Annotated in this window: 57 protein-coding genes and 2 pseudogenes (2 of these 59 running past the window's edge); 37 read left to right on the forward strand and 22 right to left on the reverse strand. The window is 55.2% G+C overall.

Features of this window, described 5'->3' with window-relative positions; translation table 11 throughout:
• From cpaB to NY406_RS01800, 17 genes are all read left to right on the forward strand, one after another.
• On the forward strand, positions 1 to 287 hold the end of the coding sequence (cpaB, locus tag NY406_RS01720; protein ID WP_260534937.1) for a Flp pilus assembly protein CpaB. Its footprint begins 550 nt before the window's first position; only the last 287 of its 837 coding nucleotides appear in the window; the start codon falls outside the window, past its left edge; it ends in the stop codon at positions 285 to 287.
• Between the two features lie 6 nt (positions 288 to 293).
• Positions 294 to 1919 (forward strand): type II and III secretion system protein family protein, encoded by a 1626-nt coding sequence (locus NY406_RS01725; protein WP_260534939.1) that lies wholly within the window; start codon positions 294 to 296, stop codon positions 1917 to 1919.
• Position 1920: 1 nt separating this feature from the next.
• The gene (locus NY406_RS01730) at positions 1921 to 2397 is read left to right on the forward strand and encodes a TadE/TadG family type IV pilus assembly protein (protein WP_260534940.1); all 477 of its coding nucleotides are present in this window, start codon (positions 1921 to 1923) and stop codon (positions 2395 to 2397) included.
• A 6-nt stretch (positions 2398 to 2403) separates the two neighbouring features.
• Positions 2404 to 3456, forward strand: coding sequence for a pilus assembly protein TadG-related protein (locus NY406_RS01735; protein ID WP_260534942.1), 1053 nt, complete (start codon positions 2404 to 2406; stop codon positions 3454 to 3456).
• A gap of 6 nt (positions 3457 to 3462) precedes the next feature.
• Entirely contained in the window at positions 3463 to 4608 is a 1146-nt protein-coding gene (locus NY406_RS01740; RefSeq protein WP_260534944.1) for an AAA family ATPase, read from the forward strand.
• Complete coding sequence (locus NY406_RS01745; protein ID WP_260534946.1) at positions 4584 to 6026, forward strand: CpaF family protein; 1443 nt, start codon at positions 4584 to 4586, stop codon at positions 6024 to 6026. Before NY406_RS01740 ends, NY406_RS01745 begins: the two co-directional genes overlap by 25 nt.
• Before the next feature lie 14 nt (positions 6027 to 6040).
• On the forward strand, positions 6041 to 7009 hold the full coding sequence (locus tag NY406_RS01750; RefSeq protein ID WP_260633723.1) for a type II secretion system F family protein: 969 nt from the start codon (positions 6041 to 6043) through the stop codon (positions 7007 to 7009).
• 197 nt (positions 7010 to 7206) lie between these two features.
• Positions 7207 to 7965 carry a type II secretion system F family protein gene (locus NY406_RS01755; protein ID WP_260534948.1) on the forward strand — a complete coding sequence of 253 codons (759 nt, stop codon included), beginning with the start codon at positions 7207 to 7209 and terminating at the stop codon, positions 7963 to 7965.
• On the forward strand, positions 7962 to 8687 hold the full coding sequence (locus NY406_RS01760) for a prepilin peptidase (RefSeq protein WP_260534950.1): 726 nt from the start codon (positions 7962 to 7964) through the stop codon (positions 8685 to 8687). Before NY406_RS01755 ends, NY406_RS01760 begins: the two co-directional genes overlap by 4 nt.
• Before the next feature lie 238 nt (positions 8688 to 8925).
• Positions 8926 to 9057 (forward strand): Flp family type IVb pilin, encoded by a 132-nt coding sequence (locus NY406_RS01765; RefSeq protein WP_260534952.1) that lies wholly within the window; start codon positions 8926 to 8928, stop codon positions 9055 to 9057.
• A 221-nt stretch (positions 9058 to 9278) separates the two neighbouring features.
• Positions 9279 to 10502 carry a glycosyltransferase family 87 protein gene (locus NY406_RS01770; RefSeq protein ID WP_260534955.1) on the forward strand — a complete coding sequence of 408 codons (1224 nt, stop codon included), beginning with the start codon at positions 9279 to 9281 and terminating at the stop codon, positions 10500 to 10502.
• 75 nt (positions 10503 to 10577) lie between these two features.
• Positions 10578 to 11783, forward strand: a complete 1206-nt coding sequence (locus tag NY406_RS01775; protein WP_260534957.1) for a glycosyltransferase family 87 protein — start codon at positions 10578 to 10580, stop codon at positions 11781 to 11783.
• Positions 11784 to 11873: 90 nt separating this feature from the next.
• The gene (locus tag NY406_RS01780) at positions 11874 to 13091 is read left to right on the forward strand and encodes a glycosyltransferase family 87 protein (protein ID WP_260534959.1); all 1218 of its coding nucleotides are present in this window, start codon (positions 11874 to 11876) and stop codon (positions 13089 to 13091) included.
• Between the two features lie 37 nt (positions 13092 to 13128).
• Positions 13129 to 14388, forward strand: a complete 1260-nt coding sequence (locus NY406_RS01785) for a glycosyltransferase family 87 protein (RefSeq protein ID WP_260534961.1) — start codon at positions 13129 to 13131, stop codon at positions 14386 to 14388.
• A gap of 37 nt (positions 14389 to 14425) precedes the next feature.
• Positions 14426 to 15688, forward strand: coding sequence for a glycosyltransferase family 87 protein (locus NY406_RS01790; RefSeq protein ID WP_260534963.1), 1263 nt, complete (start codon positions 14426 to 14428; stop codon positions 15686 to 15688).
• A 69-nt stretch (positions 15689 to 15757) separates the two neighbouring features.
• On the forward strand, positions 15758 to 16963 hold the full coding sequence (locus NY406_RS01795) for a glycosyltransferase family 87 protein (protein ID WP_260534965.1): 1206 nt from the start codon (positions 15758 to 15760) through the stop codon (positions 16961 to 16963).
• A 39-nt stretch (positions 16964 to 17002) separates the two neighbouring features.
• Positions 17003 to 18238, forward strand: coding sequence for a glycosyltransferase family 87 protein (locus NY406_RS01800; RefSeq protein ID WP_260534967.1), 1236 nt, complete (start codon positions 17003 to 17005; stop codon positions 18236 to 18238).
• A 196-nt stretch (positions 18239 to 18434) separates the two neighbouring features.
• On the opposite strand, the gene NY406_RS01805 is transcribed toward NY406_RS01800, so the two are convergent.
• The 8 genes and pseudogenes from NY406_RS01805 to modD form a co-directional block, all read right to left on the reverse strand.
• Positions 18435 to 19241 (reverse strand): glycosyltransferase family 2 protein, encoded by an 807-nt coding sequence (locus NY406_RS01805; RefSeq protein WP_260534969.1) that lies wholly within the window; start codon positions 19239 to 19241, stop codon positions 18435 to 18437.
• 37 nt (positions 19242 to 19278) lie between these two features.
• On the reverse strand, positions 19279 to 21165 hold the full coding sequence (locus NY406_RS01810) for an ArnT family glycosyltransferase (protein WP_260534971.1): 1887 nt from the start codon (positions 21163 to 21165) through the stop codon (positions 19279 to 19281).
• A gap of 369 nt (positions 21166 to 21534) precedes the next feature.
• Positions 21535 to 21666, reverse strand: a complete 132-nt coding sequence (locus NY406_RS11260) for a TOBE domain-containing protein (protein WP_411267096.1) — start codon at positions 21664 to 21666, stop codon at positions 21535 to 21537.
• 9 nt (positions 21667 to 21675) lie between these two features.
• Positions 21676 to 22557, reverse strand: a complete 882-nt coding sequence (locus tag NY406_RS01815) for an ABC transporter ATP-binding protein (RefSeq protein ID WP_260534973.1) — start codon at positions 22555 to 22557, stop codon at positions 21676 to 21678.
• Complete coding sequence (modB, locus tag NY406_RS01820; protein WP_260534975.1) at positions 22554 to 23222, reverse strand: molybdate ABC transporter permease subunit; 669 nt, start codon at positions 23220 to 23222, stop codon at positions 22554 to 22556. The genes NY406_RS01815 and modB overlap by 4 nt, the downstream gene beginning before the upstream one ends.
• Positions 23212 to 23613, reverse strand: a complete 402-nt coding sequence (locus tag NY406_RS01825) for a molybdopterin-binding protein (RefSeq protein WP_260534977.1) — start codon at positions 23611 to 23613, stop codon at positions 23212 to 23214. Before NY406_RS01825 ends, modB begins: the two co-directional genes overlap by 11 nt.
• Positions 23606 to 24387: pseudogene (modA, locus tag NY406_RS11265) on the reverse strand (molybdate ABC transporter substrate-binding protein). The gene NY406_RS01825 and the pseudogene modA overlap by 8 nt, the downstream one beginning before the upstream one ends.
• A gap of 12 nt (positions 24388 to 24399) precedes the next feature.
• Positions 24400 to 25257, reverse strand: a complete 858-nt coding sequence (gene modD / locus NY406_RS01840; RefSeq protein ID WP_260534983.1) for a ModD protein — start codon at positions 25255 to 25257, stop codon at positions 24400 to 24402.
• A 462-nt stretch (positions 25258 to 25719) separates the two neighbouring features.
• Here modD and NY406_RS01845 point away from each other — a divergent pair, with 462 nt between their 5' ends.
• The 7 genes and pseudogenes from NY406_RS01845 (at position 25720) to NY406_RS01875 (ending at position 32168) form a co-directional block, all read left to right on the forward strand.
• A complete protein-coding gene (locus tag NY406_RS01845; protein ID WP_260534985.1) occupies positions 25720 to 26433 on the forward strand; it encodes an ABC transporter ATP-binding protein in 714 nt (237 codons plus the stop codon).
• Between the two features lie 19 nt (positions 26434 to 26452).
• On the forward strand, positions 26453 to 27985 hold the full coding sequence (locus NY406_RS01850) for an NAD(P)/FAD-dependent oxidoreductase (RefSeq protein WP_260534987.1): 1533 nt from the start codon (positions 26453 to 26455) through the stop codon (positions 27983 to 27985).
• A gap of 163 nt (positions 27986 to 28148) precedes the next feature.
• A complete protein-coding gene (ligA, locus tag NY406_RS01855) occupies positions 28149 to 30173 on the forward strand; it encodes an NAD-dependent DNA ligase LigA (protein WP_260534989.1) in 2025 nt (674 codons plus the stop codon).
• Between the two features lie 87 nt (positions 30174 to 30260).
• Positions 30261 to 30531, forward strand: a pseudogene (locus NY406_RS01860) (DUF4160 domain-containing protein).
• 5 nt (positions 30532 to 30536) lie between these two features.
• On the forward strand, positions 30537 to 30782 hold the full coding sequence (locus tag NY406_RS01865; RefSeq protein ID WP_260534993.1) for a DUF2442 domain-containing protein: 246 nt from the start codon (positions 30537 to 30539) through the stop codon (positions 30780 to 30782).
• A 358-nt stretch (positions 30783 to 31140) separates the two neighbouring features.
• Positions 31141 to 31764: an LOG family protein gene (locus tag NY406_RS01870; protein WP_260534995.1), complete on the forward strand. Its 624-nt coding sequence runs from the start codon at positions 31141 to 31143 to the stop codon at positions 31762 to 31764.
• Positions 31765 to 31877: 113 nt separating this feature from the next.
• On the forward strand, positions 31878 to 32168 hold the full coding sequence (locus NY406_RS01875) for a four helix bundle suffix domain-containing protein (RefSeq protein ID WP_260534997.1): 291 nt from the start codon (positions 31878 to 31880) through the stop codon (positions 32166 to 32168).
• A 59-nt stretch (positions 32169 to 32227) separates the two neighbouring features.
• Here the strand turns inward: NY406_RS01875 and ubiE are convergent, their stop codons facing one another.
• Positions 32228 to 32953: a bifunctional demethylmenaquinone methyltransferase/2-methoxy-6-polyprenyl-1,4-benzoquinol methylase UbiE gene (ubiE, locus tag NY406_RS01880; RefSeq protein ID WP_260534999.1), complete on the reverse strand. Its 726-nt coding sequence runs from the start codon at positions 32951 to 32953 to the stop codon at positions 32228 to 32230.
• Positions 32954 to 32961: 8 nt separating this feature from the next.
• Positions 32962 to 33375, reverse strand: coding sequence for a phosphoribosyl-AMP cyclohydrolase (gene hisI / locus NY406_RS01885; protein ID WP_260535001.1), 414 nt, complete (start codon positions 33373 to 33375; stop codon positions 32962 to 32964).
• A gap of 234 nt (positions 33376 to 33609) precedes the next feature.
• Here hisI and NY406_RS01890 point away from each other — a divergent pair, with 234 nt between their 5' ends.
• The gene (locus tag NY406_RS01890; RefSeq protein ID WP_260535003.1) at positions 33610 to 34701 is read left to right on the forward strand and encodes an efflux RND transporter periplasmic adaptor subunit; all 1092 of its coding nucleotides are present in this window, start codon (positions 33610 to 33612) and stop codon (positions 34699 to 34701) included.
• 304 nt (positions 34702 to 35005) lie between these two features.
• Positions 35006 to 36337 carry an NYN domain-containing protein gene (locus tag NY406_RS01895; protein ID WP_260535005.1) on the forward strand — a complete coding sequence of 444 codons (1332 nt, stop codon included), beginning with the start codon at positions 35006 to 35008 and terminating at the stop codon, positions 36335 to 36337.
• A 155-nt stretch (positions 36338 to 36492) separates the two neighbouring features.
• On the opposite strand, the gene NY406_RS01900 is transcribed toward NY406_RS01895, so the two are convergent.
• The 8 genes from NY406_RS01900 to NY406_RS01935 all read right to left on the reverse strand — a co-directional run bounded on the left by NY406_RS01900 (position 36493) and on the right by NY406_RS01935 (position 43668).
• The gene (locus NY406_RS01900) at positions 36493 to 37278 is read right to left on the reverse strand and encodes a sulfite exporter TauE/SafE family protein (protein WP_260535007.1); all 786 of its coding nucleotides are present in this window, start codon (positions 37276 to 37278) and stop codon (positions 36493 to 36495) included.
• A gap of 93 nt (positions 37279 to 37371) precedes the next feature.
• Positions 37372 to 38094, reverse strand: a complete 723-nt coding sequence (locus NY406_RS01905; RefSeq protein WP_260535009.1) for an energy-coupling factor ABC transporter ATP-binding protein — start codon at positions 38092 to 38094, stop codon at positions 37372 to 37374.
• Positions 38095 to 38122: 28 nt separating this feature from the next.
• Positions 38123 to 38875, reverse strand: a complete 753-nt coding sequence (locus NY406_RS01910; protein ID WP_260535011.1) for an energy-coupling factor transporter transmembrane component T — start codon at positions 38873 to 38875, stop codon at positions 38123 to 38125.
• A complete protein-coding gene (locus NY406_RS01915) occupies positions 38872 to 39909 on the reverse strand; it encodes an energy-coupling factor ABC transporter permease (protein WP_411267084.1) in 1038 nt (345 codons plus the stop codon). The genes NY406_RS01910 and NY406_RS01915 overlap by 4 nt, the downstream gene beginning before the upstream one ends.
• A 22-nt stretch (positions 39910 to 39931) precedes the next feature.
• Positions 39932 to 40756 carry a transporter gene (locus NY406_RS01920; RefSeq protein WP_260535015.1) on the reverse strand — a complete coding sequence of 275 codons (825 nt, stop codon included), beginning with the start codon at positions 40754 to 40756 and terminating at the stop codon, positions 39932 to 39934.
• Between the two features lie 84 nt (positions 40757 to 40840).
• Entirely contained in the window at positions 40841 to 41245 is a 405-nt protein-coding gene (nikR, locus tag NY406_RS01925; protein WP_260535017.1) for a nickel-responsive transcriptional regulator NikR, read from the reverse strand.
• Between the two features lie 4 nt (positions 41246 to 41249).
• Positions 41250 to 42701, reverse strand: coding sequence for an NADPH-dependent glutamate synthase (gltA, locus tag NY406_RS01930; protein WP_260535019.1), 1452 nt, complete (start codon positions 42699 to 42701; stop codon positions 41250 to 41252).
• A 121-nt stretch (positions 42702 to 42822) separates the two neighbouring features.
• Positions 42823 to 43668 carry a sulfide/dihydroorotate dehydrogenase-like FAD/NAD-binding protein gene (locus NY406_RS01935; RefSeq protein WP_260535021.1) on the reverse strand — a complete coding sequence of 282 codons (846 nt, stop codon included), beginning with the start codon at positions 43666 to 43668 and terminating at the stop codon, positions 42823 to 42825.
• Positions 43669 to 43863: 195 nt separating this feature from the next.
• Here NY406_RS01935 and hisH point away from each other — a divergent pair, with 195 nt between their 5' ends.
• From hisH to NY406_RS01975, 8 genes are all read left to right on the forward strand, one after another.
• Complete coding sequence (gene hisH / locus NY406_RS01940) at positions 43864 to 44469, forward strand: imidazole glycerol phosphate synthase subunit HisH (RefSeq protein ID WP_260535023.1); 606 nt, start codon at positions 43864 to 43866, stop codon at positions 44467 to 44469.
• A 21-nt stretch (positions 44470 to 44490) separates the two neighbouring features.
• Complete coding sequence (gene hisA / locus NY406_RS01945; RefSeq protein WP_260535025.1) at positions 44491 to 45273, forward strand: 1-(5-phosphoribosyl)-5-[(5-phosphoribosylamino)methylideneamino]imidazole-4-carboxamide isomerase; 783 nt, start codon at positions 44491 to 44493, stop codon at positions 45271 to 45273.
• A gap of 36 nt (positions 45274 to 45309) precedes the next feature.
• Positions 45310 to 45936 (forward strand): SMC-Scp complex subunit ScpB, encoded by a 627-nt coding sequence (gene scpB, locus NY406_RS01950; protein WP_260633724.1) that lies wholly within the window; start codon positions 45310 to 45312, stop codon positions 45934 to 45936.
• Positions 45933 to 46676, forward strand: coding sequence for a pseudouridine synthase (locus tag NY406_RS01955; protein ID WP_260535027.1), 744 nt, complete (start codon positions 45933 to 45935; stop codon positions 46674 to 46676). The genes scpB and NY406_RS01955 overlap by 4 nt, the downstream gene beginning before the upstream one ends.
• A gap of 74 nt (positions 46677 to 46750) precedes the next feature.
• Positions 46751 to 48751 carry a hypothetical protein gene (locus NY406_RS01960; protein ID WP_260535029.1) on the forward strand — a complete coding sequence of 667 codons (2001 nt, stop codon included), beginning with the start codon at positions 46751 to 46753 and terminating at the stop codon, positions 48749 to 48751.
• A 263-nt stretch (positions 48752 to 49014) separates the two neighbouring features.
• The gene (locus NY406_RS01965) at positions 49015 to 49338 is read left to right on the forward strand and encodes a DUF4258 domain-containing protein (RefSeq protein ID WP_260535031.1); all 324 of its coding nucleotides are present in this window, start codon (positions 49015 to 49017) and stop codon (positions 49336 to 49338) included.
• On the forward strand, positions 49320 to 49553 hold the full coding sequence (locus tag NY406_RS01970) for a YgiT-type zinc finger protein (RefSeq protein WP_260535032.1): 234 nt from the start codon (positions 49320 to 49322) through the stop codon (positions 49551 to 49553). Before NY406_RS01965 ends, NY406_RS01970 begins: the two co-directional genes overlap by 19 nt.
• Positions 49554 to 49793: 240 nt before the next feature.
• A complete protein-coding gene (locus NY406_RS01975) occupies positions 49794 to 50090 on the forward strand; it encodes a hypothetical protein (protein ID WP_260535034.1) in 297 nt (98 codons plus the stop codon).
• 62 nt (positions 50091 to 50152) lie between these two features.
• Here NY406_RS01975 and NY406_RS01980 read toward each other — a convergent pair whose 3' ends face one another.
• Together NY406_RS01980 and NY406_RS01985 are read right to left on the reverse strand one after the other, a co-directional pair.
• Positions 50153 to 51097, reverse strand: a complete 945-nt coding sequence (locus tag NY406_RS01980) for an L-threonylcarbamoyladenylate synthase (protein ID WP_260535036.1) — start codon at positions 51095 to 51097, stop codon at positions 50153 to 50155.
• A gap of 17 nt (positions 51098 to 51114) precedes the next feature.
• On the reverse strand, positions 51115 to 51795 hold the full coding sequence (locus tag NY406_RS01985; protein ID WP_260535038.1) for a diacylglycerol/polyprenol kinase family protein: 681 nt from the start codon (positions 51793 to 51795) through the stop codon (positions 51115 to 51117).
• Between the two features lie 208 nt (positions 51796 to 52003).
• On the opposite strand from NY406_RS01985, the gene NY406_RS01990 reads away from it, so the two are divergent.
• The 3 genes from NY406_RS01990 (at position 52004) to NY406_RS02000 (ending at position 55935) form a co-directional block, all read left to right on the forward strand.
• Complete coding sequence (locus tag NY406_RS01990; protein WP_260535039.1) at positions 52004 to 53560, forward strand: Ppx/GppA phosphatase family protein; 1557 nt, start codon at positions 52004 to 52006, stop codon at positions 53558 to 53560.
• Complete coding sequence (pabB, locus tag NY406_RS01995) at positions 53560 to 55392, forward strand: aminodeoxychorismate synthase component I (RefSeq protein WP_260535041.1); 1833 nt, start codon at positions 53560 to 53562, stop codon at positions 55390 to 55392. The genes NY406_RS01990 and pabB overlap by 1 nt, the downstream gene beginning before the upstream one ends.
• A gap of 84 nt (positions 55393 to 55476) precedes the next feature.
• Entirely contained in the window at positions 55477 to 55935 is a 459-nt protein-coding gene (locus tag NY406_RS02000) for a hypothetical protein (RefSeq protein ID WP_260535043.1), read from the forward strand.
• Positions 55936 to 56008: 73 nt separating this feature from the next.
• Here the strand turns inward: NY406_RS02000 and nth are convergent, their stop codons facing one another.
• Positions 56009 to 56668 (reverse strand): endonuclease III, encoded by a 660-nt coding sequence (nth, locus tag NY406_RS02005; protein ID WP_260535045.1) that lies wholly within the window; start codon positions 56666 to 56668, stop codon positions 56009 to 56011.
• 19 nt (positions 56669 to 56687) lie between these two features.
• Positions 56688 to 56793 carry the end of a transcription antitermination factor NusB gene (nusB, locus tag NY406_RS02010; protein WP_260535047.1) on the reverse strand. It continues 389 nt past the right edge of the window, so only the last 106 of its 495 coding nucleotides appear in the window; the start codon falls outside the window, past its right edge — the gene reads right to left on this strand; the stop codon is at positions 56688 to 56690.

Genomic DNA, 56793 nt, shown 5'->3' on the forward strand with positions numbered 1-56793 from the left:
CGCAAGAATCAGAAAAACTTGATCTGGCCCGTAATATCGGCGCGCTTTCCCTGGTTCTACGCAACGAACTTGACACCACCGTAGTAAACTCTGTGGGCACCCGTCTGCCTGATGTTGTCTATCCGCAGCGTGGTGTTGCAACCAAGTTTTCGCAGCCTGCACAGGCAGCGCCTTCTCAAGCTCTGCAAGCAGCGCCTCCGCGAGCTTCACAAGCTTCACCTGCGCGTCAATACCGTGGAACCGAAGAAATTCGCGGCATCAGCCGCCAACAAGCTACCACACCATAAGCCAACATGGACATGAATTTGACATGCGTAAAGCATCTGGCCTGCGGGATGAGTGCCCTTGTGGCACTTTCTGGCGCAGTTCCCGTGGTTGTACTGGCCTCTCCAGCCCCTGTGGTTGCAGTGGCCGCACCGGCACCCATAGCTAAAAAAGCTACTCCTGTACCCGCAAAACAGGTCGCACCGGCACCCGTAGCCAAAACAGCTGCTCCTGCGCCTGTAACCACCAAAACCACTCCTGCACCTGTGGCAAAAAAGGTCTATCGGAAACCTGCGGCCAAAAGGTACTCACGCGTACGCGTGATGGATTTTTCTGCATACACACCTTCGAGCTATTCTGTTCCTGAAGGTGAATCGAGGGTCTACCGGCTTGCTGCGCCAGCCAAACGTGTTGCTGTGGGGGACCCTGCCATTGCAGATTTTATTATGATCAGCCCCTCAGAAATCTATCTGTCGGGCAAAAAAACAGGTGCTACCAATCTTATTGTCTGGGGCAAAAACGGCAACTCCACCACTGCTCCACTGGTCGTCAGCCGTAATGTCAAAACCATACAGGACCTGTTGAGAGCTGTTTTGCCGAAAGAGCACGATATTCAGCTATACTCATCGGGGGATGCCTTGGTGTTGGCTGGTTCCGTTTCCAACGCTTTGGCTGCTGAAACCGCTATCCGCCTGGTAAAAACCTTTTTGGGGGGCACTGTTCCGGATGTCACCCCAGAAGCCACCCTGACCAGTAAAAGTGAGGCCGCCACAGGCACATCGGGGGGAACCAGCATATCCGGCATGACCGGAGTATCAAGCGCTTCAGGTACGACTGGCACCGCCACTGTAGCGTCATCTGGCATTCGTGGTTTTATCAACCTTCTCAAAATACGCGACCCGCAGCAGGTCCGCCTCGAAGTCCGCATTGCTGAAGTTTCGAAGGCCTACATCGAGAGTCTGGGTTTTAGCTGGACGCAAGGTGTGGGTAGCACCGCAGGTAGTAGCCTTATGACAGGGTTTGTCAGCAACGCTACGCTCAACCTTCTCCTGAATAATAGCGGAAATCTTAAGGTTGAAGCAGATCGCAAAAAAACCTGGATTAAAATGCTGGCTGAACCCACCATTGTCGCCATGAGTGGTCAGGAAGGGTACTTCCTGGTTGGAGGCAAAATTTATACGCCTACCCCAACAGGAAACGGAGCAGTTGACTATCAGGAACGGACCTATGGTGTAGGGTTGCGATTTACTCCTACCGTGCTGGACGCAGGCCGTATTTCGCTCAAGGTTGCCCCCGAGGTCTCTGAGCCCGACTCGCAATTTCAATCTGCAGGGAGCCAATTTAATTTGCCCGCCTTTAAAGTCAGCGCGGCTTCAACCACAGTTGAAATGAACGAGGGACAGAACCTTGTTATCGGCGGCCTTCTGAAAGACAATCTTACCGAAACAATCCAGGCCGTGCCTTTACTGGGTCAACTTCCTCTGCTCGGCGCCCTGTTCCGTCACACTTCGATGGATTCTGAAAAAGTTGAGGTCATCGTCATTGTTCACCCGACACTGGTTAAAGCCACCGATATCGCGCCGGAGATTCCAACATTTGTTCCTCCAGGTCCAAACAGGCTTTTCCTCGAAGGAAAACTTCAAGGCTCAAAATAAAATGAACAGGATGCGCACAAATATCGCCATGCTCCGGGCACCGGCTTCGGAGCATACTCAAACCCAGAAGGGTGCTGTGATGGTAGAATTTGCGTTCATCCTGCCTATTTTTTTGCTTCTCCTTTTTGGGGTGATAACTTTTTCTGTAGCCCTTTACAACAGAACCGTGCTTTGCCTGGCAGTCCGTGAGGGTGCGCGTATGGGAGCCTTGTACGATGCGAACAACTACGACAGCAACGGCAATTTTGTTTCCAGTAACGTCATCACCAAAGCAAACGCCGCGGCTATGCAGGTCTTAAACAACGACCTTGTCACTTTTGGGCCGGGCATGAATCCAACTGCCACTACCTCTGTTTCGGGTGCTGCGGGCCAGAGGACGGTTACTGTAACGGCCAACATCAATTATACCGGGCTCTACATTTTTTCGAATGCGTTATCATTGTCAGCCACAACCATAATGAGACTTGAGGAGGATTGAGCAATCATGGCACGTTTACGCTACAACAAACGCCTGAATGGCCAGCGTGGCATTGTGACCATTTTGTTTGCGCTGGTTCTGGTGGTATTGCTTGGCTTTATTGCACTGGCAATTGACCTGACCCGACTCCATTTAGTCAAAGTCGAACTCCAGAACGCCGCCGACGCTGCTGCCTTGGCTGGCGCTGGTTCACTCATCGGCCCTGGAACGGTTAGCCCTAGTTACAATTGGACAGCGGCTTATAGCAAAGCGTGGGAACTTGCACGAGTCAATTCTGCCGATGGCAAGACGATTGCGCAAAATCAGAACGCGACGGTGCAGGTTGTAAGTAACAACAGCTACTGGAACCTTCGTAACCCGGACGGCACTCTGCACACCTACACAGTTCCTCCAACTGGATATGTGCCCGCAGTGCAGGTCACAATTACCATTCAACACCTGCAGTTGTTTTTTGCTCCCATACTTGGTATTTCAGAAGGAACCGTTAACGCCACGGCTATTGCTGCAGTCTCTCCTCCTGCGGGCGCTACGGGCTTGTTCCCCATGGCTATAGGCTCGTGCCTGTTCAACCTTTATTGGGATTCAGTGAATAACGCCCCAAAGCTGGACCCGGCCACAGGACAGCCCTATGATCTCCAGTTCACCAGTGTTTACTCCGGCGGTTCAGGTGCTTCCTGCACATCAGGCCAATGGACCAGTTTTCAGACGGATGCTAACAATGTTCCATTTATAAGGAATCTGATCCAAAACGGTAATAGCGTTCCATTATTCATTGGCGACAAAATCTGGATCCAGCCGGGTACCGAAGCAACCATATACGACTCTGTACCCACCAATGTTAATGTTGCTGTACCGGTTGTTGACAATGTTGGTGACACGCACTCTTACCAGACTGTCGTCGCGATTGCCGGTTTTCATATTACCGGCGTGGTTAAGCATGGAAACCAAAGCTATATTACCGGACATTTCATTAATCCTGCGACCCTTCCAGGCCTCAACCCAGGTTCAGGTACTGGCACGCCGCTTGGCGCTTATACTCCTCCCTTTCTGGTCAAATAAAAGTATATGAACATTGTTACGTACTCTCCCCAGCCTTGGGATGTGTCCGATTCGCAACTTGAACAGGGTCAACACCAACTGACTCGACTTTTGGGCGAGTCAGGGGAGATGGTTCGCCAGATCAAGGCAAAAAACCCTGACATTGTGTTTATAGTGGGCTTTAAACCCACCGATCCCCGTTTTATTCGGGAGCTGGAGAAGCTTTGCCTTACGCTGCCACATGCCGCCATCGTAGTGTTGCACCCACAGGCAGATCCCGAAAATTTGATGACGCTTATGCGCGCCGGTGTGCGTGAAGTCATCGAAGATAGCTCCGAAGGAACCCTGCAACAGGTTATCGAAAGGGCTTACCTTCGTACCAAAGGTGCGACCATAAGCCAGCACAGGGTTCTTGGATTTGTCTCTTCTAAGGGGGGGGATGGCGGCTCCTGTTTAGCGGCCAACCTCGCATTTGCGCTCTCTCGTGAGCCAGACATTCATGTGCTGGCGGTAGATATCTCTTTGCCTTTTGGTGATCTTGATATGTATCTCACCGGAAACACCCACAGTCAGGACTTGGCTGACATTTCCAGTGAAAGCGATCGGCTCGACAAGTCGCTGCTCGACACCATGGTGCTGCATATAAGTCCCTCGCTTGACCTCATTGCCTCACCTGCAACGTTCGACAAAATCGTGAATATCGAACCTGAGCGCGTTAGTGATCTCATTCACATTGCTACAAACTTTTACGACTACATTATTGTTGACTTTGGAGCATCTATAGACGGTGTCGGCATTTGGGTTCTCGAGCACCTTGACGAACTCTGCATCGTAGCCACCCCGTCACTCCAATCGCTGCGCCGGGCAGGCCAACTGCTAAAACTCTGTAAAGAGTTTGAAAAACCCATTTCTCGCATCGAAATCATCCTTAACCGAGCTGATAAAAATTCTCGCATCACCAGTGATGAAATAGAAAAAGTTATTGGCAGGCAAATCAGCAAGCGCATTCCTCAGGATGATGAGGCCATGCAGGAATCCCTGTTGTCTGGTCAGTCGGTGCTAAAAGTTGCACCCAAATCCCAGCTTTCCAAAACCATCGTTGACTGGGCCGCTCAACTCAACGGCGTCAGTCAGCCTAAACGCTCGATATGGGAACGCTTAAAGATCAAATAGCTCGCTGGAGTCTCTCCACCAAAAGAGGAGCAGATTTCCCTCTCTCAGCCCCCGAAAACGCTGAGGAAACTCAAAAAGCGGCTGCCGTTCAGGTTCCTGCTTCGTTTCCCCCTTCAGTGGCGAAAAAGAACAAGGAATCCGCCAATGGGAACGACTATTACTCGACCAAAACCAAGCTGCACCAGAAGCTGCTCACCCGTATCGATCTCAACTCGATAGAGAGCCTCGATGCCGATCAGTTGCGCCACGAGCTTGGTGTCCTGCTTACCAAGCTGATTGAAGAGGAGGCCCTGCCTCTCAATCATCAGGAGCGCAGCAAACTGGTGACCGACCTCAAAAATGAAATCATGGGTCTTGGGCCTTTGGAGCCATTGCTGGCAGACCCTAACATTTCTGAAATCATGGTTAACGGTTACGAGCATGTCTATGTCGAAAAAAAAGGATGCATTTCCCTGACCGACATTCGCTTCAGCGACGATGCGCACCTCATGAAAATCATAGACAAAATCGTCTCTCGTGTGGGGCGTCGCATCGACGAATCCAGCCCAATGGCTGATGCCCGCCTTCCCGATGGTTCGCGCGTCAACGCCATCATTCCGCCATTGGCTCTCGATGGCCCTGCACTTACCATCAGGCGCTTTGCGGTTGTGCCTTTGCAAATGCACGACCTCATTGAAAAAAACACACTCACACCAACCATGGCCGAACTGTTGTCCGCCCTGGTGAAAGTCAAGTGCAACATCATCATCTCCGGCGGTACCGGTTCGGGAAAAACCACGCTGCTCAATATCCTTTCCGGTTATATTCCGCAAAACGAACGTATTGTCACCATCGAAGACACTGCTGAACTTCAGCTCCAGCAGGATCATGTCATCCGCCTGGAGACGCGCCCGCCAAACATTGAAAATAAAGGTGAAGTCACCATGCGCGCACTGGTGAAAAACTCCTTGCGCATGAGGCCTGACCGCATCGTGCTTGGTGAGGTCAGGAGTTCCGAGGTGATCGACATGCTGCAAGCCATGAACACCGGCCACGATGGTTCGCTCACCACCATTCACGCCAACAGCCCGCGGGATGCTATGGCCAGGCTTGAAAACCTGGTGGGACTGGGTGGTATCAACCTGCCCAGCAAGGCTTTGCGTCAGCTTATCGCCTCTTCGGTTCAATTTATCATCCAGGTCTCGCGACTCAGTGATGGTAGTCGTAAGATCACGCATATCCAGGAGATCATCGGCATGGAAGGCGACGTCATTACCACACAGGAAATCTTTTTCTTCCAGCGTACCGGCACTAATGCAGACGGATCAGTGCGGGGAGTGTTCAAAGCCACGGGCGTACGTCCCAGAGTTTATGAAAAAATACGCACTTTCGGGCTCAACCTCAGTGAAGGGATCTTCGACCCCGACGCCAAAGACTAAACTTTGTGCACATCATGTCCACGTTTTTGTTATCATTATCTGTTTTTTTTGCGGTTCTGCTGATCATGTGGTTGGTGTATTGGGTTTGGTTCCAGTTTTTCGATCCCAATAACAAATCAAAAAATCAGAGACTGAAGGAGATACAGAGCACTATTCAGTGGGGCGGGCAAGCTCCGAGCAGCTTGCGAACGAACCTTGAGGAGCATGCACTTGAAGCGTGGTTACGTTCACGATCCAGAACATTTGAGAAACTTGTTAACCTTGTTCAGCAATCTCGCACCTCTTTCAGTGCAGGGAGTGTCCTTGGTCTTATGCTTGCCTTGTTTACGGTAGTGTTGCTGGCTGGTCTTCTGAACAAAACCAACATCCTGTTTCTACTGGTGTTTGCTGTTGCTATCGCCAGCACGCCTCTTTTCTGGTTATCCCGAAAGGCCACGAAGCTGCGCATGGCCTTCGACGCAAAACTCCCCGAAGCGCTTGACTACATCTCGCGCTCACTGCGTGCCGGCCATAGTCTTTCCTCGGCCATGGGCATGATTGGCAAGGAGTTCCCCGATCCCTTGGGTGGGGAATTCAAAACCGTTTTCGATGAAATGAACTTCGGTATCCCATTCAAAGAAGCCTTCGCCAAGCTTTCTGAGCGCGTTCAGAGCAACGATCTCAGTTTCTTTGTCATCGCTCTCATGATACAGCACGAAACCGGCGGCAACCTTGCCGAGCTGCTCGACGGGTTGGCCGCAACCATCCGCGAACGCTTCAAACTGCGTGGTAAAGTTCGCACCCTCTCATCCGAAGGCCGCATATCAGCCCTGGTTCTCGGCAGTATGCCATTTGTGTTTGGCGCTATTATCTCTCTCATAAACCCGAAATACATTCTGGTGCTTTTTACCACTCCCCAGGGCCACATCCTCCTCTACATTGCGGGCGGTCTTATGGTTTTTGGCATGTATGTGCTCAATATGATGGTTAAGATCAAGGTTTAAAACCCAAGCTACTCCACAATGTTAAACACCCTTCAAATCTTGACCATCGTGCTCTCGGGGGCGGCTGTTGCCTCGGTTGTGCTCGCGTTGTACAATTGGGGGGTTGGCAATACCGTCAAAAAAGACTGAGCCAAATCGTTCGCCAGCGCTGGGCTTCGACCGACGCCAATGTGTCCAGGAAGCCGACGCCCCAAAAAGTGGCTAAGGTCATCGATATTCTCTCAAAACTTTCGCTCCCGGAAGAGGGCTGGCAAAACTCAATCGTTCGGACCAGGTTTTTGCAGGCAGGTATTCGCAACAAAAACGCGCCTCTATACTACTATGCCGTTAAAACTCTGCTCACATTTGTGCTGCCGGTGGTGGTGTTTTTGTTCTTGCGTTTCACCCAACCCAAGCTCCCGTTTATTCTTCTCCTGCTTTTCGTGCTGCTCACAGCTGCGGCAGGCTATTACTTGCCCGAAATAGTGATGAGCTTTATCACGAAAAAACGTATCGAACGCATGCGCAACAGCCTGCCCGACATGCTGGAACTCATGGTTGTCTGCACCGAGTCAGGCATGAGTATCGACGCAGCCATAGCCCGTATATCTCAGGAAATGGCCCGAACCAACCCCGACCTTGCTCAGGAGTTTTATCTTTCGGGTCTTGAAATGCGCGCCGGTGCTACCCGCATCGAAGCATTGCGCAACCTGGCACTGCGCACATCCCTTGAAGAACTGCATGACCTTGTTTCCATGCTCATACAGGCTGAAAAATTTGGTACCAGCATGGCAGAATCGTTACGTGTGCAGTCAGAAGTGATGCGCACAAAACGTATTCAGCGTGCCGAGGAGCTTGCCGCCAAAATTCCCGTCAAACTGGTGCTGCCGCTCGGCCTGTTTATTTTTCCGACACTTTTGATCGTGATGCTGGGGCCGGCAATCATTCAGTTGATTGATGTTTTGAAACATAAGTGAGTTTCAGCCCCATGGTACATGTTTTTTTAGCAGACTGGCCATGGTGGTTGGCTGGTGCATGGGTAGGACTGTGCCTGGTGCCCTTGGCCCGCATCATTCCGCGTAAGGTGTTGCTGTCTGCAAAAGCTCCCCTGTACGAATGGCAGGGCCCCGGTGGCGGCCTGGAGCAACCTGTTCCGAAGGTTCGACGCATTTGGGTACCGGTGGTCAACGCCGGTTTGTGGGCCTCTGCAGCCGATACCGCCAGCCAACCGGTATTCTGGGGCACGTTTCTGTGGGCCGTTTTGGCCAGCACGCTGCTTTTGCTTGCCCTCATTGACTGGGACACCACTCTGCTGCCGGACTGGATTGTTCTTCCACTGGGTTTAGCGGGCCTCCTCAGCAGCTATGCTGGGTTTACCCGGCAAAGTCTGGCCGTCAGTGCAGCATCTGCTGTTGTAGTGCTGGGCCTGCTTGGCGGTTTTGCCTTGATATTCCATCGTATCAGGGGCGTCAGTGGTATCGGTGGCGGTGACCTCAAACTTCTGGCAGCGCTGGCCGCCTGGTGGGGTCCTGACGGTGTGCTTTACGTGGTGGCGCTGGGCAGTGTGGTTACCGTAGTCTGGTATCTGGTGTGGCGACGCTTCAAAGGTCTGAGCCCCGAGGCAGAATGGCCATTTGGACCAGCTCTTGTGGTAGCCGCACTGGCGTGGGGCTTGTGGGCTGCTCATTACTCGACTTAGGTTGATTCTCCAAAAGTTAGTCAGCGTTCCTGCTCAACTGCATCTTCGTTTTCTCAGTATCATTTTGTTTTGAGTAATAATGGGCGATCACCCTTTTTTCAAATGGTTGACAGTACTGATATGATGTAGTATTTTTTTTAGGAAGTTCTTTATCAATTTCCAGACTCGAAAATTTTAGCAAATTTGATCGGGAGGTAACGCTATGCGAATCAGACTCAACTCACAAAAGGGCGTAACCATGATCGAGTATGCATTGATTGCTGCTTTGATATCAACGGTTACGATTTTGGCTCTTTCGCAGGTAGGGCAAAATCTGGTAACTTTGCTTGGCAGTGTCGTAAACGCTTTTTCCAGTGCGCCTCCGAACTGACCGCCGTATTTATTGCTGCTGTCGGGTAATAAAACTTTATTACGGGAAAACTCTGAAAATTGCGTTCAGTTACCCCGCTACATGCGCAATATTCCGGTGATTCCTTTTTAGAAAATCAGATATTTGTAAAGCAATTGGAGCCTCTAAAACAGGTCGGGAACTCTGTTTTTCTCAGTAAATCAGAATCCGTAGCACATTATTGCTGAATCGAAACAGATACCATGAAATCAGATAAGCATTGGCTGAATCGGGAGCGCCTTACTGTTTATCCCCGCATTTTTCTGGCTCTGTTCCTTATCCTTGGCCTGGTTTGGGCTCTGATGTCGAAAAATATGCTTGACATTAAAGGAAAACCGCTTGGATATGACTTTATGACATTCTGGGCTGCATCGCATCTTGCATTGACAGGCCATGCTCAGGATGCCTACAAAATACCCTTACTTTCAAAGGCTCAGCAACTTGCCGTACCGGCTTCAAAAGTTGCCTACGCATGGTTCTACCCGCCGCCGTTCCACCTTGTTGTGCTGCCTCTGGCGTTACTGCCATATATGGCAGCATACTGGGCCTTCATGTTGTCAACGCTAGGCGGCTATCTTCTGGTGTTGCGCCGCATTGTTCAGGGCCGCACGGCGATGTGGTGTTTGGTGGCATTCTCCGGATTATGGATAAACTTTTTTTGCGGCCAGAACGGATTCCTGACTGCATCACTTGCTGGCTTGGCACTGCTCACCGTTGATCGCCGCCCGATTCTTGCTGGAGTGTTCATCGGCCTGCTTGCCATCAAACCGCATCTTGCGATGCTCTTTCCGGTAGCGTTACTTGCTATTGGCGCCTGGCGTACTCTGATAACCGCGGCCATGACGGCGATCACCTTTATGGCCATTGGCACGGCAACCCTCGGAACCGCCGTGCTGAAGGGCTGGCTCGTAAGTCTTGGTTATGCTCGACTGTTTCTGGAAAACGGCTCTCTTCGTTGGGTGAAAATGCCATCTGTGTTTGTGTTCATGCGTTTGCTCGGTATGCCCGTCTCCTGGGCGTACATTGCCCATTGTGCCGTTGCCATGGCGGCAGTAATCGTCGTCTGGCGCATCTGGCACCACTGTCGGAACCGGGAGCTTCGTAACGCAGCCCTGATGACGGCAACGTTTCTGGTCAGCCCGTACGTCTTTGATTATGACCTGACATGGCTGGCTTTTCCCATCGCCTGGCTGGCATTGGACGGTCTGCGCAACGGCTGGCTGCGTGGTGAGCGCGAAGTGCTCGTGGTTGCGTGGTTGTCGCCGTTGCTGATGGCCGTGATCGCTGAAGCGTTGAAAGTGCAGATAGGGCCATTCGTGCTATGTAGCCTGTTGTGGATGACGTATCGTCGGGCAACGGCCGCTGCATCGATGACTGGCGCTCTGGCAAGCGACAGCCATGCAGATCAGTTCGAGACTGTACCGTAAAAGGAGCTTGCCTCGCTTGACTCAGGAAAACACTTCGACGATGCCGAAAAAATCGGAATACGCAAGAGAGAGACCATGAAAACAGACGCGCACTGGCTGAATCGGGAGCGCCTCACCATGTATCCCCGCATCTTTCTGGCAGTATTCCTTGTATTTGGTTTGCTGTGGCTTTTTTTGTTGAAAAATATGTCTGACCTAAAATGGGTGCCGTTTGGTGCCGATTTTATTACATTCTGGGCAGCATCTCATCTTGCCTTAACAGGGCATGCCTCAGACGCCTACAACATTCGCGTACTCTTCAAGGCTCAGCAAATTGCTGTGCCAGCATCGCAAAGCATTTATGCATGGTTTTACCCACCGTCGTTCTACCTTGTTGTTTTGCCTTTGGCGTTGCTCCCGTATCTGGCAGCATACTGGGCCTTCATGTTGTCAACGCTGGGCTGCTATCTTTTGGTGTTGCGCCGCATCTTTCGCGGCAACACGGCGATGTGGTGTCTCGCTTCGTTTTCCGGATTGTGGTTAAACCTCTTTTGCGGCCAGAATGCATTCCTGACTGCGGCGCTTGCCGGCGCGGCTCTTCTCACCATTGAACGGCGGCCTTTCCTGGCCGGGTTGTTCATCGGCCTGCTTGCCATCAAACCGCATCTTGCGATGCTCTTTCCGGTGGCATTACTCGCAATTGGTGCGTGGCGCACCCTGATAACCGCCGCTGTGACGGCAATCACGTTTATGGCTATTGGTACGGTAACTCTTGGAACCGCTGTGCTGAAGGCATTTCTCGCGAGTCTTGGTGATGCGCGATTAGTAGTGGAATATGGAACCCTTGCCTGGAAGAAAATGCCCTCGGTATTTGCTTTCATGCGTCTGCTCGGAACACCCGTCACGTGGGCTTATGCTATTCATTTTGTCGTTGCTGTGATGGCCGTGATCGTTGTCTGGCGCGTCTGGCGTCATTGCCGGAACCGGAACCTGCGCGGCGCAGCCCTGATGACGGCAACCTTTCTGGTCAGCCCGTACGTGTTAGATTATGACCTGGCCTGGTTGGCCTTTCCGATTGCCTGGCTGGCATTGGATGGTCTGCGCACCGGCTGGCTGCGTGGTGAGCGCGAAGTGCTGGTCGCTGCCTGGTTGCTGCCGTTACTTTTGGCCCCGATAGCTGGAGCTCTAAAATTGCAGATAGGGCCATTCGTGCTGTGTAGCCTGTTGTGGATGACGTATCGTCGTGCAACGGCCGCTGCATCGATGACTGGCGCTCTGGCAAGCGACAGCCATGCAGATTAGTTCGAGACTGTACCATAGGAGCTTGCCTCGCTTGACTCAGGAAAACACTTCGACGATGCCGGAAAAATCGGAATACGCAAGAGAGAGACCATGAAAACAGACGCGCACTGGCTGAATCGGGAGCGCCTTACTATGTATCCCCGCATCTTTCTGGCTGGATTTTTTGTGTTTGGCTTAGGGTGTGTTTTTATCGCAAAAAAAATGTTTGACCTGAATGGGATACCGTTTGGTGCTGATTTTATCACATTCTGGGGTGCCTCGCATCTCGCCCTGACAGGGCATGCTCAGGACGCTTACAACAATTCCCTGCTGTTAAAGGCTGAACAACTGGTAATACCGGCATTCAGGTTTAATTATATATGGTACTACCCGCCGTCGTTCTACCTTCTTGTGTTGCCTTTGGCTTTACTGCCGTACGTGGCAGCTTATTGGACCTTCATGCTCTCAACGCTGTGGGGTTATCTTCTGGTGTTTCGCCGCATCATCCGTGGCAAGATGGCGATGTGGTGTCTGGCCGCTTTTTCCGGATTGTGGGTAAACCTCATTTGCGGCCAGAACGGCTTCCTGACCGCAGCAATTGCCGGTGCGGCTCTCCTCACCGTTGAGCGGCGTCCTTTCCTGGCCGGGTTGTTCATCGGCCTGCTCGCCATCAAACCGCATCTTGCGATGCTCTTTCCGGTAGCGTTACTTGCTATTGGCGCGTGGCGAACCCTGATTACTGCTGCCCTGACGGCGATCACCTTCATGGCCATTGGCACGGCAACCTTGGGAACCGCTGTGCTGAAGGCATTTCTCGCGAATCTCGGCTATGCGCGTCTGTTTCTGGAAAACGGAGGTCTTCCGTGGAAGAAAATGCCCTCGATGTTTGTCTTTTTGCGTCTGCTCGGAACACCCGTCACGTGGGCTTATGCTATTCATTTTGTCGTTGCTGTGATGGCCGTGATCGCCGTCTGGCGCGTCTGGCGTCATTGCCGGAACCGGAACCTGCGCGGCGCAGCCCTGATGACGGCAACCTTTCTGGTCAGCCCGTACGTGTATGATTATGACCTGGCATGGCTGGCCTTCCCGATTGCCTGGCTGGCATTGGACGGGTTGCGCTCCGCCTGGCTGCAAGGGGAGCGTGAAGTGCTTGTGGCGGCATGGTTGTTTCCGGTACTCATGATACCAATAGCTGAAGCGGTGAAAGTGCAGATAGGGCCGCTGGTGCTTGGCAGCCTGTTGTGGATGACGTATCGTCGGTCAGCAGTATCGATGACGGACGTTACGGCAACTGACGGCCATGCAGCGCAATTCGACATGGCACCATAGGAACTTTCCTTAATTGAATCTGGAAAATACTTCGACGATGCCGGAGAAATCGAAATATGAGATAGGCAGAGAGACCATGAAAGCAGATTCACACTGGCTGAATCGGGAGCGCCTCATATTTTATCCTCGTATTTTTCTGTTGCTTTTGCTTGCAATTGGCTTAAAGCTGTTTTTGAGGTCGAAAAATACGGTTGACCTTTCTGGTCAACCGTTTGGTTACGACTTCATCACATTCTGGGGTGCCTCGCATCTTGCCTTGACAGGTCATGCTCAGGATGCCTACAGTATTCCCTTACTCTTCAAGGCTGAGCAACTTGCACAACCGGCATCGAAAATCGCTTATCCATGGTACTATCCTCCTTCGTTCCATCTTGTTGTGCTGCCGCTGGCGTTACTGCCGTACATAGCTGCATACTGGACCTTCATATTATCAACGCTGGGCGGCTATCTTCTGGTGTTGCGCCGCATTATCCACGGCAACATTGCGATGTGGTGTCTGGCTGCATTCTCCGGATTGTGGATGAACTTTTTTCATGGTCAGAACGGCTTTCTGACCGCGGCCATCGCCGCTGCGGCACTTCTCAGCGTTGAGCGACGGCCTGTTCTGGCAGGAGTGCTTATCGGCCTGCTTGCCATCAAGCCGCATCTTGCAATTCTTTTCCCTGTAGCGTTACTCGCAATTGGTGCTTGGCGGACTTTGATAACAGCCGCCGTGGCGGCGATCACATTTATGGCCATTGGTACGGTAACTCTTGGAACCGCTGTCCTGAAGGCGTTTTTCGCGAGTCTTGGTTATGCGCGATTATTTCTGGAAAACGAATCTCTTGCATGGAGGAAAATGCCCTCGGTGTTTGCGTTTCTGCGCCTGCTCGAAATGCCTGTCACGTGGGCGTATGTTGTCCATTGTATCGTTGCAGCGGTGGCGGTGATCGCCGTCTGGCAGGTCTGGCGTCATTGCCGGAACCGGAACCTGCGCGGCGCAGCCCTGATGACGGCAACCTTTCTGGTCAGTCCGTACGTGTTTGATTATGACCTGGCCTGGTTGGCCTTTCCGATTGCCTGGCTGGCACTGGATGGTCTGCGCACCGGCTGGCTGCGCGGTGAACGTGAAGTGCTCGTGGCAGTGTGGTTGCTGCCGTTGCTGATGAGCCCTATAGCCGGGGCTCTAAAATTTCAGATAGGCCCGCTGGTGCTTTGCAGCCTGTTGTGGATGACGTATCGTAGAGCAGCAGCAGCCCCGATGACGGGCACTACGACAGATGAAGGCCACGCGGATCAGATCGGGACTTTTGCGTAGGTGGCAATTGTCTTCCCCGACTCAGGTAAATACTTCGATGATGCCGGAAAAATTCGAATTCGAGAGAGATAAAGGTTTCATGAAAGCACACACACACTGGCTGAATCGGGAGCGCCTCAAAGTTTATTCCGGCTTGATTCTCGCTCTGTTCCTTATCTACAGCGCTGGGAGCGTTTATTATTCAAAAAATTTGGTTAACACAAGCGGGGTCCCGCTTGGTATTGACTTTATCACATTCTGGGGTGCCTCGCATCTTGCCCTGACAGGACATGCTCAGGATGCCTATAACAGTTCCTTGCTTTTCAAGGCCCAGCAACTTGCCGTGCCTGCATCGAAAATCCCTTATCTATGGTTCTACCCGCCGTCGTTCTACCTTGTTGTGCTTCCACTGGCGCTACTGCCGTACCTGGCAGCATATTTGACCTTCATGCTGTCAACGCTGGGCGGCTATCTTCTGGTATTGCGCCGCATCGTCCGGGGCAGGGCGGCGATGTGGTGTCTGGCCGGTTTCTCCGGGTTGTGGATGAACTTTTATGACGGCCAAAACGGCTTCTTGACTGCGGCAATCGCCGGCGCGGCACTGCTTGGCGTTGATCGACGGCCTGTCCTGGCCGGGTTGTTCATCGGCCTGCTTGCCATCAAACCGCATCTTGCGATGCTCTTTCCGGTGGCACTACTCGCCATTGGCGCATGGCGCACCCTGATAACGGCCGCCGTGACGGCGATCACGTTTACGGTTATTGGCACGGCAACTTTCGGAACCGCTGTGCTGAAAGCATTTCTCGCGAGTCTTGGCTATGCGCGTCTGTTTATGGAAAACACACCTCCTCTCTGGGATAAAATGCCCTCGGTGTTTGCATTCCTGCGCATGTTCGGAATGCCTGTCGCATGGGCGTATGCTGTTCATTGTGTCGTTGCTATGGCGGCCGTGATTGCTGTATGGCATGTGTGGCGCCATTGCCAAAACCGGAACCTGCGTAACGCAGCCCTGATGACGGCAACGTTTCTGGTCAGCCCGTACGTATTTTATTACGACCTGGCATGGCTGGCCTTTCCGATTGCTTGGCTGGCATTGGACGGGTTGCGCAACGGCTGGCAGCGTGGTGAGCGTGAAGTTCTGGTTGCGGCCTGGCTGCTGCCGTTACTGATGATTCCGATAGCCGGATTTCTAAAATTACAGATAGGGCCGCTGGTGCTTTGCAGTCTGTTGTGGATTACGTATCGTCGTGCAACGAAAGCAGCGATGACGGGCGATACAGCAAGCGATGCCTGTGAAGATCAGTTCGAGACTGTACAGTAAGCGATTTTTTTTCTGGAAAACACTTCGACAATGCCGGAAAAATCCGAACACGCAAGAGAGAGAAAGACCATGAAAACCGACGCGCATTGGCTCAACCGCAAGCGCCTCATTTTTTATTCCCGCGTCTTTCTGCTTCTGTTCCTTGTCATTGGCGTAGGGTTGGTGGTAACGTCGAAAAATATGGTTACCGGCGACTTTATTCTGGCCTGGGCTGCATCGCATCTTGCCTTGGCAGGACATGCTCAGGATGCCTACAGCATACCCTCACTCATCAAGGCTCAACAAATTGCAGAACCGGGGCCGCAGGACGTTTACGGATGGTTCTACCCGCCATCATACTACCTTGTTATTCTGCCTCTGGCGTTGCTGCCGTACGCAGTAGCATACTGGAGCTTCATGCTGTCAACGCTGGCTGGCTATCTTCTGGTATTGCGCCGCATCGTCCGGGGCAGGGCGGCGATGTGGTGTCTGGCCGGTTTCTCCGGGTTGTGGATGAACTTTTATGACGGCCAGAACGGCTTCTTGACTGCGGCAATCGCCGGCGCGGCACTGCTTGGCGTTGATCGACGGCCTGTCCTGGCCGGGTTGTTCATCGGCCTGCTTGCCATCAAACCGCATCTTGCGATGCTCTTTCCGGTGGCATTACTCGCCATTGGCGCTTGGCGGACGTTGATAACCGCTGCCGTGACGGCGATTACCTTTATGGTTGCCGGAACGGCAATTCTGGGAACCGCTGTGCTGAAAGCATTTCTCGCGAGCCTTGGCGATGCCCGGCATTTATGTCTGGAAAACGGCTCTCTTCTCTGGAGTAAAATGCCTTCGGTATTTGCTTTCATGCGCCTGCTCGGAACGCCTGTCACGTGGGCGTATGTCGCTCATTTCATCGTTGCCGTAGTGGCCGTGATGGCTGTCTGGCGCGTCTGGCGCAATTGTCGGAACCGCAACCTGCGTAACGCAGCCCTGATGACGGCAACGTTTCTGGTCAGCCCCTATGTATTGTTTTACGATCTGGCATGGCTGGCCTTTCCGATTGCCTGGCTGGCGTTGGACGGGTTGCGCTCCGGCTGGTTGCGCGGCGAGCGCGAAGTGCTCGTGGCGGCGTGGTTGCTGCCGTTGCTGATGATGGTACAGATAATTGCGCATCTGAACGTGCAGGCGGGGCCGTTGGTGCTGTGCAGCCTGTTGTGGATTACATATCGCCGGGCTACGTCAGCATCAATGACAGGTGCTGCTGCAACCGCAGGCCATGCAGATCAGTACGAGATAATACAGTAATCAGAAAGTGCCTTACTTGGCACTGGAAACATTTCGTCGATGCCGGATCTGAATACAACATCTGGGAAAAAGACCATGAACGCCAACTTGCATTGGCTCAACCAAAAGCGCCTCATCTTTTATTCCCGCATCTCTCTGGCTCTATTTCTTGTAATCGGTTCAGGGTTTGTTTTAACACCGGATGGACTACCTATCTGTAGAGACTTTATTACATTCTGGACGGCATCGCATCTTGCCTTGACGGGGCATGCTCAGGATGCCTACAACATTTCCTTGCTTTTAAAGGCTGAGCAAGCTGATGTGCCGTTATCGCAAATCCCTTTACCATGGTTCTACCCGCCACCGTTCTATCTTGTTGTGCTTCCGCTGGCGTTACTCCCATTCCTTGCAGCGTACTGGACTTTCACATTGTCAACGCTGGGCGGTTATTTTCTGGTGTTGCGGCGTATCGTCCGGGGCAAGACGGCGATGTGGTGTCTGGCCGGTTTCTCCGGATTGTGGATAAACCTCTTTCACGGCCACAACGCTTTCCTGACTGCAGCGCTCGCCGGTGCGGCGTTGCTCAGCGTTGAGCGAAGGCCGGTACTGGCCGGGGTGTTCATCGGTCTGCTTGCCATCAAACCGCATCTCGCGATTCTCTTTCCTGTGGTGTTACTCGCCATTGGTGCGTGGCGGACTTTGATAACTGCCGTCGTCACGGTGATCATATTTATGGCTATAGGTACGGTAACCCTCGGAACCGGTGTGTTGACGGGGTTCATTGCAAATCTTGGCTATGCGCGTCTGTATGTGGAAACAGGGTTGCTTCCCTGGGTAAAAACACCCACGGTATTTGCTTTTTTGCGTCTGCTTGGAATGCCCGTAGCATGGGCGTATGTAGTCCATTTTGTCGTTGCTGCGGGGGCTGTGATCGTTGTATGGCATGTGTGGCGGCGCAGCCAAAACCGGAATTTGCGCAGCGCAGCTTTGATGACGGCTACGTTTCTGGTCAGCCCATACGTTTTTGATTACGACTTGGCTTGGTTGGCTTTCCCTATCGCTTGGCTGGCATTGGACAGCTTGCGTAACGGCTGGCTGCGTGGTGAGCGTGAAGTGCTCGTTGCCGCCTGGTTGTTACCGTTGGTGATGGTCTTTATAGCGGCATCTCTTAATGTGCAGATTGGGTCGTTCGTGCTTTGTAGCCTGTTGTGGATTATATATCGTCGGGCTACGACGACTTCGATGATGGGCGCTGTAGTCATCGACGATCATGCGGATCAGTACGAGATACCCTAAGTTGTGTCGCCAAAGTGCTGTGAACGCTAACCCAAAACTGTTGGCAGGCATACCGGCATCATAAATCACAAAATGCCGGTAATCACTCAAGAGCCATTATCTGTTGCAGCTCGAAGGCTGTAAACGGCGTATTATTCGGGGTTCACGTCCCAACTGGCTCAAATGCGGCCGCCGCTCGGACTTTTTATGGATAGTTTTATGCCTCATACTGGCCATTACAAGCATGTTGATGAAGAACGTCATATTTGCATTCATGAAAGAAGCCAAAGCGCTGCATACTTGCTTTAGTTGTGGTAATGACTACATCTAAAGCATATTTGAGGCCATTCACATAACAGATTTCATCACCATAATATGTTGGAATTGGACGTTCTGCAATACGGAATCCCCAAAGAATCAATTGGATGATGATTTCGGTATCGAAATGGAAATCTGGGGTATTTAAATGAAAAGGGATTTGCTTCAAGGCCTTTACAGAATATGCTCTGTAACCCGAGTGAAATTCGCTTAAAGAGGTTTTTAGCATGATATTCTGAAACAGTGTCAGAATTTTATTGCCAACAAACTTATAGGCGGGCATCCCTCCTTTTAGTGCTCCGAAAGGAGTCATCATTCTTGAGCCAAATACGGCCTCTGCCTCTCCCTTTGTAACCGGTGTTATGAGATCACGCAAGTATTCCGGAGCATATTGCCCATCGCCATGGAGCAGTGCCACACAGTCGAAATCATGCTCGATAGCGTATTGGTAGCCTATCTTCTGATTTCCGCCATATCCCTGGTTTTCGGGGTTTACCAGAACCTTGGTACTGAATTTTATTTTGCCGCTTTGTATTGTCTCAAGGCAGCGTGATACAGTGTGGTCAGAAGATTTATCGTCTATAATCAGCACTTCGGTATCAAAATCATCGAGAAGGTCAGAAGGAATACGCATAAGAATGTTCTCAATCGTACTTTCCGCATTATAGGCTACTATAAAAATTAAAATGCTCGGTTTCCTATCCATTGCTTTTTTCTTTTTAAAGAGCTGTATCTGCGTGAGCCTATAAACCTGAATGCCTCGATAGCGACTTTTGAGCAAAACCCTCCCCAATTATAGGGCAGCTATTTTGTAAAAGCAAATTGTTTGCGGGTATCCCTTTAACCGGAGCGTCAGGAAGAGTGTTTTCCGGCTTCTTGCTCGTATCCCCCTGGTTGCCATCCGATGTTTCCGGGGTTTTTCTTTTCAGAACTTCTATCCACCATTTCGAACGCGGTGCGCCAGGCGCCTCCGCGCCCCATCGGGAGTGGGACTTGTCACTGAAAATCTCGACCAGGCCTACCCGTGTATAATATTGAGCTTTGTGCCGTTTGATCCATTTGAGCAACTGCCAGTCGGAAGCCCTGCTCGGGGGCCATGATGAGGGAAGAGATGTTGGATCTGTATAAACGATATATGCCGGTTGAGCATTCTCTATCTCCCGGGCCATCTGCTCCTGCATTTCCAGGGATAAGCTGTGGTCTCCCTTCATGGTATCGGTGGATAAGTCAAGGTCTTCTTTCATGGTATAGGTGTAAACATAGCCGGTGGCCGCCCGCCGCCCGGAGTAGAAATAAATCTCGGGTTCAGACCCGATCACGGCAACGAGGTCATCTTCTCTCGTATGCGATCTGATGTAATCGGCAATTTCAAGGGTTTCCGAAAAGGGAGAATCAGCGCCGTAAGTAGAGCGGCTGGCGTCGTTTGGGCTCATCCAGAAGAGGAATGCGCGCTGCTGGAACAGGGTGAAGGCCAGGGCAAGTCCGGTTATGAGCAGCCCGATACTGCATTGGCCCCGGGGCGGCACGCGGCTCGGCAGGAGCGTTGTTAGTGAACTTACTCCCACGCCTGCCAGTACTGCGGCAGCCGGTAGCAGGAGCACAAAGTAGTGAGGTCGAAAGATGAACCCGGGACAAATGGCCAGAAAGGAGAAGAGCGTGAACAACAGGAGAAATGCCCGGTATTTTCTCGCCTCTTTGTGCCAGAGAGTAGCACTCAGGCCAATGTAGGCCAGAATCCACAGCGGCCAACTGACGCTCATTATCGGGGTCGCGTAGTGCGCGAAGATGGCTAACGCATATTTGAGGGGTATTTCGCTGATGTATGCTCTCGAGTACTCGAAGGTCCAATACCGGAATTGACCAAATGAGCCGGATACCAGAAAGACTATGCAGGTTACGGCGTAAGGCAGCAGTATGCCGCTGCACAAGGCAAGCGCGTGCCAGCCGAGAAGCTTCCAGGAGAACGGCCGGCTGCCCGGGTATTGAGTGAGGAAAATCACCACGCCCGCCGGGATGAAGGCAATGCCATGCTGTTTAATGATGAAGCCCAGTCCAAGAAGAAGGCCCGATGCGAAGAACAGCCACCATCGCCTTTTTTCGAGTGCGATGAGGAGTAGAAGCAAGCCCGCCACCGCGGGCAGAATGACGAAATGCTCCGCGTTTGCAAAAACGCCTTGAACAGACTGGCTCACTGACAATACGGCAAAGCTTCCCGCCGCAGCAAGACCGGTCAGGGAGTTGATCAGACGTCGTGCGAGCAGAAAAATGAGAATGGACGTTACGCTGTTTATAAGCAGCAGGCCGGCGTGTACGCCAATGTGGGTTTGTCCGAAGATCGAAAGCACCACAGCGTACGCCGCATAGATGCCAGGCAGCTTCATGCTGTAGAGGTGCTGGTAGGGAAGGAGCCCTTGCAGCAGCAGTTGTGCGCCATAGGCGTACTCGCCCTCATCACGCTCCATTGGAACGTTGAGCAAATGGTACCTGATTCCCGCCACGAACAGAAGTATCGCCAGGAGGAACCACCATGCGCCACGTTCTGCGTGACTCTTCTGCAAACGAAACCTCTTTTCACGCTGCTGCTGAATCGGCTGATCCCACTGTTTACTATCGCGGTGTTTTCCCGGCATGGGGTTCCATGGTTTGTTCCATCAGCGCGTGAGGGACTGAAGGCATGAACGCGGTTGGGGCAAGCTCCCTTGTAGTCGTTGAACCACTGCTTCAAACCTCCGGGGAGTTCGAGGCCATCGTCCCGTTGTACTCAGGTAAATGTACTCATATTTGACACGCTGCCATAACCGTTTGATGAAAACGCGCTGTCGCGTAGTCGTCTTTTGCCGTCCTGTAGAGCTGATTTGGCTTACTGGATGACGGCCCTTTTCTGGTGCTCGAAAGCTACCGGAAATCTGGCGGGTAAGGTGGTCTGGACGCTGAAAATGTCTGGTCTTCGTGCGGGGTGCGCGGGGCGTGAGGGTTACACGGGGGAGGTGCGGATGGGGTCAGCTCAGTCTCCGGAACGCCGATGCTTTGATGGCAGCGAAGAGCGTCGTGCCGGGCGCGATGCCGAGTTCTTCGGCGGCGGAGCGGACGATTTCTGCGACAAGCGTTTTGCCGCCGGATTCGAGTACGATGCCTTTGCATCAGTGCTCTTCGGGCAGCTTCATCACAATGGGATTGAACGCCTTCGAGGCGACAAGCACCTGATCGCCCGGCGAGAGGTTGGCAAGATCGTTTTCGCACAGTACGACCTCGGCCAGTTCGTTGCCGGTTTCGACGACGGCGAGATAGATCGCATCGATCTTGCGAATACTCAGAATCGTGCTGACAAATGAGAACTTGTTCGAGGTGATCCGTTTGAAAAACACTTCGAGCGGTGTGCCGTGTTTTGCGATTTTGCCTTTTTCGATCACCGCGACCCTGTCGGAGAGCTTGAAAACCTCCTGCTTGTCATGAGAAACCAGCAGGGTCGAAAGTCCAAAGGCCCGATGCGTCTTGAGAATTTCCTCTTGCAACCGCCGTCTCGTGTTCGGGTCGAGCGCCGAGAGCGGTTCGTCGAGCAAAAGAATATCAGGAGTTCTCAGAATTGCCCTCGCCAGTGCAACCCGCTGCTTCTGACCGCCGGAGAGGGTTGCCGGATAACGGTCGGCGAGCGAGTCGAGTCCGGTCAGGGTGAGCATCTTGTCCACTTCGCCCGGCTTTTTTTTCTCCTGGGCGAACAGCAGGTTTTCTCGCACGGTCATGGTTGGAAAAAGCGCATAATCCTGAAAAACCAGACCAACTTTGCGCTTTTGCGGCGGTATGTCGATCCCGGTCTTGCTGTCGAACCACCTCTTTCCGTTCACTTCTATTTTTCCGGTGTCCGGTTTTTCAAGCCCCGCGAGCATCCGCAACAGCGTTGTTTTTCCGCTGCCCGATTTGCCATAGAGCGTCAGAAGCGTTTCCGGCGCGATCTCCAGATTTACGGACAGTTCAAACGGGCCATCCGCACCGATGAGTTTTTTTGTGACGTCAATCCGTATCACCTGATATCGAGTTTTTTATTGACGAGATAGACTGTCAGAAGAATCGCAAAGGAGAAGATGAAAAGGATCGCGGCGTACAGGTGCGCGGTCTGATAATCGAGCGATTCGACGAGGTCGTAGATGGCTATCGAAGCTACCTTGGTCTCTCCCGCGATACTGCCGCCGATCATGAGCACAACGCCAAACTCGCCGACCGTATGGGCAAATGCGAGAACTCCTCCGGTCAACAGAGCGCTTTTCATCGACGGCAGAATGACCCTGAACATGGTCTCGATCTTTGACTTGCCGAGGCTGTAACTCGCATCGATCAGGTTGGCGGGAACAGCGTTGAAGCCCGCCTGCAAGGGGTGTACCATGAATGGAAAACTGAAAATAACCGATCCGAGTACCAGGCCGTCGAAGCTGAAGGCGAGCTGGTGGCCGAGCAGTTGCTCCCAAAGCTGGCCGAGCCAGCCGTTCCGGCTGAACATGAGCAGAAAATAGAAGCCCAGCACCGATGGCGGCAAGACGAGCGGCAAGGCGAAGATTGCTTCGAGCACCGGTTTGATGCGGGTTTTCGTCCGAAACAGGAGCCACGCGCTCGGCAGACCGAGCAGGTAGAGGATGACGGTCGTTATGAATGCAAGCTTGAGGGTCAGCGCAAGAGGTTCGAGGTCAAGTGTCATGGCTTGTCTCCAGTGAAAGTTGGCTTGCCTTGAACATCACGGTCACTTCGTCGCTCACTTGCAGCCCGAGCCGTTCGACGGCCCGGGTGGTGATGATGCTGCCGAACTCGCCTGCCTTGCTGTCGAGAGTGATGTCAGACAGAATATCGCCCTGCCTGATCGCCCTGACGACTGCCCGAAAGCGATTGCTGAGGCTGATTTCTCCCCTCAGATGCTTGCCCAGCGCCACTTCGCTTTCCTTGAAAAGTACGTGCACCCGTTTTCCCTGTTGGAACGATGGGGCGAGATCGAAGAGCAGCATCGAAAGCGTTATGCCCGAAGCATCGAGTTCGATACAACACAACGAATCGCTGCGCTGAATGCCGGTGATGACCGCTGAAAACTTATTCATTGGGCAGGGTAAAACCGTAACGTTTGAATATGGTTCGCGCTTCGCGTGATCCGATGAATTTTTCGAACTTTGCTGCCGTAGCGTTGCCGGTTGCGGGCTTCAGCAGCACGTAGCCTTGCACGATCGGTTTGTGCATGGTTGCTGGCACGAGGTAGTAGCTCCCTTCGCTTGCCAGAACGGGCGCGAGCGAGAGAGAATAGGCGACCATACCTGCGTCGGCTGCGCCGGTCTGAACGAATTGCGCCGTCTGCTGGATGTTTGCGCCTAACACCAGCTTGCTTTTTACTTTTTCATAAACGCCGTTTTTTTCAATGCCTCCTCGGCTATTCGACCGTAAGGAGCATGTTCCGGGTTGGCCATCGCAATTTTTTTGACTTTCGGATCGAGCAAGAGTTTGAAGCCTTTGCGGACATCAAGGCCGCTTTTTTTCGTTACCCAAATGGTCATTCTGCCGATTGCGTAAGGCTTCGGTTCCGAGATGGCAGCGCCAGACCGCTTCAGCTTCTCGGGATACCCAATATCGGCGGCAAAAAACATATCATATGGTGCACCGTTTTCAATCTGTGAATAGGCTTTGCCCGATGAGCCATACACAGCGGAGATTTGATCACCGGGATTTTTTGCTTCGAATGCCGTAATGATCTCTTTCATGGCGTATTGAAGGTCGGATGCAGCCGTAATGCTAGCCTGCCCGGCCAGTGCTGGCATAGAGGTCAGCACGAGGAGCGAGAGCGCAACGCCGATGCCACACAGGAGATGCTTCATGGTTCTCATGATTCTGTGTTGTCAGTTGGATTTTGCTGGTATGATCGAGGTCGAAATGTCAGCAGGTTTGCCAAAGTAAACCGAGGAGAGTACGATGATGTCGATGCCGGTTGCGGCGTACGCGGCGGCGTTCTCGCCGTTGATGCCGCCCGCCGCCGAGACCGCCACGCCGGGAAAGCGGCTGCGGATTTCGGAGACCAGCGAGGCGAGTTCGGCGACGGGCATCTTGTCCACCTGCACCACGTCCGCGCCCGCCGCCGCGATGCGGATTGCCTTGTCGGCGCTGTCGGCCTCGACGAGAATCTTCTGCTCTGGCGCGTGCTTTTTCAGGCTTGAGAGCTTTTCGAGGAACGGATCGAGTCCGCCGAGAAAGGCCATGTGCTGCGAGAAGACGAGAATCGATTCGGAGAGGCCGAGGCGGTGGGGAAACGCGCCGCCCGCAGTGATCGCCTTTATGGCGATTTTTTTTGTGCCGGGAAATGACTTGCGTGTCGTCACGACGTTGATGCCGGGATTGGCGGCGCGGGCGCGTTCGACGATGGTCGAGGTGCGCGTGGCGATGCCCGAGGCGTATTCGAGCAGGTTCATCGCCACTTTCCAGCCAGCGTGGAGCGCCGCTGCCGGGCCGGAAGCTCTCAGAATCTCCGTGCCCGGCGCGGCAATCGTGCCGGATGGAAGCGTTGAGAGTACCTCGGCGCCGCATTTCGCGAGCACCCGTCCGGCCTCTTCGGTGCAGCAGACCACCGTCCGGTCGCGCGTGGTGAAGGTGATTTCGCCCGGCTGATCGCCGATGCCGAGCAGGGCGGTGGTCAAATCGCCATAAGGCACGTCTTCTTCGATATATCGCTCGATTTCACTGTCGGGAATGAGGCTGTACATGCGTGAATATTTTAGAACGTTGTGTGATTCTTGTTATAGCGAGCGGCGCAGATTTTGGTTTTTTCGTGCCGTCCGCGCACGCTGTCCGTTCTTGTGGTTATGGCTGATTGATCTGATTAATTTAGGTATTTGATAGATTAATCCTAAAAATATCTGTCTTGTTTGTCGTGGTGGTTTTGAAAAGCCTACGGATTTGTCGTTGCGCCTCTCTTCGGTATGTTTTACGGGAAATAACGAATTCTTCCTGACATTGGCAAAAGCGGAGTGTCGGCTGACTCGGGCGTGAAAAGGCTGTCGGGCAGCGTTTCGGCTGTCATCCTGAATCCTGACTCCATTTCCCAAAGCTCCATAAACGGCGCTTTTTTCTTATACTTCAAAGCGCTCGGAGAGTTCCGGTTTCGATCACGATCCGGATTTCGGTGGAGAGGGCGTGATCCGTAACGATGAACCAGACCCAACTCGATGGCTGAAACGATTCTCAGGCTCGAAGGAATCCGCAGGGAGCTCGAACTGTCTCGGGATGTACGGCAGACGATTATTCCCAACCTTTCGCTCGACATTTTCGAGGGAGAGTTCGTGGCGATCACCGGTCCGTCCGGGTCGGGCAAATCGACACTGCTCTACATCATGGGCGGTCTCGACAAGCCGACCTTCGGCAAGGTGTGGCTTGACGGGCAGGAGATCACCGGCGTCGATGAAACTGAAATGACCATCATTCGCAACCGGAAGATCGGTTTTATCTACCAGTTCCATTTTCTGCTTCCCGAGTTCAGTGCTGTCGATAATGTGATGATGCCGATGCTGATTCGCCGCAAGTATGGCAAGAAGGAGATTCGCGAGCGGGCGATGAAGCTGCTCGACATGGTCGGCCTCGAAGACAAGTACTCGAACAAGCCGAACCAGCTCTCCGGTGGGCAGCAGCAGCGCGTCGCTATCGCGCGGGCGCTGGCCAACGAGCCGAAGGTGCTGCTTGGCGACGAACCGACCGGCAACCTCGATTCGCGCTCGGCCAACAACGTCTATGAGCTGTTCTCCCGGCTGAACCGTGAGCTGAACCAGACCGTTATTGTTGTCACGCACGACGAAGATTTCGCCAACCGCGCGGGCCGCCGCATTCATCTGGTTGACGGCAAGATCGAGAGCGATTCGCGAAACGGTAAAGCAGCATCCGCCTGAAACCACAAAGAACCGATCCATGCTCGAACAGATCAGGAACACCCATCCGCTTGTTTACAAAAACTTTAGCGCCCTGCCGGATGGCGAGCGCCAACTGCGTTCGATCCTCGCCATCGACCGCTACTGGGAGAAGCTCGAGCTTCCGGTGCCGGATGTGATCCGCGACGGCTCGCGTCTTCCCGCTGACGCTCGCGTCGAGGAGGCGTTCGACATTCTCTACGCTGGCGGTACGCTTGGCCTTTTGCATGCGGCGGTGATGTCCAAAAAGTACGGGCGCAAGGTGCTGGTGATCGACCGCGCCGAGCCGGGGCGAACCACGCGTGACTGGAACATCTCGCGCGGCGAACTGCTGCGCCTCGCCGAGACCGGCGTGTTCACGCAGGAGGAGCTTGATTCAACCATCGTCCGACGCTACAAAACCGGCTGGGTCGAGTTCCATGCGCCCGCCGAAAAGCGCAAGCGGCTCTACATCGACGAGGTGCTCGACTGCGCAGTCGATGCCGACAGGCTGCTCGGCATGGCGTGCGACAAGGTGCTTGCGGGTAGCGGCTCGCAAGTGCTTGGCCACACCAGCTTCGTCTGTTGCTACCAGTTTCCGGATCACCTCGTCGTGCAGGTCGAGGAGTCGTCCGGCAAGCCGCGCTACTTCCGGACGCAGGTGCTCGTCGATGCGATGGGCATCGTCTCGCCGGTGGCGATGCAGCTCAACCGGGGCCGCCCGCAGACCCACGTCTGCCCGACGGCGGGCACCATCGCGAGCGGGTTCGAGGGTGTCGATTTCGAGGTGGGCGAAATTCTCGCCAGCACCGAGGACGCCGAGGTCTCCGGCAAGCGCGGACGGCAGCTCATCTGGGAGGGATTTCCGGCCAAGGGCGACGAGTACATCACCTACCTCTTCTTTTACGACAAGGTCGATTCGCCGAACGACAAATCGCTGCTCGGCCTCTTCGAGACCTACTTCCGCAAGCTGCCGGAGTACAAAAAGCCGGGGCCGAATTTCACGATTCACCGGCCCGTTTTCGGCATCATTCCGGCCTATTTTCACGACGGCGCGGGGTGCACGCGGGTGGTCTCCGGCGAGCGCATCGCACTGCTCGGCGACGCCGCCTCGCTCTCTTCGCCGCTCACCTTCTGCGGCTTCGGCTCGGTGGTGCGCAACCTCGATCGCATGACGGCGGGCCTTGCCAAGGCGATGCGCGAAGGCCGCCTCGGCGCGGCGGAACTGGCGAAAATCAGCGCCTACGAGCCGAACGTGGCCTCGATGGCAAACCTCATGAAATACATGTGTTACGATCCCGAGACCGACGACCCGGGCTTCGTCAACGAGATGATGAACGAGGTGATGATCGTGCTCGACGAGCTTCCGCAGCGATACCGCCAGGCGATGTTCCGCGACGAGATGAAGGTCGAAGAGCTGGTGACGGTGATGCTGAAGGTTGCGTGGCGCTACCCGAAAATCCTTAAGGCGACGTGGGACAAACTCGGCGTTGGCGGATCGGTTGGGTTCGTGAAAAACCTTGCCGGATGGGCGATGACCCAATCGTCGAAATAAAGCCGTTGGTTTGAATATTGTCATTCTGAATGGAGCGTAGCGGAGTGAAGAATCCATTTTACTCCGATATCAAGAGTTCTGGATTCTTCGCTTCGCTCAGAATGACATCGGGAAGAGCTTTCGTTCAACAAATCATTGATACCTTTAGTTGCTTAATTTTTCTATGGATAAGGCGAAAGCACAGCAGGAAATCGGCAAGCTCCGCGCGGAGATCGAACGCCACAACCGCCTCTACTATCTCGAAGCGAAACCGGAGATTTCAGACTTCGAGTTCGACAAGCTGCTCGAACGGTTGATTGTGCTTGAACAGGAGTTCCCGGAACTCGTGACGCCAGACAGTCCGTCGCAGCGTGTCGGCGGCGGCATCACCAAGGAGTTTCCGACGGTGGTGTACCGTGAGCCGATGCTCAGCCTTTCGAACACCTACTCCATCGCGGAGGTGACCGACTTCTGCAATCGCGTTGAAAAGCTGGTGGCAGCCGAGGGCGGCGGCAAGCCTGAATACGTCGCTGAGCTGAAGTATGATGGTGTGGCGATCAGCTTGCTCTACCGCGACGGCCTGCTTGTGCGTGGCTCCACGCGCGGCGATGGATGGCAAGGCGACGAAATCACAGCCAATCTCCGGACGATTCCATCGATCCCGCTCAGGCTCGAAATGTCTGATCTGCCGCTCTTCGGCACGGTGCCGAGCGGCGAAATCGAGGTGCGTGGCGAGGTCTATATGCGCAAGGACGATTTCGAGCGGCTCAACGAGGAGCGCCCGGAGGAGGAGCGCTTCGCTAACCCGCGTAATGCCACTGCGGGCACGCTCAAGTTGCAGGACTCGGCGGAGGTCGCCCGGCGCAGGATGTCGTTCGTGGCCTACTACCTCAAGGGCCACGACGGCGAAGCGCCCACGCACCTGAAGCGGCTGGAGCAGCTCAAAAGCATGGGCTTCATGACCGGCGCGGCGGCCCGGCTCTGCAAGGGGATGGACGAGATCGCCGACTTCATCAGCGAGTGGTCGGAGAAGCGCTGGACGCTGCCGTACGAAACCGACGGCGTGGTGCTCAAGCTCAACGAGGTCGGCCTGTGGGATCGGCTCGGCGCGACCGCCAAAAGCCCGCGCTGGGCGATTGCCTACAAGTACCCGGCACAGCAGGCCAAAACCGTGCTGCAAGGCGTTGTGTTCCAGGTCGGACGGCTCGGCACCATCACGCCGGTGGCCGAACTCAAGCCGGTGAAACTCGCCGGATCGACTGTGTCGCGCTCGACCCTGCACAACTTCGACGAAATCGAACGGCTCGGCGTGCGCATCGGCGACCACGTTATGATTGAAAAGTCGGGCGAAGTGATCCCGAAAGTGGTCAGCGTCGTGCTCGACGAACGCCCGGCAGAGACCGCCGCCATCGAAGTGCCGAAGCGCTGCCCGGAGTGCGGCACGGAGCTGGAGCGGCCCGAAGGTGAAGTGAGCTGGTACTGCCCGAACGAAGAGGGTTGCCCCGCGCAGAAGCGAGGCCGCATTCTGCACTTCGCCTCGCGCAACGCCCTCGACATTCAGAACCTCGGCGAATCGCTCGTCACGCAGCTCGTCGAGCGCGGCCTCGCCAGCGACGCGGGTGACCTTTACCGTCTCACGCTGGAGCAGCTCGCGAGCCTTGACCGCATGGCCGCCAAATCGGCGCAAAACGTGCTCGACGCGCTCGAAAAGAGCAAAAAGCAGAGCTACGCCCGCCTGCTCTTCGCTCTCGGCATCCGCCACGTCGGCGCAGCCACCGCCCGCGAACTGGCCCACGCCTGCCCCTCTATCGACTGCCTCCGCGAGATGGGCGAGGAGGAACTCGCCGCCGTGCCCGACATCGGCCCCGTCATCGCCGAAAGCATCCGCGACTTCTTCGCCAAACCCTGGGCGCAAGCGATGCTCCAAAAGCTCGCCGAAGCTGGACTGCCCATGCAAGCCGGAGAGGAAAAAGCGCTGGTCAACAACAATTTTGAAGGCCAAAGCGTCATCTTCACTGGTAGCCTGGAACGCCACGTCCGCCAGCAAGCCGAAGAGATGGTACGGGAACGCGGCGGCAGAATTGTCAGCTCAGTTAGCAAAAAGACCACGCTCGTCGTCGCCGGAAGCGAGGCCGGAAGCAAGCTGGAGAAGGCGATAAAGCTGGGTGTGAAGGTGATAAGCGAGGATGAGTTCGAGCGGATGCTGTGAGGTGAGACAGAGCTTGTCCGGAAACCCGATGATGGTATTATATTTTTGTAATTGTTTTTTTCAGTGAACCAATAGATCTGAAAGATTATGCCATCAATTTCGATGTTTTATGGCCTGATTGTTTACTTGTAACTTTCGAGATAACATGCAGCACCATGTGCCTCATATCCACGTCAGGTATCAGGATGACGAGGTTATTGTCTCTATTCCGGATGGAGAAATTCTTGATGGGTCGATTCCTCCAGCCAAGATGAAACTATTGCAGGCATGGATAGAATTGCACAAAGATGAGTTGGTCGCGGACTGGGAATTAGCAATTTCAGGCGAACAACCATATAAAATTGAACCATTGAGGTGAAGACAATGAATCCAAGAGTTAGTAAGGTCACCCCGTTGGAAGGCTACAAACTTCGTATCGAGTTCAGTAACGGAGAAGTCGGCGAATACGATTGCGCACCTCTTCTTGAATTCGGTGTATTCAAAGAGCTGAAGAATGTTCAGTATTTCAAATCGGTAAAGGTCGTTGGAGGTACTGTTGCTTGGCCAAACGAACAAGATATTTGCCCGGATACGTTGTATCTGGACTCTGTGAAAATACTTGCAGTATAGGCTGTTAAGCTTTTACGCTGTCATATTTTTGAGTGGGGGGATATGTCAATTTTTAATAAAGTAACAGATTGCTGCTGTATTTTTTTTAAATCTCAAATAAGGAGGATAATATTATAAATTTATTTTCGGTTTTATTTTTTCCCCATCCTGTTGGTTCAGCCGGACCCAATCCTTTTGTTCAGTTATTCCCGCTTATGATAGTTCAAGCTCTGTATTCTATTTTTACATACAAAGCTGCTGTTATAAGAGGAAGAAATAGATGGCTAACTGTTGTTTTTACGATGATACCTGTATTTGCTGTATTTTTTTTATGTCGTTTTGAGTTTCATTTTATATGCAATGGATAAAAAAATAATTCATGGAACCGCATTATCGTGTAACCATTTTTGGGTCGGCCCGGATCAGTGAGGGGGATAAGGAGTACCGCGATGTTTATGAAATCGCTCGCGGGCTTGCTGCCGAGGGGTTTGACATTGTGACCGGCGGCGGGCCGGGGTTGATGCAGGCGGCAAATTCCGGGTCGAAAAGCGTCTCCAACGGAGGGCAGTCGATCGGGCTGAATATCAAGCTGCCGCATGAGCAGGCTCCCAATCCGTGGCTCGACATCAAGGAGGAGTTCGACCGGTTCAGCGGACGGCTCGACGCTTTCATGGCAATGTCCGACGCGGTGATCGTCGCGCCCGGCGGCATCGGGACGCTGCTCGAACTTTTCTACTCCTGGCAGCTCGTGCAGGTGCAGCACCTCTGCGAAACCCCGATCATCCTCTTCGGCGAAATCTGGACGAGCCTGCTGCTCTGGCTCGAAACCGAAGTGCTGCCGCGTCATCTGTTCGAGCGCAAGGACATGCACTCCATTTTCCACGTCATGGAAGCGTCGGCGGTGGTTGATCTCATCATTAAAATTCACAAAGCCCGGTCGGAGACAGAGCATGTTTGCCGGAATTTTAACAAGTATCGGCTTGCGATTGCCAAAAAAGAGTGAGGATGTGGGACTTTTGGGACGAGTGAGACAGGTAGGACGGGAGGATGATGATGGGATTGGGGCGGGTTTTGTATATTGCGTGCAATACCCCTGCAATTTCCAAGTGACAACAGATGGCTGGTTCAGGCGGCCCGCGCAAGTTACTGCTCCGGGAGAAAAATTCACGAGAAGCGCTGTTCGTCAGAAAGCTCTCGCGTGAGCGCGGCGTGAGTTACGAGTCGTTTCGCGAGTTCGTTGAAACCCGCCCCGCCGAAGTGGTGGCCAATATCGCGATCTGCCTGATCAACCAGGCAAGTTTTCTGCTCAAGCGCCAGCTCGAAACGCTCGAACGGCAGTTCATCGAAGCGGGCGGCATCCGCGAAAGAATGACCAAAGCCCGCCTCGATTCCCGTCAGAAAAGGTGATCCATCATCCGCTTTTCCTGTCCTACCAGTCCCACTTGTCCCAAAAGTCCCACCAAAAACTACTTCGTCGCCACGTACAGAATTGAGGTCTCGAAGGTCATCGGGAAGTACTCGGCCTTTTTGAAACCCGCGTTTTTCAGGATTTTTGTGAAGGCTTCGGCCTGAGGGAACTGCTCCACGGAGTTGGGGAGGTAGTCGTAGGCGAAGGTCGATTTGCTGAACATTCCGGCGATTTTTGGCAGGACGTTCTTGAAGTAGATTAGGTAGAGTTTTTTCATCACCGGGTTGCGCGGAATCATCGGCTCGATGATGTACGCGCAGCCGCCCGGCTTGAGCACGCGGTGGAACTCCTTCATGCCCTGTTCGAGGTTCTCGAAGTTCCGGACGCCGAAGCCTGCACTGACGACGTGGAAGCTCTTGTCGGCGAAGGGGAGCTTTTCAGCGTAACCTTCGATGAACTCGATCGACGGGTACTTTTTGCGTGCGATGGCGAGCATCTCCGGCGAGAGGTCGTAGCCGGTCACCTTCGCGCCGGGGATCTTCGCCATCGAGGCGGCCAGATCGCCCGTGCCGGTGGCGACGTCGAGAATTTTCGGCTCGCGTTCGCCTTCAACCTGCTTCCGCGCCTTTTTGGCCGCAACGACCCGCCAGTAGTTGTCGATGCCGAGGCTCAGGAGGTGGTTGAGGAAGTCGTAAGTCGGCGCGACCTCGTTGAACATGTTCCTGATCGAAGAGCGCGACTTGGTCTGTATGAGGGACTTTGCGGTCTCTTTAGAACTGCTCATCGGGGGGGTCAGCTTTGTTTGCCGTAAACCTTTTCGGGGTCGAACATCAGCGTGTCGCAAATTTCCATCGACTTGCCATCCACCGTTTTGCGGTAGAAGCAGGAGTGGTAGCCGACGTGGCAGGCGCCGCCTTTCTGCGAGACCTTGAGCAGCAGCGTGTCGCCGTCGCAGTCGATGAGAATGTCGTGCACCTCCTGCATGTTTCCCGACGATTCGCCCTTGAGCCAGAGCTTGTTGCGGCTGCGGCTCCAGTAGCAGGCTTTCTTCTTTTCGATGGTCATCTTGAGGCTTTCGAGATTCATCCAGGCCATCATCAGCACCTTGCCGGTTTCGTGATCCTGAACGATGGCGGGCACCAGCCCCTTGCTGTCGAATTTGACCGTTTCGAGAAAGCTCTTCTGCGTCTCTTGATTCTCGCCCATTGAAGCTGTAGATTAGAATTTTTAGAATTTTTTCCGTAGTGCCTGCGTTCAATTCAGCCGAAAGAGCCATCAGAAAACGCCCGGCAGGAAGATCTGTAAGATTGTTAAAAATATTGAAAAACCAAGGCTGTAACCTGGAAAAAATCACCGTCATTTCTGCGCAGTCTTTTTGAAAAACAGCCAGGCCTTATCCGGCGGGCGATTTGTAACTCTTAAATTCCATCCCTTGGCGATATGCAGAATCTGCAGAAGATGCTTCCGAAGTTCTCGATAGCGATGGCTGTTGTGTTTGCCGTGACCATCGGCTATCTGCTGACCCGGGGCAATACCGTCGATGTAGAGGCCCGGAAGATTTCGAGATCGGAACTGGTTGAAGCGGTCTATGCAACCGGTTACGTCGAGGCGGAAAACATTGCCAACCTCAGAGCCGAGTTCTCAGGGACGGTTCGCGCCATTGGCGCGCTCGAAGGGCAGCGGGTCTCGAAAGGGCAGGCGATCATCGTGTTCGACAGCGTCCAGCCGCGCCTGGCCGTCAATGAGGCGCGCGCGGCAGTGGCCGAAGAGATGGCTGCCGTTCGCGACAACGACCTTCGGCTGCAACGGAGCCGCACGCTTTTCCAGGCCGGAGCGATCTCCCGGCAGGATTTCGACGCGGCGGAACGCAACAGCACGGAGTCCCGCGAAGCGCTCCGTCAGCGCCAGATGCAGCTCAAGAGCCGTGAGGACGATCTGAAGAAGCTGGAAGTTGTTGCACCGTTCAGCGGAATTCTGACGCTTCAGAATGTCAAGGAGGGCGATTACGTCCAGTCTGGCACGCTCGTGGCGACCGTGACCGATTCATCCCGCTACCTCGTGGTGGTCGAGGTTGACGAACTTGATGTGCCGCGTCTGCGCACCGGCCTCAAGGCGGTGATTGCCTTCGACTCGATGCCCGAGAAGCGTTTCGGTGCCACCGTCGTGCGCATTGTGCCGCAGACTGACCGGGTGACGAAAACTTCGCGCGTCTATCTGAAGCTCGATGATTCGGTGGCGGCGATTCAGGGTGGTATGACCGCGACGGCCAACATCGTTTACAACACGAAAAAGGGAACGCTGCTGGTCAGCAAAAGCTCCGTGTTCGAGGAGGAGCGCCAGAGCTACGTCTGGAAAGTCGTCAAGGGTAAGCTGAAAAAGCAGCCGATTCGCACCGGTGACAGCGATCTCGTGTTCATCGAGGTGGTCAAGGGTCTCGATGCCGGGGATGTGGTTGTCACTTCGCCGCAGGAAAACTACCGCGACGGCATGGAGGCTCGGATTGTCAAAGAGTCTTCGAAGAAGCAGTTGTGATGGTCGCCATCCGGCGTTTCATTGAGCCAACCGGTTGCTGGAAGCAAGGGGCTTTCATCTTGACGTATCTTCTCTTTTTTCCGGCGATTTGCAAAGCCGGGTCGTATGAATCGAGTGTTCGTGGTTTATATTACAAAATGTGAAAAATTTCGCTGACCGCGCACTGACTTCGTTTCTACGGAAAGCGCGCCGGCGTTACACCCAATTGTCCGCATCTCCAGTGTATGAGGAGATGCCGGTTTTTCAACTACTTCTTTCCGATTCCCGACGAGGAGCTGGTGAGAGCAACGACGAGGATTTCATTATGGAGCACAGCCGGGAAACGATTGCGATGCTTATCGATGCCGACAATTCGCCGAGCGACAAAATCGATTTTGTCCTGGCCGAGATGGCCAAATATGGCGTGGTCAACATACGCCGGGCCTACGGCAACTGGAAGAGCCATTCGCTGAAGGGATGGGAGGACAAACTGCACGATTACGCCATCCGCCCGATCCAGCAGTTCGATTACACCAAGGGCAAGAACGCCACCGACATGGCGATGACCATCGACGCAATGGACCTGCTCTTTAGCAAAAAACTCGATGCCTTCTGCATCGTGTCGAGCGACAGCGATTTTACGCCGCTCGTGATGCGTATTCTCTCGGAAGGTTTGAACGTGTACGGCTTCGGGCAGAAATCGACGCCTTCGCCCTTCGTGAACGCCTGCTCGACCTTTCTCTATCTCGATTCGTTCGCTGGCGAGAAGGAGCCTGCCAAAAGCGACAGCTTCCGCCGCAAGAGCAGCCACGAGTTGCGGAGCGACGGCAAGCTGCGGACGCTGCTGCTCAACGCCGTTGACAGCGCCCAGGAGGAGGATGGCTGGTCGAATCTCGCCAAGATCGGCAAGAACATCGCCAACCAGGCGTCATTCGATCCGCGAAACTACGGCTACAAGCGACTCTCCGATCTGATTCGTTCCATCGACATGTTCGATATCGAGTTCCGCAACAACCACTCCGAACTCTACATCCGCGACAAACGCAAGGGGCGCAAACCCGAAGCGCTGCCCGCTGAAGCCCCGGCGGTAGCGCCTGTTTCGCCGGAGATTCAGCCACTCGATCTAGCCGCCCCGCAGCCTGCTGCCGCCGAGGATGTATCGACAACTCCTGTTGCAGCGGAACCCGTCGCTGAAAAGCTGGTCGCTTCGGAGCCGGAACCGCCAAAACCTGTCGCGTCAGAGCCGGAACAGGCGACGCCAACTGCGCCTGAACCAGTCAAGCCTGAAGTCGCCGCGGCCGAACCTGTTACCGTCGTTCCAATTGCCGACGAACCAGAGGCCACTGCGCCAGCCGCGCCTGAAGTGCCGGAGCCTGCCACCGCAGAGACCCCCGTCGTCAAAGCCAAGCCCGCGAAGCGCACCGTGTCCCGCTCGTCGAGATCGAGATCGAAGAGCGTCAAAGCCGCCGCGAAACCCGCCCCGTCGCCGGAACCGCCAGCGGAGATTCCCGCCGAACCAGCCCCGGAACCGGTGGCCGCCGCCGAACCCGAGCCTGTTCAGCCATCAGCCGAAGCGCCCGCACCAGAGAAAAAGCCCCGCCGCCCCGCCCGCCGCCGCCCCGCCCGCAAAAAGAGCGAAGCTGCAACTGAAGAATAGGTCGGATAGGTCGGATAGGACGTAGAGGATGGAAGAGGTGACGAGGATTTTACCAGATTTTTGATTTTGCTCTGTAGGGGCGGGTTTTATGCCCGCCCTGTTGCTTTACTATTTATTCCCTAAGGGCAAATACTCCGCCGCTTGCGGCGGGTTCTTTATTGGTGCCTCCAGACTTTGACCGCAGAAATTAGCAGGATTACCGCCAGCAGCGGGAGTAAATAGTTATCTGGAATGATGCCAAGCAAGCGCGAACCTATCCATGAACCAACAATTGAACCAGCGGCCATAATCAGAACAAACGGTTTGTTTGCTCCGAGAACGACAAAGCTGCTATCTCGGCTGTATCGAGCAAAGCTGACCAACATGGTTGGAAGACTGACGGCAAGTGAGAGACTTCCTGCCAGTTTAATATCGACTCCGAACAAGATAACAATTGTCGGAATGAGCAACTCGCCGCCCGCTACGCCAAGAAGGGCCGCAACGATTCCAATGCAAAGACCTGCAATGACGCCAGTTGTCATGAGCAAGGCGGGAGATTGAAAGAGTGCGGAACCTGTGGTGTTCGTATGGTGTCCGGTTAGGAGCACCAAAGCGATGCCGATAAGAAGCGCAGCAATCACGCGGTAGAGTGTTTCACTTCGCAAGCTTGTTGCCCAGCTTGCTCCTAACCAAGCACCGATAAGGCTGCCAGCCAACAGATTGACGATAATTTGCCAGTGCGCAAAGACGTTTTCCCATGAGATCGTTGCTGCTCTAAATGGTAACGCTGAGGCCACAACCAAAAGGCTCATGGCCTTGTTGAGGATGACGGCTTCTAATGGAGGGAACGCAAACATTCCAAGTAAGAGCGGTAAGCGGAATTCTGCACCGCCAAGGCCGATAAGTCCGCCTAATGTACCAATGCTTGCTCCGGAAAAAAAGGCTTTTATCCTGCTTTTCACGCTATATTTTTAAGGTTTTATTCAAAATGATCCTGAGAATATAATGTGCTATTTGCGATGGCGGTAATGGGAAATACAGGAAGTTTTGAACGCTTACTCCCCCAGCAATCTCAGCGGCAACTCCAGACCATTCGCTTCCAGCAACTCGCGATTCGAGAGAATTTCCTTTGTCGGGCCGTTGGCTATGATTTTTCCTTTGTTCATGATACAGACTCTCTGGCAGGTTTCCCAGATGAAATCGAGGTCGTGGGAGACGGTGAGTTTTGTGGTCGGCAAGCTGTTGACCAGGCCGATGAGCATTCGGCGGTTGCGGGGGTCGAGGTCGGAGGTGGGTTCGTCCATTACGAGCAGCTCCGGCTTCATGACGAGCACCGTCGCCAGCGCGGCGAAGCGTTTCTGACCTTGCGAGAGGTGGGCGGGGGGCTTGTCGCGCAGCTCCCAGAGGCTGAACATTCGCAGCAGTCGTTCGGCTTCGGCGTGGCTCTCCGCCTCGTTCATGCCGAGATTCGACGGGCCGAACATCACGTCATCGTAAACCCGCGCCATGAAGAGCTGGTCGTCCGGCTTCTGGAACACCAGCCCCATCATCCGCCGAATCTGCTCGACCGTTTTGCGCTCCACCGCGACGCCGCCGATTCGCGCCGATCCCGATTGCGGCAGGTGCCAGCCGTTGAGGTGACTGACGAGGGTCGATTTTCCTGCGCCGTTCGATCCGGCGATGCCTACCGATTCGCCCTTTTCGACGCGAAGATTGAGGCCGTCGAGCGCCCGGGTGCCGTCGGGGTAGGTGAATGCGAGCTGTTCGATGTCGATCAAATCGGGTACTCCTGCGAAGAAAATGCGTTCAGAAAAAGGAGCGGATCAGGCCGAAAAGCGCCGCCGCGCCTGCGATTGCAGCGAGGTCGCCAGGCTTTATCGCGATGTTTGGGCGCGTGCCCAGCGCCGCTCGGAAGCTGCGCGCGCTCATCGCCATGTAAATCCGCTCGGCCCGCGCCGTCGTGCGGATGAGCAGCGAGCCGATGAGCTTTGCCGTGACGAGTGGCCCCTTGCCGCGCTTGCCGAAGCTGCGCAGGTCGCGCGCCTTCTGCATCATTCCAGCCTCCTCGGCAAGCAGGAAGCTGTAGCGGTAAACCAGCAGCAACTGGGTGACGAAAACCTCCGGCACGCGCAGGCTCCGGAGCGCCATGCCGAAGCGGTGGAACGGCATCACCGCCATGAGCGAGAGCAGGGCGGCGAGCGTTACCACCGTTTTCAGCACGATCACCGAGGCTGAAACCGTGCCGCCGGTGATGGCCAGCCCGCCGATTGTCACGGCGGTCGAGCGGTCGAGCGCGAGGTTGCCCGCCGCCATGAAGAGGATGAAGGGCGATGCGATCACGAGGCGCTTGACGAGCGGCAGCAGTGGAATGGCGGTGGCGGTCGCCAAGAGCAGCGGAAATGCGGCGAAGGCGATCACTCCGGCGAGGTCGAACTTCGGTACGGAGATCACGAAAAGGATGAAGAGCGCGAGGATGACGATGGCCGCGCCGTCTCCGACCGGAAGCGGTCGCGGCTGCGCAGGCGCGTGCAGGGCTTCGATGTCGAAGCGATCCGTCACGAGTCCGTCGTCGTCGTTGAACTGTCGCGACGATTGCGAAGCGCGAGTCCCGCCGCTCCGGCAAGTACGAGCACCATCAGGCTGCCCGCGATGCCGGAGAGCGAGGTTCCGGGGTGAACGGGAGAAGTTTCAGACGTTTTGTCCGTTGCCGGATTGTCCGTCTGCCTGAAATCGTAATCGGGCAGAATAGCCAGTTTGTCCTGCATCGTGGCGAGAAGCTCATGAGCTTTTTCGGCGGGCGCGGCCAACTCTTCCGCGCCGGTCACTTTGCCTATCGACCACTCCAGCCCGTCCGGGTTCGACGAGGCGAACCACGAGAGCGCACCGCCAATGGCGAGCGCGGCCACGAAAAGCGTTGCTGTCACGATGTTGCCTTTCGGCGCGCGGGTTTCGGTTGCTGATCGCAGAAGCCCCGGCTCGGTCGATGCAATGAACGACAGCACGCCCCAGGTCAGCACCCCTTCGACGATGCCGATGGCTGCGTGGATCGGCAGCATGAAGAGCACGAAGGTGCCGAACGGCAAATCGGAGATGCCGGAAAGCGTGGTCTGAAGCACCACCGAAAAGGCTCCGGCGAGCAGACCGAGTGTAGCGGCGGTGATGCTCGCTGTGGCGATGCGCACCGGAGAGCTGCTGTCGCCCGCGATGGGGCGGTAGATGAAGGGCCAGGCGATGAATGCCGGGATGAAGGCCATGTTGAAAATGTTGCAGCCGAGCGCGAGCAGGCCGCCGTCGGCGAAGAAGAGCGCCTGGATCACCAGCACCGAGGCGAGCGTGATGAAGGCGCGCCACGGGCCGAGCAGCACGGCGAGCAAGAGGCCGCCGCCGATGTGCCCGCTCGAACCGGTGCCGGGGATCGTGAAGTTGATCATCTGCGCCGCGAAAACGAACGCGCCCATCACCCCCATGAGCACGGTCTTCGATCCGTCCGGTTCCGCCGGGATTTTTCTCGACGACAGGCCGATCATTCCGGCGCTGATGGCCCAGAACGCGCCGCCGACAACCGGCGAAAGCAGAGCATCTGACATGTGCATAATTTGTACTCCCGTGATTTGGTTAGAAGCGCATCGTCATGCCCGCCAGCAGCGTGGTGTCGGTTTCGGCATCATTCAGGCCACCTTTGATGCCGATGTCGAGATCGGTATTTTCGTTGACCGCGTAGATGAGGCCGCCGAGAATGTAGGCCGGATCGGTGTCAGACTCCTTGTCCGAATTGGTCTCGATGCCGAGATCGCCGACGGCCCTGAGCTTGTCGGTCACGTTCAGCTCGGCGGCCAGCGAGGCGTGCCAGATATTTTTTCTCGACGACTCGCTGGCTTCGTCGAGCTTGTATTCGTTGTGGCTGTAGCCGAGGTTGAAGTGGAAGGTGGCCAGCTTGGCTTCACGTGTCGCGATGAGCGTCACGTCGCCGGAAACCTTGCCAGTGCCGAGGCCCTTGTGTTCATCGCCAGTTGGCAGGGTGAGGCCGGGTTTGAGCGCAAGGCTGAAACCGCTGTCCGGCATTTCGTAAAAGCGCCACTTGATTTGCAGGGCGAGGTCGCCGATACCGTTTTCATCAGCCATTTTCACGCCATTCTCTTTCTCCGTGTACCACTCCCACGGCACTCCGGCGACCAGGTCGATGGTGTCCGTCAGGCCGTAGCTGATGGTTGTCGAGACGGCGCCGCCGGTGGTTTTACATGAGACTCCCGCCTCGGTTTCTTTGTCGCTTGAGGATTCAAATCCGATTTCGATCTGGCTGTGGCCTTTTCCCTGGGTGCCGGTGTCGTCCGTCTGAAGCGGCATGGCGGCAAAAAGTGGCGTCGAACAGAGCATGAGCGCCGAAGCGAGAAGGGCGGTTTTTTTCTGCATGGCGATGATGATTGTGGTTGGCGATAGCATGAAAATAAGATTTGTGCTATCGACGGGCAACAGGTAACGGCGTTGAATCGGTTGAGTGCAGAAAATGTTACGATGTTCCGACTGTCAGTCGGCGGATGAGAGGGAGAGGTCGAGATGTTTGACACCGACCAGTACCTTGAGAGCGCTGGAGAGTTTTTCGATTTCGGGGGCGTTGCCCTTGACAGCGATCACTTCGAGGCAGTTCTCGTGGTCGAGGTGCACGTGCTGGGTCGAGATGATGAGGTCGTGGAAGTCGTGCTGAATGTCGATGAGGCGGTTGACCAGCTCGCGCTTGTGGTGGTCGTAGGTCATCACGATGGCCCCGGCCACCAGGCCGCCCTCCATCCGCGTTTTGTGGAGCAGTTCGTCACGGATGAGGTCGCGGAGGGCCTCCGACCGGCTCTGGTAGCCCTGGCTCTTGATGTGCCGGTCGAAAGCCTCGATCAGTTCCCTGTCGAGCGAAATGCCGAAGCGGTAGAGGTCGCTCACGCGCTTACCACTCCTCGAAGTTTTTTGCCGTGCCGCCGAGCTTCTCGTTGATGGCCGCCGCCGCCGTGCGTCCCGCGCCCATCGCCAGAATCACCGTCGCGCCACCCGTGACGATGTCGCCGCCGGCGTAAACGTTCTCCTTGGAGGTCTGCATGGTGTTGACGTCAACGACGATGGTTTCCCGCTTGCTGACCTCGATGTCGGGCGTGGTCTGGTGGATAAGCGGGTTGGAGCCGTTGCCGATGGAGATGATCGCCATGTCGATGGGCAGGATGTACTCCGAGCCCTCGACCGGTACCGGACGGCGGCGTCCCGAATCGTCGGGCGCGCCAAGTTCCATCTTCTGGCACTTCGCGCCGGTGAGCCACGCCTTTTCGTCGCCGACGAACTCAAGCGGGGTGGTGAGCAGCAGGAACTCGATGCCCTCCTCCTTGGCGTTGTGAATCTCCTCCTCGCGGGCGGGCATCTCTTTTTCGGAGCGGCGATAGACGATGTAGGCGTGCTCCGCTCCGAGCCTCTTGGCCGTGCGGACGGCGTCCATCGCGGTGTTGCCGCCGCCGAAGACCGCGACGTTTTTGCCCTTGCAGTCGAACACCGGCGTGTCGCTGCTCTTCAGGAAGTCGTAGGCCTTCATCAAATTCACCCTCGTCAGGAACTCGTTGGCCGCGAGCACGCCGACGAGGTTCTCGCCCGGAATGCCCATGAACCATGGCAGACCGGCGCCAACGCCGATGAAGACAGCGTCGAAGCCCTCCTCCTCGATCAGCTCGTCGATGGTGATGGTTCTGCCAACCACCACGTCTGTTCTGAACTCGATGCCCATGCGGCGCAGGCCATCAAGCTCTTCGCGGACGATCTCCTTCGGCAGGCGGAACTCCGGAATGCCGTACATCAAAACACCGCCAAGTTCGTGCAGTGCCTCGAACACCACCACCTTATGGCCGTACTGGGCCAGGTCGTTGGCGCAGCTCAGGCCCGCCGGGCCGCTGCCGACAACGGCAACCTTCTTGCCAGTCGAGGGGGCGACTTTCGGATCGATCTTCTGGCCGCTGGTGCGCTCGTAATCGCCGACGAAGCGTTCGAGGTTGCCGATGGCCACCGGTTCGTGCTTCTTGCCGATGACACACATCTTCTCGCACTGGTCTTCCTGCGGGCAGACGCGGCCGCAGATTGACGGTAGCACGTTGTCCTCCTTGATCTTCCTGACCGCGCCCATGAAGTCGCCCTCGGCGATCAGTTTGATGAACTGGTCGATCTTGATGTTGACCGGGCACCCCGCGATGCAGATCGGGTCCTTGCACTGGATGCAGCGCAGGGCTTCCTGCTGCGCCTGTTCCGGGGTCAGGCCAAGGTTGACCTCCCTGAAGTTACCGACGCGCTCCACTGGATCCTGAGCGGGCATCTTCTGGCGGGGAATGGCCATGCGTTCCTTGGCTGTGATAGTACGAGCGTCCATGATTACGATTGCTGGTTTAGCGGTGAAACGGATTTTCGTGACAGTCCTGCCCGCCGGAAGTCGCTCGAAACGGCTCCGGAAGGTAGACTGCTTCTATGAAAAATGTCAGGTTGTGCAGGAATCAAGCCTGCCTGGTCAGATTGCATTCGTGAGCGAAGGTATCGTCAGCCTCCTTCTCTTCGTGCTGGTAAATCCTGTTCCTGTCGGCAAGGTTCTTGAAATCGACCTGATGGGCGTCGAACTCAGGGCCGTCGATGCAGCCGAACTTGATCTCGCCGCCGACCGTGACGCGGCAGCCGCCGCACATGCCGGTGCCGTCGATCATGATGGGGTTGAGGCTGACCACGGTTTTGATGCCGTACGGACGGGTGACGTCAGCCACCGCCTTCATCATCGGAATCGGGCCGATGGCGAGCACGAAATCGATCTTCTTGCCGGAGTCGATCAGCTCCTGGAGCTTCTGCGTGACAAAACCGTGGAAGCCGTACGAGCCGTCGTCGGTGGTGATGTACGATTCGTCGCTGACCGCCTTCATCTCATCTTCGAGGATCACGAGATCCTTCGAACGCGCGCCGTTGATGGTGATGACATAGTTGCCAGCCTCCTTGAGCGCCGCCGCTGTCGGGTAGGCGATAGCGGTGCCCACGCCGCCGCCGATACTGACTGCCGTACCGAAATTCTCGATGTGCGAGGGAGTTCCCAGCGGGCCTACAACATCGGCGATCGAGTCGCCTGCCTCCTTGCGGTTCAACTCACGTGTCGATTTGCCCGCACCCTGCGCGATGATGGTGATGGTGCCTTTTTCGGGATTCGAGTCGGCGATGGTCAGAGGAATGCGCTCGCCGTTCTCTGCGATCCTGATGATGACGAACTGGCCAGCTTTTCGCTTTTTTGCGATCCTCGGAGCCTCGATTTCGAATTTTTTAATATTTTCAGCTAAAAAAATAGCGGAAACAATCCTGTACATTGTTACTTGCGATTACTCGTGATATGTGGATTGGAATGACTTTCAGCAGGGAAGCAAGGAAGAAAGTGAAAGCCACAGAAGGAGGTATAATACGGCGAGAACTTCTTAAAAAAAGACGCGTTGACCCTTTTTCGAGGTTTCAAGCGCTTTTTTCTCCATCCGGAGGCCATCAGCAACGTTTTAATCTTTTAGTTCATGGTATTTATTGCCGACTATGGCGCCGGAAACCTCAGGTCGGTGCACAAGGCTTTCGATTATCTCGGCATCAAGGCAGTCGTCAGCGACAAGGCATCCGAGATGAGCCGTTACGATAAAGTGCTTATTCCCGGCGTCGGCGCGTTCGGCCCGGCGATGGAGGCGCTGAACCGACAGGGATTCGGCGAGGCGATCCGGGAGCATATCAACAAAGGCCGCAGTGTGCTTGGCATCTGCCTCGGCATGCAGCTCTTCCTTTCAGAAAGCGAGGAGATGGGAGCGTATAAGGGCCTCGACATCGTGCCCGGCAAGGTACTCCGTTTTACCGGCAGCACCGACAAGATTCCGCAGATCGGCTGGAACTCTGTTGATTACTGCAAGGAATCGGTACTCTTCCGCAATATTCCAGACCGGTCATATTTCTACTTCGTGCACTCTTACTATTGCCGCCCCGATGAGCCGGAAAGCGTGGCCACGACCACCTTTTTCGCCGGGAAAAATTTTTGTTCGGCCATTGAGAAAAATGGTATTTTCGCGGTACAGTTTCACCCTGAAAAAAGCTCCGAAGCGGGCTTGCAGGTGCTGAAGAATTTTGCAGAATTTTAAGTCTTTGAGGTTATACACGTTATGCTGATCATTCCAGCTATAGATATAAAGGAAGGCAAGTGCGTCCGGCTCACCAAGGGTGACTTTGCCCAGAAGAAGGTCTATCTCGACAACCCGTGCGACATGGCGGTCATCTGGCGGAAGCAGAACGCCAAGATGATCCATGTGGTTGATCTCGATGCCGCCCTGACCGGCGAGACGGTCAACTTCGAGAGGATTCGCGAGATTGTCAACGTGCTCGATATTCCGATCCAGGTCGGCGGCGGCATTCGCTCCGTCGAGGTGGTCGAGAAGTACCTCCAGATGGGCGTCAGCCGCGTGGTCATCGGCTCTGCGGCGGTTACCAATCCAGGCCTTATCGCCGAGCTGCTGAAAAAATACCGCCCCTCACAGATCGTCGTCGGCATTGACGCCGAGAACGGCGTGCCCAAGATCAAGGGGTGGACCGAGAGCAGCGCCATGCAGGATTACGAGCTTGCCGCCGAAATGAAGAAGCTCGGTGTCGAACGCATCATCTACACCGACATCACCCGAGACGGCATGTTGCAGGGAGTCGGCTACGAAACCACCAAACGCTTCGCCGAGAAGGCAGGCATGAAGGTGACCGCCTCGGGCGGCGTGACCACCTCCGATGACTTGCACAAGCTCCGCTCGCTCGAAAAGTACGGCGTCGATTCAGTCATTATCGGCAAGGCGCTCTACGAGTGCAACTTTCCGTGCCAGGAGCTGTGGTACGCCTACGAGCAGGGACTTGGCATTGACGGCGAATTCTCCACGGCACGCAAAAAAGAGTGCTGCCCCTGAAGCGGCGCATCGCGATTGCAACCATCGACAGCCACCGTGCAGGAACAGCGCCAACAGCTTCTCCAGTCGCTTGAAGCCCTGATCTTCTCCTCGGAAGAGCCGGTCAATCTTCAGACGCTCAGTCAGATCACCGGCCAGAAGTTTACGCCGGCCGAGTTTCAGGATGCGGTCGATGAACTCAACCGCGACTACGAGGCGACCGGTAGAACCTTCCGCATCCATGCCATCGCTGGCGGCTATCGCTTTCTCACCCTGCCGGAATTTGCCGACCTTGTCCGCCAACTGCTTGCGCCGGTGATCCAGCGGCGGCTGTCCCGATCCATGCTCGAAGTGCTTGCTGTGGTGGCCTGGCATCAGCCCGTCACCAAGGGAGAAATCCAGCAGATCCGGGGTGCGAGTCCCGACTACTCCATCGACCGCCTGCTCTCGCGCGGGCTGATCGAGGTGCGCGGCAGGGCGGACTCGCCCGGGCGACCGTTGCAGTACGGTACGACCGCCGCATTTCTCGACCTGTTCCATCTGCCGAGCCTGAAAGACCTTCCCAAGTTGCGTGAAATCAAGGAGATACTCCGGGAGCACGAAGAACAGCAATATCTGGCCGAAGCCGATTCGCCGCTGGCCGCTGATGAAGATGAAAACCCACGAATGGAGACGACTAAATGAAAAAGCAGGTGCAGGAAGAGAAGGTCAGAATCAACAAATATCTCGCCATGTGTGGCATTGCATCCCGGCGGGCTGCCGATCAGCTTGTGCTTGAAGGCAAGGTGAGTGTGAATGGCCATATTGCCGACGAGCCGGGCTTCAGGGTCGATCCGCGTAATGACGAGGTGGTGGTTGACGGGCGGCTTCTCGCAAAGCCTGAGGGTAAAAAGGTTTACATCCTGTTCAACAAGCCCCGGAACGTCATCACCACGAGCCACGACGAACGCGATCGCCAGCAGATTCTCGATTTCATCGATGTCCCCGAGCGGGTCTTCCCGGTCGGACGGCTCGACCGGAAGAGCACCGGGCTTCTGCTGCTGACCAACGACGGCACGCTGGCCCACCGGCTGATGCACCCGTCGTCGCAGGTGCAGAAAGAGTACCTTGCCTCGCTCGACGCGAAGTTTCCGCCTGCGATGCTCCAGAAGCTGACCGGTGGCATGAGGCTCAAGGACACCGGCGAGAAGGTGAGCCCCTGCAGGGCAAAAATCCTCGACGATGGCATGAGCGTGCTCGTGAGCATTCACGAAGGCAAGAACCACCAGGTGCGACGTATGTTCAGCACCCTCGGTTTCGAGGTCAAGCGACTTGACCGCGTGGCCTATGCGGGTCTGACTCCCGGGGAACTCAGACGAGGGGAGTGGCGCTTTCTCTCCCGCAATGAGGTCGAAAAACTCTATCGGTTGTGTGGTGGTCACTGATTATATTTGACAAGTTCCGTTTGACGTAACGGGCATATCGCTTTTTTCTCTCCAATTTTCATCGACCCCTTGCGATGAAACCGACATATACTACCTGGCTGCGCCGCATGACGGTGTTGGCCTTGCTGTATGCATTTGCTATTTCGCCAACTCCGGCGCTGGCTTTCGACTCGTTCGAAGAGCTGCTCGACCGTTCCGGCTCGGAAGGCACTGCGGAGGAGTTGTTCAACGATCTCGAAGATTTGCGCCGGAACAAAATTCCGGTCAATCTCGCCACCGAAGAGCAACTGCTCGAACTGCCGCTGCTTTCTGCTGCCGATGCGGCAAAGATCATCACCCGGCGGCAGCGCGGGCCGATCAGAGCCATTGCTGAACTCGAAGCGGTAATCGGCAAGGACGCCGCCCGCCGTCTTGCCCCGTACCTCTCATTCAAACTGCCGCCTGAAAAAAAGAGAAAAGAGCCACAGGAGAAACTTCGGGGCAGCGTGATCGGGCGGGTTTTCTGGGAAGATCCCCCGCGCGCTGGGGTCACAAATGGCAAGTATGCCGGAGGGAATCGCCATGTGTACAGCCGGTTTCAGGTGGCCACGCCGCACTATGGTGTTCATCTTTTGTCGGACAGTGATGTTGGCGAACCGGATATCGACGACTTTCTCTCGTTCAATGTCCATGCCGAACGGATCGGCATTCTGACGCAGGCGGTTGTCGGAAATTACAAGCTGAGTTTCGGGCAGGGGTTGCTTTTCGGCCAGGGACGCTACTTTTTCAAAGGCTCGGACGCCGTCGATGGCGTGCTGCTCTTCGCACCGGCGCTCCGGCCCTACACCTCGGCTGGTGAGGACAACTTTCTGCAAGGCGCGGCGGCGACAATTTCACCGGGGCCGTTCGAGTTGACGGCGTTCACTTCGAGTAACAAGCTCGATGCGACCATCAAGAATGGCGTGGTTACGAGCATTGCCACCGGTGGCTATCATCGCACAGCTACAGAGCTTAAAAAGAAGGACAACCTCACTCAGGAGGTCAACGGCGTGAATCTCCGGTACCGTTATCGCGCTGGAGAGTTGAGTAGTGCCATTGGCGCGACATGGACGAAATACAGATACGGGCTTCCGCTTACATGGCTCGATGACGGCAAAAATGGCGGCCAGCTCACCTCTCTCGAAGCGAGCGCCGTGTATCGAAACACACAGGTTTTCGGCGAGGCCGCATACGCAGCCGAGCCCGGCGCCCTGTCATGGATATGCGGCGTTCAGGCCGATTTGGCAAAGGGAATTGCCGGCATTGTCTCCATGCGTGACTACGCCTTTGAATACTACTCTCCGTTTGCCGGAGCGTTCGCCGAGCGGGGCGACAACGCATCGAACGAGAGTGGCCTCTATTTTGGTCTGAAGGCCAAAGCACTCGACAACCTGACCCTTGCCGGTTTTTATGACAGGTTCAGATTTCCGGTGCTCGACAAGCGATACTACGTCTACCCGTCATCTGGCTACGAGGCGCGGTTCTACGCGACCTGGGAGCAGAACCGCTGGATTACCTGGGATGTCATGTATCAGCATAAGGAGAAGGAGGAGGCTAAAAAGCAGTTCGATAGCAACATCGGAACATCGCCTTACATACCGGTGCCCAAAATTACCAACCGGGCGCAGCTTGGTCTGGTGGCTCGATGTTCTTCAAGCATCACGCTGAAATCGCGAGCTGCATTCAAGAGCCTCCGGAGCCACTTTGTCAGCGGGACGGAGAGCGAGGAGGGGTGGCTGCTCTATCAGCAGCTCAACTGGAAAAGCGGCCCCTTCACGCTCAAGACCCGCCTTGCCCGTTTTGACACCGACAGTTACGATGTTGCCCTTTATGCCTACGAAGACGACCTGCCGCTGGTTTATACGCTCAACGCCTACTATGGGCGGGGCAAAGCGTGGTTCATTGTGCTCGATTTCGAGCCGGTGAAGAACTTCAACCTGACCGCCAAGTACGAAACGACATGGTACGACGACCGCGACGTTTACAGCAGCGGAAATGATCTTCGCAACACCTCGTCACCGGCTTCGTTCAACGTGGGGTGTATGCTGAAGTTTTGAGGAGGGATGAGGTTGTTTGACGGTTGAGGAGCTTGAATTACTGAAAATTCAGCGCTATATAACATCGTTAAAGGGTCAAAAAAGCCAAAACAACTTGGGGCCCTATTAAGCGGATTGTAGGTTTGATTCTTGCCGTCATCAGAGCGCAGATGGTGATAACCGGAGTGCACAGAGCGTTTGGGCTGGGCACCGGGTGAGTGGGTGGTGGTTTGTGTTGCTGGGCAATGTGTCGAAAAATGTTTTTTTCAGAAAGAATTATGCGGGTGAATCAGGAATTTCTGAAATTGGTGAGAGAGAAAGCGGAGGAAAAGCTGCTTTTTCTCCCCCATGCACTGAACCAGATGATGCGACCTGATCGGATGATTAGTACGCCAGAAGTGAGGAGGGCTGTTTTTGATGGTGAGATCATTGAAGAATATCCGGAAGATGCAAGAGGTCATAGTTGTCTTATACTTGGATACGGCGAGGGTGAAAGGGCGTTACACGTTGTTTGTGCGCCGAAAGATGAATATTTGGCAGTTATTACAGCCTATATTCCAAGTGCGGATCAATGGAGTGTTGATTTTAAATGGAGGAGAAAATTATGAAATGCATGTACTGCCAAGCTGAAATGAAGAAAGGAACCGTACCATTTCATATTGACAGAAAGGGGGTTCATGTAAGTCTTGATGAAATTCCTGCATGGGTGTGCCCACAGTGTGGGGAATCCTATTTTGAGGAGAGGGAAGTTGATGCGATTCAGGAGTTGGTCAAAACGGTTGAAGAACAAACACACAAGTTTGCAAAGACAGCGCAGAAATAACCACCGTGTTGGGTGTTATTACGCGAATGATAGGTTTGATTCTCGTTGTTATTAAGACGCATATAGTGATGAATTTACAATCATGACGCATTGATTTGTAAAAATATGTTATCTGTTTCATCAATATTAGCAGGAATTCTTTCGCTCGCGGGCGTAATCTTAGGTGCGAGCCTTCAATATTACTTTTCTCGTACCTCTGAAGAAAAAAACAACTTAAACTTTTAAAAAAAACAGGCATATGTGGATTATTTGGGATCTGTTGCGAAATTTGCTCAGGCAGCAAAGATCAATCCAATTGAAAGATTGAAATCGCTTTCAGAAGCAGCCGATGCTAAAACCCGTATATGTATTTATGGTTCTAACGAATCTGTCTCGTTGTTGGCAGAATTTGAGCGGCAAGGCGCTCAGCTTGCATCGAAAGTGTCTATAAATACCTTTATGAGTCTTTGTTCACAAATGCGAAAAGAGGGATTAAACAAAGATTCAATAATATCATCGGATGATCTTGAAATTGTTCTTTTTGGGCCTGAACCATGATCAACGATAAAAGCTTAATAAGGATTTTTTTCGGAATCGCTCAGAGTAAATCCCTTCATCCCCTATCCCGCAGCCTTAACCAGCCGATCTCGTATCGCCCTTCCAATCCCTTTCTCCGGCGGTAGTTCGCAATAAATCGTCCCGATCCCCTCAGCATCGCATGTTCTGAAAAATCCGAACAGCACGCGGGCGTATTCGTTCATGTCTTGGCATTGGAGCGATTTGGCGGCTCCGGCGGGTGGGGTGGTGAGGCCGATCCAGGCGGTTTTTGGGTCAGTCGGCAGGCTTGGTGGCGGGGTTTCGACGAGGATGATTTCGGCTTCGGGGCTGTAGTGGCGGTATTTCTGGCCGGGGCTTTTCGGGGCTTCGCCCGGCTTGCAGGCGGTCGCTATCTCGATGTCTGGAACCAGCTCGCGGAGGCTTTCGATGCTGACGGCTCCGGTGCGCAACAGGCGCGGCGGGTTGACCGAGCAGTCAACGATGGTCGATTCGAGGCCGATGGTACTTGGCTCGCCGCGCAAGAGGCAGGCGATTCTGCCGCCGAGGTCGTGATAGACCGTTTTCCAGTCCGTCGGGCTTGGACGGCCTGAAACGTTGGCCGATGGCGCAGCGACCGGATGCTTGCAGTGACGCAGAAACTCCGCGGCGACCGGGTGCGACGGGCAGCGCACGCCGATCGTCGGCAGTCCGGCGGAGACGATCTCCGGCACGGAGTTGCGCTTTTTCAGTACCAGCGTCAGCGGGCCGGGGAAAAAGCGTTCGATAAGCATCTTCGCCGTTTCACCGATCTCCGTTGCTACCTCGCCGATCCGGTCGGGCGTCGCCACGTGCACAATCAGTGGATTGTCCGAAGGCCGTCCTTTCGCTTTGAAAATCTTCGCCACTGCGTCCGGATTAAAGGCGTCGGCTCCGAGACCGTAAACGGTTTCGGTCGGAAACGCAACCGTTTCGCTACGGTTGAGGCAGCTTGCGGCCTCTTCGGGCCGGTCGGTCACGAGGGTCTGCATCGGTCGGAGGATTGCGGTCAATGTGCGAGCGCCTTCAGCGCTTCGGGGAAAAACCAGGTGTAGCAGAGCAATCCCGTGACGGCTCCGGCCAGCGGCACGCTGAAATTGTCGTCGATCCTGAAGGCGCCGATTTTCAGCACCAGCGCCTCGGTGATGGTTCCGGCGATTGCTATGACAATCGCTGCGGGAAAGATCATGCCGGGGATGAACAGGACGACAGGCAGGGCGCTCGCGAAAAACGCCAGACTTCCTTCGAAGCTTTTCTGGCCGAAGCGGTGCCGCCCAAATCTTTTTCCAACCAGCGCCGCTACCGTGTCCGACACCGAGACCATCGCGAAAGCCGCGACGGCGATCGTTTTCGGGAAAAAGGCGATCAACGCGAATGCCGCGAGGGTGATCCATGTCGCGCCGTTCAGATGCAGGCGCTCCCTGCTCAGCTCGTGATGCCGCAGCATGGTGCCGAAGGTCGAGTGGTACCAGGTCGAGAGGAATGGCACGAAATGTTTGGAAACATCGACCAGAAAGAATCCCGCCGTGACCGGAGCGAGGATCAGGAGCGCCTGTTTTCTGCCGATGTGCCAGTAGATCAGCGGAATCAACAGCGAGGAGAGGTGGATCGCCTTGCGCGCGAACTCGTAACGGAAATCGAGATGGTCGATCTCCGGTTCGATCTTTCCGTTTTTAAACGTTCTGTTCATCACGCGAAGGGAATGCTGATCGGTTTGTTTTCCACTGCCCGGAAAAAATTCTTGCTGAATATACACCGAAAAAGCTGGATGTGGAAAAGAGAGCAGGCCAACAGGGGAGTCGCAAAATTCATCTCTGAATACCGGGCAGCGCGGGGTTCGTTTTTTGGTAAAATCGCTTATTTTATTCACGGAAGTTTCCGTTATCAGGTTCAAGCGCATGTCATCAGAGAAACTCAGGCTGGCCGCCATCGATCTCGGCACCAACTCCTTTCACATGGTTATCGTCGAGGAGAGCGAAGAGAAGGGCATTGTTGAAATCGACCGTGTTAAGGATATGATCTGCATCGGTCGCGGCAGCATTTCCACCAAGTGGCTCGATCCGGCGGCGATGGAGGCGGGCGTGGCTACGCTCCGGAACTTCATCGTGCTGGCCACCCAGCGGGGCGTTGCGCCGCACAACATTCTCGCCTTTGCCACCAGCGCCATCCGCGAGGCCGATAACCGCGACGAGTTCATCGACATGGTGCGGCGCGAGACCGGCCTGAAGGTGCGGGTGATTACCGGAAAGGAGGAGGCGCAGTTCATCTACTACGGCGTGCGCAACGCCGTCACCCTGCGCGACAAGCCCGATCTCTTGTTCGACATCGGTGGCGGGTCGGTGGAGTTCATTATCGCCGACAAGTCGACGGTGCATCTGCTCGAAAGCCGAAAGATCGGCGTGGCCAGGATGCTGGAGCGTTTCGTGACCACTGATCCGGTTTCGGCGCATGAGCTGAAGCTGCTGCAGCAGTTTTTCGCTGCCGAGATGTATGGCGGTGCGGCGGAGAAGGCGCGCGAACTCGGCGTGAGCCGGGCTATCGCCTCGTCGGGCACGGCGCAGAACATCGCCCGCATGATTCGCTCGGGCAAGGATACTGAAGCGGCGGACGTGCTGAACCAGAGTGGTTTCAGCCGTCAGGAGTTTGAGAGCTTCTACCGGCAGGTGATTACGATGGACGCTCCGGCACGGCGCAAGCTGACCGGCCTCGACGAGAAGCGCGTCGATCTGATCGTGCCTGGTTTGATCCTGTTCGACACCATTTTCCGGGTATTCGGCATCAGGTATGTGGTGATCTCCGATTCTGCGCTGCGCGAGGGGATGGTGCTGCACCAGATCGCCTCCATCCGTGGTCGCGACGGCAGCGGCCAGCTCGACATCCGGCGGCAGAGCGTGATGGAACTCGGCTACCGCTGCAACTGGCACAAACCACACTCGGAGCAGGTCGCCCGCCTCGCGCTGATGCTCTTCGACGAACTCCATCCGCTGCACGGGCTCAAGGAGCGCTACCGTGAGCTGCTCGAATACGCGGCGATGCTGCACAACATCGGGGAGTTTATTTCGATTTCAGCGCACCACAAGCACAGCCAGTATATCATTATGAATGCCGACCTGCGCGGCTTTTCGCCGACCGAAATCGACATCATCGGCAACGTCGCGCGTTACCACCGCAAGCAGCCGCCCACTGAAAAGCATCCGCTTTATAGCCAGCTCAAAGCATCGCATCGTCGAGCGGTCGATGTGCTCTCCGGCATCCTGCGCATCGCCAATGGTCTCGAACGTGGTCATCGCCAGAACGTGCAGTCGATCACAGCCCGCATCGACCAGGAGCACATTGTGCTGGAGGCGGTCACGCAGTTCGAGCCGGACATCGAACTCTGGGCGGCTTGCGGGCTGAAGGAGTGGCTCGAAGAGGTGCTCGGCAAACCCATCATGATCGAGGCCCGCATCCGGTAATGGCTTTGTACGAAAAGCTTGCCAGGCCGGGATCGCTCTGGTTCGAATCGACCTTGCCCGGCGCGTTCTACGGCGATTCCCTCTTTTTCTCTAACCCGCTTGAAACGCTGACGCTCCATGCGGGCGACGACGTCGCGGCATGGTTCGACGCGCTGGAAGCGCGGCTCGATGCGGGCTATTGCCTCGCCGGATGGCTCGGCTACGAGGCGGGCTACCTGCTCGATTCGGCGCTCGCAGCTCTCGCCTCTGCCGGAGCTGATCGCGAGCTTCTCGGCTGGTTCGGTGTCTATCGCCGCCCGGAGCGTTTCAGCCGCGATGCTGTCGAGGCCGAGGACGCCGCCACCGTGTCGCAAAACTGTGCGGTCGGCGGTCTCGAATTCGAGTTTAGCGAAGCGGAGTACTGCCGAAAGATCGAATGGCTGCGGGCGGAGATCGCGGCGGGCAACGTCTATCAGGCGAACTTCACCGGGCGCTGCCGCTTCACCTTTGACGGCGCAATCGAGGCGCTCTACGTCTCGATGAAGCGCCGCCAGCCCTCGCCGTGGTCGGCCTTTCTCAACACTGGCGACCGGGTGGTTCTCTCCTTTTCGCCGGAACTGTTTTTCGTCCGCGACGGCCAGTTGATCGAGACCATGCCGATGAAGGGCACCGCGCCGCGCCGCGAAAGTCCCGACGAAGATCTCGCTGAAAAAGCGGGACTGGCAAAGTGCGAGAAGAATCGCGCGGAGAATCTGATGATCGTCGATCTGTTGCGCAACGACCTCGGGCGCATCTGCGTGACCGGTTCGGTGCAGGCATCCGGCCTGTTCGAGACGCAGACCTACCCAACGCTGCACCAGATGGTTTCGACCGTGCGTGGCGAGCTGCGTCCGGCGACCCGGCTGCACGATCTTTTTCGGGCGTTGTTTCCCTCCGGTTCCGTGACCGGCGCGCCGAAGGTGCGGGCGATGCAGCTCATCCGCGAGTTGGAGAAAAGCCCGCGCGGCATCTATACCGGTGCGGTTGGCTTTATGCTGCCTGAGGGGCGCATGGCTTTCAACGTGGCGATTCGTACCATCGAACTACAAGGGTGGAGCGGCGTGTATGGTACGGGCAGTGGCATCGTCTGGGACTCCGATCCATATGCGGAGTACCGCGAATGTATGCTCAAGACGCGGATTCTCTCCGATCTCGTGCCGTCCGCCGCGCCGGATGTGCCGGGAATTTTCGAGACGATGCAGTGGAACGGCGGGGAGTTTCTCTTGCTCGACGATCATCTCGACCGGCTCATTTCTTCAGCCTCGGCACTTGGATTTACGTTCGACCGAAATGCAATCGTCGAAGCGCTGTCAGGCAAGTCTCAGGAGTTGCGTGAAGCAAGTGGCAGGCATCGCGTGCGGCTCACACTTTCTCACGACGGTGGGATATTGATAACTTCGGAGCCGTTCGATTTTGACGCATCCGGCAAGCCCGTGCGCGTCTGTATCGCCGCCGAACGAGTCGATTCGAGTGACCCGCTGCTTCGTCACAAAAGCATCGTTCGCGAACGCTACGACAGCGTATTTCGCGAGGCTCAGGGGAAAGGATTCGGCGAGGTGCTCTTTCTGAACGAGCGCGGAGAGGTCACTGAAGGCGCGATCAGCAACATTTTCGCGCGCATCGGTGGGCGCTGGCTGACGCCGCCGGAGTCGAGCGGACTGCTTAACGGCGTGTTCCGCCGCTACCTTTTGCGCACGCGCCCGTGGTTCGTCGAAAAAGCAATTACTCTCGACGAGCTGCGTCGGGCTGACATGGTGCTGATCTGCAATGCGCTGCGCGGCGCGCGCCCGGCACAGATTGTCATGCCGGAATAAGCGCCTCGAAGGTTGAAGCGCAACGGCTTGAGCCGTATATTGATACCAGAACTCATCTTAAGCAACCGCCAACCGCTTCCGGCCATGAGAGACCACACGCCGAATTTCAAACTGCTCGAACTTTCCGATGCGAGCAAAACACTTGTCAGAGAGACCGTAACCCAGCTGCTCGAAAAGCTTGCCGGAGACGGTCAGCTCACACCCGACGCCCGGCTTGAATTCTGGGTGGAGATTCCCGGCGTGAAGCATCCACGCGGCACCTTCCGGGGTGGTTGCCTCATGCCGGACAGCTATCTCTGTCTGTCGGACTGGTTCGCCACCGGCAGTTCTGCCATCAAACCGGCGGAAGAGTACGCCAGCTCCGAAAATCCGCTCGATGCGGCATGGGCTGATTTCCTCGACGAACTCTATTACCAGATTGAAATTTTCACTTCCGTAGCTTCTGCCAATCAGGGCATCACGGTTGAACTCTGGGCCGGAACAAGGGGCAGGCCAGAATGCGAGTGGATTTATGCGGTGGATAAAAAGATAGAGCTGCCGTAAGAGGGGGAGTGGACGCTGTGGACTTGGTGGACGAATGCAGGAACGATTTTCCCGCAATTTTCTCTTTGTCCACTCAGTCCACAGCGTCCACCAAGTCCACCTTTTCAGGCCATTCGCAGATTTCCCGAATCGCGCAGTTCGCGCATTCGGGCTTTTTGGCTTTGCAGGTGTAGCGGCCGTGCAGCAGCAGGTAGTGGTGGAAGTCGATCAGTTTTTCTTCGGGAATGACTTTGACCAGCGCCTCTTCGGTCTCTTCCGGTTTCGATGTTTTGCAGAGGCCGATGCGGTTGGAGACCCGGTGCACATGCGTATCAACCGGCATGGCGGGGATGCCGAAGGCGTTGCCGAGCACCACGTTGGCGGTTTTCCGGCCAACTCCCGGCAGGCTCTCCAGCGCTTCGCGCGAGGCGGGGACCTCGCCGCCAAACTCATCGACAAGCCGCTGACTCATGGCAAGGATGTTTTTCGCCTTGTTGTTGTAGTAGTTGATCGGGCGGATGATCGTTTTAATATCCTCCACATCCATTCGGCTCATGCTCGCGGCGTCGGGCGCTGCCTTGAAGAGCACGGCGGTGAGTTCGTTGACCTTCTTGTCGGTGGCCTGAGCGGCCATGATGGTGGCGACGAGAAGCTGAAAAGGGCTTTCAAAGTTCAGCTCGCTTTTCGGGTTCGGCCAAGCCTTCGACAGCGCCTGTTCGATGAAGTCGATCTTTTCACTCACGGAAGTGGTCATCCTCTTTGAAATAAGCCGGTTAGCGGTTTGGTTCCGTTTTCTGCATCTTCTGCTCGGAGTGGTCGATCAGGCCACGGCCGCACTTTTTGATCCGTCCTTCAGTCTTCATGTCGTTGAAGATGGCG

It is taken from the genome of Chlorobaculum sp. MV4-Y (assembly GCF_025244685.1).
Classification (GTDB): domain Bacteria; phylum Bacteroidota; class Chlorobiia; order Chlorobiales; family Chlorobiaceae; genus Chlorobaculum.

Bases quoted from the DNA above. Each gene is read 5' to 3' on its own strand.
- NY406_RS01725 (WP_260534939.1), top strand. From the start codon at position 294: ATGGACATGAATTTGACATGCGTAAAGCATCTGGCCTGCGGGATGAGT.
- NY406_RS01730 (WP_260534940.1), top strand. From the start codon at position 1,921: ATGAACAGGATGCGCACAAATATCGCCATGCTCCGGGCACCGGCTTCG.
- NY406_RS01735 (WP_260534942.1), top strand. From the start codon at position 2,404: ATGGCACGTTTACGCTACAACAAACGCCTGAATGGCCAGCGTGGCATT.
- NY406_RS01740 (WP_260534944.1), top strand. From the start codon at position 3,463: ATGAACATTGTTACGTACTCTCCCCAGCCTTGGGATGTGTCCGATTCG.
- NY406_RS01745 (WP_260534946.1), top strand. From the start codon at position 4,584: ATGGGAACGCTTAAAGATCAAATAGCTCGCTGGAGTCTCTCCACCAAA.
- NY406_RS01750 (WP_260633723.1), top strand. From the start codon at position 6,041: ATGTCCACGTTTTTGTTATCATTATCTGTTTTTTTTGCGGTTCTGCTG.
- NY406_RS01765 (WP_260534952.1), top strand. From the start codon at position 8,926: ATGATCGAGTATGCATTGATTGCTGCTTTGATATCAACGGTTACGATT.
- NY406_RS01770 (WP_260534955.1), top strand. From the start codon at position 9,279: ATGAAATCAGATAAGCATTGGCTGAATCGGGAGCGCCTTACTGTTTAT.
- NY406_RS01775 (WP_260534957.1), top strand. From the start codon at position 10,578: ATGAAAACAGACGCGCACTGGCTGAATCGGGAGCGCCTCACCATGTAT.
- NY406_RS01780 (WP_260534959.1), top strand. From the start codon at position 11,874: ATGAAAACAGACGCGCACTGGCTGAATCGGGAGCGCCTTACTATGTAT.
- NY406_RS01785 (WP_260534961.1), top strand. From the start codon at position 13,129: ATGCCGGAGAAATCGAAATATGAGATAGGCAGAGAGACCATGAAAGCA.
- NY406_RS01790 (WP_260534963.1), top strand. From the start codon at position 14,426: ATGATGCCGGAAAAATTCGAATTCGAGAGAGATAAAGGTTTCATGAAA.
- NY406_RS01795 (WP_260534965.1), top strand. From the start codon at position 15,758: ATGAAAACCGACGCGCATTGGCTCAACCGCAAGCGCCTCATTTTTTAT.
- NY406_RS01800 (WP_260534967.1), top strand. From the start codon at position 17,003: ATGCCGGATCTGAATACAACATCTGGGAAAAAGACCATGAACGCCAAC.
- NY406_RS01805 (WP_260534969.1), bottom strand. From the start codon at position 19,241: ATGGATAGGAAACCGAGCATTTTAATTTTTATAGTAGCCTATAATGCG.
- NY406_RS01810 (WP_260534971.1), bottom strand. From the start codon at position 21,165: ATGCCGGGAAAACACCGCGATAGTAAACAGTGGGATCAGCCGATTCAG.
- modB (WP_260534975.1), bottom strand. From the start codon at position 23,222: ATGACACTTGACCTCGAACCTCTTGCGCTGACCCTCAAGCTTGCATTC.
- NY406_RS01825 (WP_260534977.1), bottom strand. From the start codon at position 23,613: ATGAATAAGTTTTCAGCGGTCATCACCGGCATTCAGCGCAGCGATTCG.
- modD (WP_260534983.1), bottom strand. From the start codon at position 25,257: ATGTACAGCCTCATTCCCGACAGTGAAATCGAGCGATATATCGAAGAA.
- NY406_RS01845 (WP_260534985.1), top strand. From the start codon at position 25,720: ATGGCTGAAACGATTCTCAGGCTCGAAGGAATCCGCAGGGAGCTCGAA.
- NY406_RS01850 (WP_260534987.1), top strand. From the start codon at position 26,453: ATGCTCGAACAGATCAGGAACACCCATCCGCTTGTTTACAAAAACTTT.
- ligA (WP_260534989.1), top strand. From the start codon at position 28,149: ATGGATAAGGCGAAAGCACAGCAGGAAATCGGCAAGCTCCGCGCGGAG.
- NY406_RS01865 (WP_260534993.1), top strand. From the start codon at position 30,537: ATGAATCCAAGAGTTAGTAAGGTCACCCCGTTGGAAGGCTACAAACTT.
- NY406_RS01870 (WP_260534995.1), top strand. From the start codon at position 31,141: ATGGAACCGCATTATCGTGTAACCATTTTTGGGTCGGCCCGGATCAGT.
- NY406_RS01875 (WP_260534997.1), top strand. From the start codon at position 31,878: ATGGCTGGTTCAGGCGGCCCGCGCAAGTTACTGCTCCGGGAGAAAAAT.
- ubiE (WP_260534999.1), bottom strand. From the start codon at position 32,953: ATGAGCAGTTCTAAAGAGACCGCAAAGTCCCTCATACAGACCAAGTCG.
- hisI (WP_260535001.1), bottom strand. From the start codon at position 33,375: ATGGGCGAGAATCAAGAGACGCAGAAGAGCTTTCTCGAAACGGTCAAA.
- NY406_RS01890 (WP_260535003.1), top strand. From the start codon at position 33,610: ATGCAGAATCTGCAGAAGATGCTTCCGAAGTTCTCGATAGCGATGGCT.
- NY406_RS01895 (WP_260535005.1), top strand. From the start codon at position 35,006: ATGGAGCACAGCCGGGAAACGATTGCGATGCTTATCGATGCCGACAAT.
- NY406_RS01915 (WP_411267084.1), bottom strand. From the start codon at position 39,909: ATGCACATGTCAGATGCTCTGCTTTCGCCGGTTGTCGGCGGCGCGTTC.
- NY406_RS01920 (WP_260535015.1), bottom strand. From the start codon at position 40,756: ATGCTATCGCCAACCACAATCATCATCGCCATGCAGAAAAAAACCGCC.
- gltA (WP_260535019.1), bottom strand. From the start codon at position 42,701: ATGGACGCTCGTACTATCACAGCCAAGGAACGCATGGCCATTCCCCGC.
- NY406_RS01935 (WP_260535021.1), bottom strand. From the start codon at position 43,668: ATGTACAGGATTGTTTCCGCTATTTTTTTAGCTGAAAATATTAAAAAA.
- hisH (WP_260535023.1), top strand. From the start codon at position 43,864: ATGGTATTTATTGCCGACTATGGCGCCGGAAACCTCAGGTCGGTGCAC.
- hisA (WP_260535025.1), top strand. From the start codon at position 44,491: ATGCTGATCATTCCAGCTATAGATATAAAGGAAGGCAAGTGCGTCCGG.
- NY406_RS01955 (WP_260535027.1), top strand. From the start codon at position 45,933: ATGAAAAAGCAGGTGCAGGAAGAGAAGGTCAGAATCAACAAATATCTC.
- NY406_RS01960 (WP_260535029.1), top strand. From the start codon at position 46,751: ATGAAACCGACATATACTACCTGGCTGCGCCGCATGACGGTGTTGGCC.
- NY406_RS01970 (WP_260535032.1), top strand. From the start codon at position 49,320: ATGGAGGAGAAAATTATGAAATGCATGTACTGCCAAGCTGAAATGAAG.
- NY406_RS01980 (WP_260535036.1), bottom strand. From the start codon at position 51,097: ATGCAGACCCTCGTGACCGACCGGCCCGAAGAGGCCGCAAGCTGCCTC.
- NY406_RS01985 (WP_260535038.1), bottom strand. From the start codon at position 51,795: ATGAACAGAACGTTTAAAAACGGAAAGATCGAACCGGAGATCGACCAT.
- NY406_RS01990 (WP_260535039.1), top strand. From the start codon at position 52,004: ATGTCATCAGAGAAACTCAGGCTGGCCGCCATCGATCTCGGCACCAAC.
- pabB (WP_260535041.1), top strand. From the start codon at position 53,560: ATGGCTTTGTACGAAAAGCTTGCCAGGCCGGGATCGCTCTGGTTCGAA.
- NY406_RS02000 (WP_260535043.1), top strand. From the start codon at position 55,477: ATGAGAGACCACACGCCGAATTTCAAACTGCTCGAACTTTCCGATGCG.
- nth (WP_260535045.1), bottom strand. From the start codon at position 56,668: ATGACCACTTCCGTGAGTGAAAAGATCGACTTCATCGAACAGGCGCTG.